This is a genomic window from Mycobacterium triplex (genome assembly GCF_000689255.1).
Lineage (GTDB): Bacteria > Actinomycetota > Actinomycetes > Mycobacteriales > Mycobacteriaceae > Mycobacterium > Mycobacterium triplex.
Genome location: NZ_HG964446.1, coordinates 55,367 through 113,037, shown reverse-complemented (window position 1 = coordinate 113,037; position 57,671 = coordinate 55,367). Strand labels below are relative to the sequence as shown.

35 protein-coding genes and 1 pseudogene (2 of these 36 running past the window's edge) are annotated in these 57,671 nt (G+C 67.7%); 20 read left to right on the top strand and 16 right to left on the bottom strand.

What is annotated here, in order from left to right:
* The 3 genes from BN973_RS00455 to BN973_RS00450 form a co-directional block, all read right to left on the bottom strand.
* A protein-coding gene (locus BN973_RS00455; RefSeq protein WP_462138148.1) for a non-ribosomal peptide synthase/polyketide synthase crosses the window boundary here: on the bottom strand, nt 1-20,046 show its 5' portion. Its footprint begins 9,867 nt before the window's first position; only the first 20,046 of its 29,913 coding nucleotides appear in the window; it begins with the start codon at nt 20,044-20,046; its stop codon lies off the left edge, out of view.
* Between the two features lie 94 nt (nt 20,047-20,140).
* Entirely contained in the window at nt 20,141-21,301 is a 1,161-nt protein-coding gene (locus tag BN973_RS31520; RefSeq protein WP_462138144.1) for a condensation domain-containing protein, read from the bottom strand.
* 506 nt (nt 21,302-21,807) lie between these two features.
* Entirely contained in the window at nt 21,808-22,521 is a 714-nt protein-coding gene (locus BN973_RS00450) for an Rv3717 family N-acetylmuramoyl-L-alanine amidase (RefSeq protein ID WP_051641513.1), read from the bottom strand.
* Nucleotides 22,522-22,667: 146 nt separating this feature from the next.
* On the opposite strand from BN973_RS00450, the gene BN973_RS00445 reads away from it, so the two are divergent.
* The gene (locus tag BN973_RS00445; protein ID WP_036465221.1) at nt 22,668-23,018 is read left to right on the top strand and encodes a YbaB/EbfC family nucleoid-associated protein; all 351 of its coding nucleotides are present in this window, start codon (nt 22,668-22,670) and stop codon (nt 23,016-23,018) included.
* A 9-nt stretch (nt 23,019-23,027) separates the two neighbouring features.
* Nucleotides 23,028-23,639, top strand: a complete 612-nt coding sequence (gene recR, locus BN973_RS00440) for a recombination mediator RecR (protein WP_025736397.1) — start codon at nt 23,028-23,030, stop codon at nt 23,637-23,639.
* Between the two features lie 6 nt (nt 23,640-23,645).
* On the opposite strand, the gene BN973_RS00435 is transcribed toward recR, so the two are convergent.
* The 3 genes from BN973_RS00435 to BN973_RS00425 are packed head-to-tail and all read right to left on the bottom strand — an operon-like array spanning nt 23,646 to nt 26,006.
* Complete coding sequence (locus BN973_RS00435; protein WP_036465220.1) at nt 23,646-24,062, bottom strand: hypothetical protein; 417 nt, start codon at nt 24,060-24,062, stop codon at nt 23,646-23,648.
* 2 nt (nt 24,063-24,064) lie between these two features.
* On the bottom strand, nt 24,065-24,784 hold the full coding sequence (locus tag BN973_RS00430) for a type 1 glutamine amidotransferase (protein ID WP_036465218.1): 720 nt from the start codon (nt 24,782-24,784) through the stop codon (nt 24,065-24,067).
* Entirely contained in the window at nt 24,777-26,006 is a 1,230-nt protein-coding gene (locus BN973_RS00425) for a Mur ligase family protein (protein WP_036465216.1), read from the bottom strand. Before BN973_RS00425 ends, BN973_RS00430 begins: the two co-directional genes overlap by 8 nt.
* An 80-nt stretch (nt 26,007-26,086) precedes the next feature.
* Between BN973_RS00425 and BN973_RS00420 the strand changes: the two genes are divergently transcribed.
* A complete protein-coding gene (locus BN973_RS00420) occupies nt 26,087-27,079 on the top strand; it encodes a DEDDh family exonuclease (protein ID WP_036465215.1) in 993 nt (330 codons plus the stop codon).
* 1 nt (nt 27,080) lies between these two features.
* On the opposite strand, the gene leuA is transcribed toward BN973_RS00420, so the two are convergent.
* The gene (gene leuA / locus BN973_RS00415; protein WP_232232002.1) at nt 27,081-28,949 is read right to left on the bottom strand and encodes a 2-isopropylmalate synthase; all 1,869 of its coding nucleotides are present in this window, start codon (nt 28,947-28,949) and stop codon (nt 27,081-27,083) included.
* A 241-nt stretch (nt 28,950-29,190) separates the two neighbouring features.
* Here leuA and BN973_RS00410 point away from each other — a divergent pair, with 241 nt between their 5' ends.
* From BN973_RS00410 to BN973_RS00390, 5 genes and pseudogenes are all read left to right on the top strand, one after another.
* Nucleotides 29,191-30,468 carry an aspartate kinase gene (locus BN973_RS00410; protein WP_036465213.1) on the top strand — a complete coding sequence of 426 codons (1,278 nt, stop codon included), beginning with the start codon at nt 29,191-29,193 and terminating at the stop codon, nt 30,466-30,468.
* Nucleotides 30,469-31,515, top strand: coding sequence for an aspartate-semialdehyde dehydrogenase (locus tag BN973_RS00405; RefSeq protein ID WP_036465211.1), 1,047 nt, complete (start codon nt 30,469-30,471; stop codon nt 31,513-31,515).
* Between the two features lie 40 nt (nt 31,516-31,555).
* Nucleotides 31,556-32,653: a DUF4185 domain-containing protein gene (locus BN973_RS00400; protein WP_198048967.1), complete on the top strand. Its 1,098-nt coding sequence runs from the start codon at nt 31,556-31,558 to the stop codon at nt 32,651-32,653.
* A 104-nt stretch (nt 32,654-32,757) separates the two neighbouring features.
* Nucleotides 32,758-33,441: pseudogene (locus BN973_RS32055) on the top strand (putative alpha/beta hydrolase); the annotation flags it as partial.
* 830 nt (nt 33,442-34,271) lie between these two features.
* Entirely contained in the window at nt 34,272-34,802 is a 531-nt protein-coding gene (locus tag BN973_RS00390) for a hypothetical protein (RefSeq protein WP_036465208.1), read from the top strand.
* A gap of 32 nt (nt 34,803-34,834) precedes the next feature.
* On the opposite strand, the gene BN973_RS31955 is transcribed toward BN973_RS00390, so the two are convergent.
* The 3 genes from BN973_RS31955 to BN973_RS31945 form a co-directional block, all read right to left on the bottom strand.
* A complete protein-coding gene (locus BN973_RS31955; protein WP_084163243.1) occupies nt 34,835-36,097 on the bottom strand; it encodes a PPE family protein in 1,263 nt (420 codons plus the stop codon).
* Nucleotides 36,098-36,356: 259 nt separating this feature from the next.
* Entirely contained in the window at nt 36,357-37,625 is a 1,269-nt protein-coding gene (locus tag BN973_RS31950; protein ID WP_051641044.1) for a PPE family protein, read from the bottom strand.
* 315 nt (nt 37,626-37,940) lie between these two features.
* The gene (locus tag BN973_RS31945) at nt 37,941-39,209 is read right to left on the bottom strand and encodes a PPE family protein (RefSeq protein ID WP_051641043.1); all 1,269 of its coding nucleotides are present in this window, start codon (nt 39,207-39,209) and stop codon (nt 37,941-37,943) included.
* 415 nt (nt 39,210-39,624) lie between these two features.
* Here BN973_RS31945 and BN973_RS00370 point away from each other — a divergent pair, with 415 nt between their 5' ends.
* The 9 genes from BN973_RS00370 to egtE all read left to right on the top strand — a co-directional run bounded on the left by BN973_RS00370 (nt 39,625) and on the right by egtE (nt 48,605).
* The gene (locus tag BN973_RS00370) at nt 39,625-40,008 is read left to right on the top strand and encodes a hypothetical protein (protein WP_036465206.1); all 384 of its coding nucleotides are present in this window, start codon (nt 39,625-39,627) and stop codon (nt 40,006-40,008) included.
* Between the two features lie 212 nt (nt 40,009-40,220).
* The gene (locus BN973_RS00365; protein WP_036471873.1) at nt 40,221-40,592 is read left to right on the top strand and encodes a hypothetical protein; all 372 of its coding nucleotides are present in this window, start codon (nt 40,221-40,223) and stop codon (nt 40,590-40,592) included.
* Nucleotides 40,593-40,747: 155 nt separating this feature from the next.
* Entirely contained in the window at nt 40,748-42,190 is a 1,443-nt protein-coding gene (locus BN973_RS00360; protein WP_036465205.1) for a catalase, read from the top strand.
* Nucleotides 42,191-42,328: 138 nt separating this feature from the next.
* A complete protein-coding gene (locus BN973_RS00355; RefSeq protein WP_036471872.1) occupies nt 42,329-42,976 on the top strand; it encodes a sensor domain-containing protein in 648 nt (215 codons plus the stop codon).
* Nucleotides 42,977-43,134: 158 nt separating this feature from the next.
* Nucleotides 43,135-44,433: an ergothioneine biosynthesis glutamate--cysteine ligase EgtA gene (gene egtA / locus BN973_RS00350; RefSeq protein ID WP_036465204.1), complete on the top strand. Its 1,299-nt coding sequence runs from the start codon at nt 43,135-43,137 to the stop codon at nt 44,431-44,433.
* A gap of 44 nt (nt 44,434-44,477) precedes the next feature.
* On the top strand, nt 44,478-45,794 hold the full coding sequence (gene egtB / locus BN973_RS00345; protein WP_036471871.1) for an ergothioneine biosynthesis protein EgtB: 1,317 nt from the start codon (nt 44,478-44,480) through the stop codon (nt 45,792-45,794).
* Nucleotides 45,794-46,492 (top strand): ergothioneine biosynthesis protein EgtC, encoded by a 699-nt coding sequence (gene egtC / locus BN973_RS00340; protein ID WP_036465203.1) that lies wholly within the window; start codon nt 45,794-45,796, stop codon nt 46,490-46,492. The genes egtB and egtC overlap by 1 nt, the downstream gene beginning before the upstream one ends.
* A complete protein-coding gene (gene egtD / locus BN973_RS00335) occupies nt 46,492-47,457 on the top strand; it encodes an L-histidine N(alpha)-methyltransferase (protein ID WP_036465202.1) in 966 nt (321 codons plus the stop codon). Before egtC ends, egtD begins: the two co-directional genes overlap by 1 nt.
* On the top strand, nt 47,454-48,605 hold the full coding sequence (gene egtE, locus BN973_RS00330) for an ergothioneine biosynthesis PLP-dependent enzyme EgtE (RefSeq protein ID WP_036465201.1): 1,152 nt from the start codon (nt 47,454-47,456) through the stop codon (nt 48,603-48,605). The genes egtD and egtE overlap by 4 nt, the downstream gene beginning before the upstream one ends.
* A 79-nt stretch (nt 48,606-48,684) precedes the next feature.
* Here the strand turns inward: egtE and BN973_RS00325 are convergent, their stop codons facing one another.
* Both BN973_RS00325 and BN973_RS00320 read right to left on the bottom strand, forming a co-directional pair.
* Nucleotides 48,685-49,365, bottom strand: coding sequence for a class I SAM-dependent methyltransferase (locus tag BN973_RS00325; protein WP_036465199.1), 681 nt, complete (start codon nt 49,363-49,365; stop codon nt 48,685-48,687).
* A gap of 19 nt (nt 49,366-49,384) precedes the next feature.
* Nucleotides 49,385-50,872 carry a hypothetical protein gene (locus BN973_RS00320; protein ID WP_036465197.1) on the bottom strand — a complete coding sequence of 496 codons (1,488 nt, stop codon included), beginning with the start codon at nt 50,870-50,872 and terminating at the stop codon, nt 49,385-49,387.
* A 134-nt stretch (nt 50,873-51,006) separates the two neighbouring features.
* Between BN973_RS00320 and glpK the strand changes: the two genes are divergently transcribed.
* Nucleotides 51,007-52,563 (top strand): glycerol kinase GlpK, encoded by a 1,557-nt coding sequence (gene glpK, locus BN973_RS00315; protein WP_051641042.1) that lies wholly within the window; start codon nt 51,007-51,009, stop codon nt 52,561-52,563.
* Between the two features lie 48 nt (nt 52,564-52,611).
* On the opposite strand, the gene BN973_RS00310 is transcribed toward glpK, so the two are convergent.
* Nucleotides 52,612-53,346, bottom strand: coding sequence for a PadR family transcriptional regulator (locus tag BN973_RS00310; protein ID WP_036465194.1), 735 nt, complete (start codon nt 53,344-53,346; stop codon nt 52,612-52,614).
* A 188-nt stretch (nt 53,347-53,534) separates the two neighbouring features.
* Here BN973_RS00310 and BN973_RS00305 point away from each other — a divergent pair, with 188 nt between their 5' ends.
* A complete protein-coding gene (locus tag BN973_RS00305; RefSeq protein WP_036465193.1) occupies nt 53,535-53,924 on the top strand; it encodes a hypothetical protein in 390 nt (129 codons plus the stop codon).
* Here BN973_RS00305 and BN973_RS00300 read toward each other — a convergent pair whose 3' ends face one another.
* On the bottom strand, nt 53,925-54,755 hold the full coding sequence (locus BN973_RS00300) for an RDD family protein (protein WP_330981720.1): 831 nt from the start codon (nt 54,753-54,755) through the stop codon (nt 53,925-53,927). It abuts the gene before it with no gap.
* A 138-nt stretch (nt 54,756-54,893) separates the two neighbouring features.
* On the opposite strand from BN973_RS00300, the gene BN973_RS00295 reads away from it, so the two are divergent.
* Nucleotides 54,894-55,886 (top strand): stage II sporulation protein M, encoded by a 993-nt coding sequence (locus tag BN973_RS00295; RefSeq protein WP_036465191.1) that lies wholly within the window; start codon nt 54,894-54,896, stop codon nt 55,884-55,886.
* 7 nt (nt 55,887-55,893) lie between these two features.
* Here BN973_RS00295 and BN973_RS00290 read toward each other — a convergent pair whose 3' ends face one another.
* Together BN973_RS00290 and BN973_RS00285 are read right to left on the bottom strand one after the other, a co-directional pair.
* Entirely contained in the window at nt 55,894-57,216 is a 1,323-nt protein-coding gene (locus tag BN973_RS00290) for a DUF58 domain-containing protein (RefSeq protein WP_036465190.1), read from the bottom strand.
* Nucleotides 57,216-57,671 carry the 3' portion of an AAA family ATPase gene (locus tag BN973_RS00285; RefSeq protein ID WP_036465189.1) on the bottom strand. Its footprint extends 522 nt past the window's final position, so 456 of the gene's 978 nt are visible here — the last part of the coding sequence; its start codon lies beyond the right edge, outside the window — the gene reads right to left on this strand; its stop codon occupies nt 57,216-57,218. The genes BN973_RS00290 and BN973_RS00285 overlap by 1 nt, the downstream gene beginning before the upstream one ends.

Sequence of the window (57,671 nt, the reverse complement as noted above, 5' to 3'; positions counted from 1 at the left end):
GAAGAAGGAGTCGTCGACTCCGACCCGCTCGACGCCGAGCACCTGGGCGTAGATGGTGGCCAGGATCTCCTCGGTCGCGGTGCCCGGGGCGCGATAGCGATCGACATCGCGGTATTCCGGCGCGGGCAGGGCGCGGGTGTCGAGCTTCCCGTTGACCGTCAGCGGCACCGCGTCGATCGGCACCACCGCCGACGGAACCATGTACGGCGGGAGCCGGTCGGCCAGCGCCGCGCACACCCGAACCGGGTCGGCGGTGCCGGTGATGTAGCCGACCAAGCGGACGGTGCCGGGCCGGTCTTCACGGGTGACCACCACCGCTTGGTCCACACCGTCCAAAGCGGCCAGGGCGGACCGGATTTCACCGAGTTCGATGCGGTAGCCGCGGATCTTGACCTGCTCGTCGGCGCGACCCAGGTAGTCCAGCTGTCCGTCGGTGCGCCAGCGCACCAGGTCACCGGTGCGATACATCCTTTGTCCAGGCGCACCGGGCCGGCCGAAGGGGCAGGCAACGAATCGTGACGCGGTGAGCTCGGCTTGTCCGAGGTATCCGCACGCCACCCCGGCCCCGGCGATGTACAACTCGCCGACGACGCCGATCGGCACCGGGCGCAACCATCCATCGAGCACGAACAGCGCCGCGGTCGACACTGGCGCACCGATCGGCACCACGGTCGTGCCCGGCGTCAACGGCGCGCTCATCGACGCATACACGGTGGCCTCGCTGGGGCCGTAGGCGTTGATCACCACACGGCCATCCGCCCATTGCTCCACCACCTCGGGCGGGCAGGGCTCGCCACCGAGCAGCAATGCTGTCGATTCCAACTGTTGTGGCGCCAATGCCGCTACGGCGGTGGGGGTTTGGGTTAGCACATTGACCCGTTCGGCGACCAGCAGGGCGTGGAAGTCTTCCGGTGAGGTCGTCACCTCCTCGGGCACCACCACCAGCCGCGCGCCGCCGAGCAGGGCCGCCCAGATTTCCCACACCGAGAAGTCGAAGGCATACGAGTGGCATTGCGTCCACACCTGCGTGGCGGGTAGCTGTCGGGGCGTCGACTCCGCCAAGTGCGCCAGGTTGCGGTGCGTGACCGCGACCCCCTTGGGTGTGCCGGTGGTGCCCGAGGTGTAGACGAGGTAGGCGATCTCGTCGGCCGACGGCACCGGTAGCGCGGTGCAGGGCTGGATATCCACGGCGGGGTCGTCGCTGTTGATCACCGCAAGGTCGTGACCGTCGAGGCGGTGCAGCAGCTGCCGGGTGGTGATCGCAGCAGCGGGTGCGGCATCGGTGAGCATGAAACCGATTCGCGCATCGGGCAGCGCCGGGTCGACCGCCAGGTACGCGGCGCCCGTCTTGAGCACTCCCAGCATCGCGACGATCGCCTCGGCCGAGCGCTCCATCACCAGTGCCACACACTGTCCAGATCGCACACCGTTGGCAGTCAGCAAGTGCGCCAACCGGTTCGAGGCCTCGTCGAGAGCGCGATACGTCAACGAGTGGCCGTCGCAAGTGATTGCCACCGCCTCGGGTGTCCGCGTCACGTGCTCGGCGAGCAGTTCCGGGACCGACTGCGCCGTCGCCGCGGGGCGGCTCAATACCGCGCGGTTGCCCATCTCGTCGAGGCGGGCGCGTTCGTTGACGTCCAACAGCCGGATCGAGGAGAACCGCCGGGCGGGGTTGTCGGTGATGGCCTCCAGCACCCGCTGGAGCCGCTGCACCAGGGTCCGGATGCTGTCGGCGTCGAAGACGTCGGTGCGGTATTCCACCGTCCCGGAGATTCCGGCGGGCTCGCCGGCTCGTGTCCATCGCTCGACCAGAGAGAACGCCAAATCCATTCGTGCCGTGTGGGTGTCAATCGGTAGCGGGGTGACCTGCACATCGCCCAGCGCCAGCGCGGTGGCGGGGTCGTCGCCGTGCAGGGTCTGCCAGCCCAGCATCACCTGAACCAGCGGGTGATGGGTCAAGCTGCGGGCGGGGTTGACGCGCTCGACGAGGATTTCGAATGGTACGTCCTGGTGTTCGTACGCGGCCAGGCTGCGCTGCCGGACCTGGGCCAGCAGCTCGGTGACGGTGGGATCGCCGTCCACCTCGATGCGCAGCACCAGCGTGTTGACGAAGAAGCCCACCAGCCCGTCCAGCGCTGCATCGCGTCGCCCGGCAATCGGGAAGCCCACGGCCACATCGGAACTGGTGCTCACCGCCGAGAGCAGCGCGGCCAGGGCGGTTTGGACCACCATGAAGCTGGTCGCGTTGTGTCGGCGAGCCACCTCACGCACCAGCTGCTGCAACTCGGCCGGCCACTGCACGGCCACGCTCGCGCCATGCTGATCGGCCACCGCGGGGTAGGGCCGATCGGTGGGAAGCGGCAAGCGATCGGGCATTCCGGCCAGGGCATCTTCCCAATAGGACAGCTGGGTGGCGATCGGGCTGTCCGGGTCGTCAAGACGACCGAACTGCGCGTGCTGCCACAGCGCGTAATCGGCGTACTGCACCGGTAATTGCGTCCAGCCGGGAGCTTGACGCGCAGATCGCGCGGCATATGCCACGCCCAGATCACGCACCAGTGGCGCGACCGACGAGCCGTCGGCGGCGATGTGGTGCACCACGCCCACCAGGACATGCTCGTCCTCGGCGTGCCGGAAGAGCGTTGCACGTAGCGGCGGCTCGTTGGCCAGATCGAAGGTGTGGCGTGTCGCAGCGTCGATCGCCGCTTCCCGCATTGTCGCGGTCCAACTACTGGAATCGATTACTTGCCAACCAAATTCGGCTTGCTCCGGCGCCACCACCACTTGCTGGGGGATACCGTCGGTTGCGACAAACAGCGTTCGTAAACTTTCGTGGCGGGCGACCACGTCGGCGAGTGCGGCACCCAGTGCAACGACATCGAGGGGCCCGGACAACCGCAACGCGGCGGCCATGTTGTAAACCGGCGACGGCCCCTGCAGCTGATCCAGGAACCACAACCGGGATTGGGCGAAGGACAACGGCACCACCGCGGGCCGGGTCCCGGCCGCCAACGGCTCCAGCCACCCGCGGCCGGTGCCGATGTGCGGTGCCAACCGGGCGATCGTGGGCGCGTCGAACAGGGCATGCACTTGCAGGCCCGCGTCCAGACCGGAGTTGATCGCGGCGACCAGGCGCATCGCCAAGAGGGAATCGCCGCCGAGGTCGAAGAAGGAGTCGTCGACGCCAACCTGTTCGACGCCGAGGACTTGCGCGTAGATGCCGGCCAGGATCTCCTCGATCGCGGTGGTCGGGGCGCGGTAATCGCCACCGATGCCTTGGTATTCGGGAGCGGGCAGGGCCCGGCTGTCGAGTTTGCCGTTGGGTGTCAACGGCAGTGCCTGCAGAGCCACCAGCGCGGCCGGCACCAGGTAGGACGGCAGCCGTTCGACCAATGCGCTGCGCAGTGCGGCCGTGTCCGCGGAGCCGGTGACGTAGCCGACGAGCCGTTTGGCGCCGGGGCGGTCCTCGCGGGTGATGACGACCGCCTGCTCGACGCCTTCGAGATTGGCTAGGGCCGTTTGGATTTCGCCGAGTTCGATGCGGTAGCCACGGATCTTGACCTGGTCGTCGGCCCGGCCCAGGTAGTCGAGTTGTCCATCGGCGCGCCAGCGCACCAGGTCGCCGGTGCGATACATCCGGGCGCCGGGTTCACCGTAGGGGCACGCGATGAATCGGGAAGCGGTCAATTCGGGGCGGTGCAGATATCCGCACGCCACCCCGGCGCCGGCCACGTACAACTCACCGATCACACCCGGTGGTACCGGGCGCAGCCAGCCGTCGAGAACGAAGAGGGCAGCGGTCGATACGGGCGCGCCGATCGGCACGACTGCGGTGCCCGGCGCCAGCGGTGCGCTCATCGAGGCGTACACGGTGGCTTCGGTGGGTCCGTAGGCGTTGATCACCACCCGGCCGGGCGCCCACTGATCCACCACCTCGGTGGGGCAGGCCTCGCCGCCCAGCAGCACCGCGACCGACTCCAATCCCTGTGAGGTCAATGCTGCTGCGGCAGAGGGTGTTTGGGTGAGTACGTTGACGCTTTCACGCAGCAGCAGGGCGTGGAAATCCTGCGGTGAGTTGGTCACCGCCTCGGGTACCACGACCAGGCGCGCGCCCCCGAGCAGGGCGGCCCAGATTTCCCAGACCGAGAAATCGAAGCCGTACGAGTGACATTGCGTCCACACCTGGGTCGCCGGAAGCTGAGCGGGTGCCGATTCGGCCAGGTGGGCCAGGTTGCGGTGAGTGACCGCAACACCTTTGGGGATACCGGTGGTGCCGGAGGTGTAGATCAGGTACGCGATATCGTCCGGCGACGGTGCCGGCGGCGCGGTGGCGGGCTGGGTGCCGACGGCGGGATCGTCGATGTCGATGATTTGCAGGTCGTGCCCGCGCAGCCGCGGCCGCAGGGCCGCGGTGGTGAGGACGGCGACGGGGGCGGTATCGGCAAGCATGAACCCGATACGGGTGTCGGGATGAGCCGGGTCGATCGCCAGGTACGCGGCTCCAGTCTTGAGCGCCGCCAGCATCGCGACGATGGCCTGGGTCGAGCGGGTAAACAGCAGCGCCACAGACTGTCCCGGTCCGGCACCGTGGCCGGCCAACAGATGCGCGGTCCGATTGGCCGCCTCGTCGAGCTCGCGGTAAGTGATCGACTGGCCGTCGGAGGTGATCGCCGTCGCGTCGGGATGGCGCGCGGCGAGGGCGGCGAAGCGCTCCGGAACCGACTGGGCCGGCCGAGCACGCCGCGTCAGCACCTTGCGATTGCCGATCTCGTCGAGGCGTGCGAGTTCGTCGTCGTCCAGCAGCTGGATCGAGGAAAGCCGTTGCGTGGCATCGGTGGTCATGGCCGACAGCACCCGCCGCAGCCGCCTGAGCAACGCCTCGATGGTTTCCGCATCGAAGATTTCGGTGTCGTATTCGACGCGCAGACCGAGTTCGTCGCCGGGCATCGCCTGCAGTGTCAGCGGATAGTGGTTGAGCTCGCGTGCGGTGATCGCGGTGATGGCCAGCCCGTCGGCGAGCACCGTGGACGTGTCGATCGGGTAGTTCTCGTAGACGAACAGGGTGTCGAAGAGTTGGTCGTGGCCTGCGGCACGGTGTATTTCGGTCAGCGCCAGGTGCTGGTGTTCGAAGGTGTGGTTGTTGGCGCGGTGCAGTTGGGCGAGCAAGTCGGCGGTCGTGGTGGCCGCGGTGCTGGTGGCCCGCACCGGCACGGTGTTGATCAGCAGGCCGATCATCGCTTCGGACCCGGCCAGCTCGGCCGGGCGGCCCGAGACCGCGGTGCCGAAGGCGATGTCGTGCTGGCCGGTCAGCCACATCAACAGTTGTGCCCAGCCGGCCTGCAGCACCGTGTTGACGGTGGTGTGATGCGCGCGGGCCAGCTCGCCCAGGGCCCGGGTCGTCTGCTCCGACATCGCCGAGCCGACGACGCCGCGGGGTCCGAGCTTGACGCGGCCCGGCGGGGCCACCAGCGTGGGGGTGTCGAAACCGGCGAGCGCCTGACGCCAGGCCGCCTGCGCGGCGTCGACATCTTGCTCGGCCAGCCACGCGACGAACCTGCGGTACGACCCGGCCGCCGGTAGTCGTTGCCCGTAATAGCTGGCGAATATCTCTTGGGCCAGGATCGGCAGTGACCAGCCGTCGAGCACGATGTGGTGATTGGTCAGCACACACCGGTGTATTTCGTCGGCGGCGCGGATCAACGCCACCCGGAATGCCGGAGGTTCGGTCAGATCGCAGACCGCGCTGCGTTCGGCGGCGCAGATCTGCTGAATTCGCTCCTCGGAATCCAACTCGTAATACCGCCACGGCACACTGGGATTGGCGGGCACGACCTGGACCGGCGCGTCGAACTGTCGACAGAATCGGGCGGCCAGGTTGGGGTGACGATTGACCACCGTGCGCACGGCCGCACGCAGTCGGTCCGGGTCCAGCGGGCCGGTGATGGTGATGTCCAGTTGCATCGCGTACAGGTCGTCGGCGTTGCCGCCGGCGGTGCTGGCATGGAAGAGCAGCCCCTGCTGCAGCGGAGTCAGCGGCAAGATGTCGGCGACGCGGTCTTGCCGGCACAGCTCGTCGATCTGCTGCTGGGTCAGGCGGGCCGGGGCGATATCCGACGGTGTCAGCCCGCCTCCGCCACGGCGTACGTGCGCGCAGATACCGGTCAACGCCTCGAACCACAAACCGCTGAGGCGGCTGACCTGTTCGCCGTCGAGCACCGAGGTGGCCCACGTCCAGGTCGCCTGCAGGTGTGGGCCGGCGTCGGTGTCGATGGTGCCGGCATTGAGTTCTACGGTGTGCCCCAACGGCATTGGGATCGCGGAGGCGGTAGTCGCGGCCGATGTGCTGTCCGGGCTGACCCGCCACAGCTCGTCGGACTGTTCGGTGGCGCTCGCGCCGAGGCGCCCGAGGTAGTTGAATCCGATCGCCGGGTCGGCGCCGGTGAGGTCCACGTCGGGGTTGAGGTAGCGCAGTAACCCGTAGGTCAATCCGTCGGGCAGTGCGCGCAGCTGTTCCTTGGCGTCCTTGACCGTCGCACCCAATGCGGCCTCACCGGCGCGCACCTGGGCCCAGGTCAGGTCGCCGATGCGCAGCGCGACCGGGTATTTCGCGGTGAACCACCCCACCGTGCGTGACAAGTCGACGTCAGCGGTCAATTCGTCGTGGCGGCCATGACCCTCGACGTCGATACCGACGGCCGAGTCGGTGTCCAAGAACTCCGCCCAGGCCAGTCCGAACGCGATCAGCAGAATGTCTTGTACGCCGGCGTGAAACGCCGCGGGCACCTCACCCAAGAGCATGCGGGTCGTTTCGGTGTCGAGCTCGGTCGACAACCGTCCCGCACTCGCGTAGGTGTCCAGCTCGGGCCGGGCCGCCGGCAATGCATTCGGCAGCGCCGCCACTCGCCGCCACGCGTCGGTGTGCCGCAGCACGGCCGCGGATCGGGCGTGTTCGTCGAGCAGCGCGGCCCACCGTGCGAATGAGGTGCCCGCCGCCGGCAGTGCCACCGGCTGCCCGCTCTGCAGCTGGGCCCACGCGATATTGATGTCCTCCAACAGGATTCGCCACGACACCCCGTCGGTTGCCAGATGATGAAGGATCAACACCAACTGAGACGTCGAGGTGACCCACAGCGCACTCACCATCGTTCCGGTGCCCGGGTTCAACCGCTGCCTCGCCGCGATCAACACCTCATCGGTGAACACCCGCACGGATCGAAGACAGCTTCGCGCGTCCACCGACCCGGCCTCGGGCACCTCCAGTGACCACTCGGCATCGACGCGCAGCCGCAGCATCGCGTGTCGATCCAGCAAGGCCTGCAACACGATCGCCGCATCGGCCTCGCTAGCGTCGGCGGGCGCCCGCACGACGACGGTCTGGTTGAACTGATCGATCGGGCCGTCGACGTGCCGCAGCCACCGCATGATCGGGGTGGCCGAAACCGGCCCGGTGCCCTCGTCGACCACGGCTTCCTCGCCGACCACGCTGGCCACCCGGGCCAGCCGGGCCACGGTCTGCTCGACGAAAATGTCACGCGGACGGCACAATACGCCGGCGGCCCGGGCTCGCGCGACAACCTGCATCGACAAGATGCTGTCGCCACCCAGGTCGAAGAAGGAGTCGTCGATGCCGACATCCTTGAGGCCAAGAACCTGGGCGTAGATGCCGGCCAGGATCTCTTCGATGGCGTCGGTGGGGGCGCGATAGTGATCGGCGTCGCGGTAGTCCGGTGCGGGCAGGGCGCGGGTGTCGAGCTTTCCGTTGACGGTCAGTGGCAGCGCATCGAGGACGACGATGGCCGACGGAACCATGTAGGCCGGAAGCCGTTCGGCCAGCGCGGCGCGCAGCTCGGCCGGGTTGGCAGCGCCGGTGACATAGGCGACGATCCGGGTGGTGGAGTGTTCGCCGCGGGTGACGACGACGGCTTGATCCACGCCGCGAAGGCCCGCCAGCGCTGTTTGGATTTCCCCGAGTTCGATTCGGTAGCCGCGAATTTTGACCTGCTCATCGGCCCGGCCGAGGTAGTCGAGTTGCCCGTCGGCGCGCCAGCGCACCAGGTCACCGGTGCGATACATCCGGGTGCCGGGCTCGCCGTAAGGGCAGGCGATGAACCGGGAGGCGGTCAACTCGCAGCGGCCGAGGTATCCGCAGGCCACTCCCGCGCCGGCGATGTACAACTCGCCGACCACCCCGGCAGGTACCGGGCGCAGCCAGGGATCCAGGACGAACAGGGCCGCGGTGGCCACCGGCGCGCCGATGGGTGCGGCGCCGGACCCCGCCGCCAGCGGACCGCTCATGGCCGCGTACACGGTGGCTTCGGTGGGCCCGTAGGCGTTGATCAGCACCCGCCCGGGCGCCCACTGGTCCACCACCTCGGCGGGGCAGGCCTCCCCGCCGAGCAGCAGCGACACGGACTCCAGCCCGTCCGGTGTCAAAGCCGCTGCGGCCGAGGGCGTTTGAGTGAGCACATTGACCTGTTCGGCGACCAGCAAGGCGTGGAAGTCGTGCGGCGAGGTGGTCGTCTCCTCGGGGACGACCACCAAGCGTCCGCCGCCGAGCAGGGCGGCCCAGATCTCCCACACCGAGAAGTCGAAGCCGTAGGAATGGCATTGCGTCCATACCTGCGTCACCGGCAGCTGGCCGGGTGTCGACACCGCCAGGTGGGCCAGGTTGCGGTGGGTAACCGCAACGCCTTTGGGGACGCCGGTGGTGCCCGAGGTGTAGATCAGGTACGCGATGTCCTCGGGCGACGGAGCCACCGGTGGCGTCGCGGGCTGAAGATCGACGGCGCGGTCGTCGATATCGATGACCGCGAGGTCGTGCCCGCGCAGGCGTGGCCGCAGCGGCGCGGTGGTGACCGCTGCCACCGGGGCGGCGTCGGTGAGCATGAACCCGATCCGTGCGTCGGGGTGGGCCGGGTCGATCGGCAGATACGCCGCCCCGGTCTTGAGCACCGCCAACATCGCGGTAATGGCCTCGGCTGAGCGCGAAAAGAGCAGTGCCACACACTGTCCCGGCCCCGCCCCGTGCGCGGTCAACAGATGGGCCAGCCGGTTGGCCGATTCGTCGAGTTCGCGATAGGTGCGTGAGCCGCCTTCGAACGTAACGGCCACCGCGTCCGGGGTGCGCCGCGCGTGCTCGCCGAAGAACTCCGGCACCGACGCCGTCACCGGCGCGGGCAGCGCCAGCATCGCCCGGTTGCCCATGATGTCCAGCCGCGCGTGCTCCTCGGCGCTCAGCAGCTGGATCGAGGAAAGTCGCTGCGCCGCATCGGCCGTCATCGCCGTCAACACCCGCTGCAGCCGCTCGACGAGTAGCTCGATGCTGGCGGTGTCGAACAAGTCGGTCCGGTACTCCACCGTCCCGGAGATTCCGGCGGGCGCGCCGGTCGCGGTGAAGCGCTCGGTCAAGGAGAACGACAAATCCATTCGCGCGCTGTGGGTGTCGATCGGCAGGGCGGTGGCCTGTACGTCGCCCAGTGCCAGTTCGGCGGGCGATGAGTTCTGCCAGCCCAACATGACCTGCACCAGCGGGTGATGCGCCAAGCTTCGGGTTGGATTGAGGCGTTCGACGAGAACCTCGAACGGAACGTCCTGGTGTTCGTAGGCGGCCAGGCTGCGCTGGCGCACCTGGGTCAGTAGCTCGGCGACGGTGGGGTCGCCGGTCACGTCGACACGCAACACCAGGGTGTTGACGAAGAAGCCGACCAGTTCGTCGAGCGCGGGATCGCGGCGCCCGGCGATCGGGAAGCCCACGGCCACATCGGAACTGGCACTGACCGCCGAAAGCAGCACCGCCAGCGCGGCCTGCGCCACCATGAAGCTGGTCGCGTTGTGCTCGCGGGCCACCTCGCGCACCTGGCGCTGCAACTCGGCGGGCCATTCCACCGCCACCGTGGCCCCGCGCTGATCTGCGATAGGCGGGTAGGGCCGATCGGTCGGCAGTGCGATGTGCTCCGGAATACCGGCCAGCGCATCGCGCCAGAACGCCAGCTGAGACGCGATCGGGCTGTCGGGATCGGTCAGATCGCCGAACTGCTTATGTTGCCAGATTGCGTAATCGGCGTACTGCACCGGCAATTCGACCCAGCCCGGTGCTTGCCCTCGGCACCGGGCGGCATACGCCTCGCCGAGATCGCGCACCAGCGGTGTGATCGACCAGCCATCGGCGGCGATGTGGTGCACCACGCCCACCAGTACATGCTCGTCATCACCGCGCCGGAAAAGTGTTGCTCGCAGCGGCAGCTCGGTGGTCAAGTCGAATCGGTGACCCACCGTCGCATCGATGGCCTCCTCCAGGAGGGTCGCCGACCATGTGGCGGAATCGACCACGCGCCAACCGAACTCGGCTTCATCGGCGTCGACCAGGATTTGCCGGGGTATGCCGTCGGGGGCCGAAAACCGGGTGCGCAGACTTTCGTGGCGCGCCACCACGTCGCCCAGCGCGGCGGCCAGCGCGTCGACGTCGAGCCGGCCGGACAGCCGCAATGCCACGGCCATGTTGTAGACGGCCGATGGGCCCTGCAACTGATCCAGGAACCACAACCGAGATTGGGCGAACGACAGCGGCACCAGCGCGGGCCGCTCGATTGCCACCAGTGGCTCGCGGCGGCTCGCCTGAGCGCCCAGATGCTGTGCCAACCGGGCGACGGTTGGCGCATCGAAAAGCCTGCCTACCTTGAGATCTGCGTCGAGGAGGGTGTTGATCGCCGCGATCACCCGCATCGCCGACAGTGAATCCCCGCCCAAATCGAAGAAGGAGTCGTCGACTCCGACCCGTTCCACGTTCAGTACCTGGGCATAGATCCCGGCCAGGATCTCCTCGACGGCGGTACCCGGTGCGCGGTAGTGATCGTCGTCGCGGTAGTCCGGTGCCGGCAGGGCGCGAGTGTCGAGTTTGCCGTTGACCGTCATCGGCAACGCGTCGACCACCACTACCGCGGAGGGCACCATGTACGGCGGAAGCTGCTCGGCGAGCTGGGTGCGGACCTGGGCCGGGTCGGCCGTCCCGGTGAGGTACCCGACCAGGCGTCTGACGCCCGGGCGGTCTTCGCGGGCGATGACGGCGGCCTGTTCCACGCCTGCCAAACTGGCCAGGGCCGCACGGATTTCGCCGAGCTCGATGCGGTAGCCGCGAATTTTCACCTGCTCGTCGGCGCGCCCCACGTACTGCAACTGGCCGTCGTCGCCCCACCGCACCAGGTCGCCGGTGCGATACATTCGTTGTCCGGGGGAGCCGAACGGGCACGCCATGAAACGTGACGCGGTCAACCCGGCCCGACGCCAATACCCGCACCCCACCCCGCGGCCGGCCAGATACAACTCGCCGACCACCCCGACGGGCACGGGGCGCAACCATCCGTCGAGCACGAAGAACGCCGCTCCCGCGGTCGGCGAACCGATCGGCACCACTTCGGCTTTCGCGGTCAGGGGGGCACTCTTGGACAGCCACATCGTCGTCTCGGTGGGACCGTAGACGTTGACCATCGTCCGTCCGGGCGCCCAACGATCCACCACCTCGGGCGGGCAGGCCTCGGCTCCGATCACCAACGCCGCCGATCCCAAGCCTTCGACGGAGAGCGCTGCCACCGCGGACGGGGTTTGAGTGAGGACCGTGACGCGTTCGTTGACGATCAGGTCGTGGAAGTCGTCGGGTGAGCGGGTCATCGACTCGGGCACCACCACCAGCCGTCCGCCGTGCAGCAGCGCACCCCAGATTTCCCACACCGAGAAGTCGAACGCATACGAGTGGAACTGCGTCCACACTTGCCGCGGGGTCAGCTCTATCCCGGCTTCCAGTGCGTCGAAAAGCTGGGTGACGTTGGCGTGGGTTACCGCAACGCCTTTGGGCACACCGGTAGTGCCGGAGGTGTAGATGATGTGGGCGACGTCATCGGGCTCCGGCATCGCTAGCGCGGAGGCGGGCGCAGCGCCGACGGCGGGATCACGGATGTCGACGGTCGTCAGGTCGTACCCGTCGAGTCGCGTGCGCAGCGCCGTGGTGGTGAGCGCGGCGATCGGCGCGGCGTCGGTCAGCATGAACTCGATGCGTGCCGCGGGATGAGCCGGGTCCATCGGCAGATAGGCCGCGCCGGTCTTCAACACCGCCAAGATCGCGACGATGGCCTCGGCCGAACGCGAAAACAGCAGGGCCACAGACTGTCCCGGCCCCGCGCCGCGGTCGGCCAGCAGGTGGGCCACCCGGTTGGACGCCTCGTCGAGTTCACGATAGGTGATCGACTGTCCGTCGAATGCGATCGCTACCGCGTCGGGGGTGCGGGCCGCTTGGGCGGCGAACAGCGCGGGCACCGATACCCCGTCCGCCGGACGGGTCAGCACCGCGCGATTCCCGAACTCGTCGAGGCGGGCGTGTTCATCGCCGTCAAGGAGGTCCAGCAACGACAGCCTGCGGGTGGGGTCGGTGGTCGCGGCCTCCAGCACGCGCTGGAACTGCCGGATGAGCGTGCGGACCCGGTCCGCGGTGAAGACGTCGGCGTCGTATTCGACGCGCAGACCGAGTTCGTCGCCGGGCATCGCCTGCAGTGTCAGGGGATAGTGATTGTTCTCGCGTGCGGTGTACCCGGTGACCGTCAAACCGTTGACGCCGAACAAGGCGGGGTCGACGGGGTAGTTCTCGTAGACGAACAGGGTGTCGAAGAGTTGGTCGTGGCCTGCGGCGCGGTGAATGTCGGGCAGTGCCAGGTGCTGATGTTCCAGGGTGTGGTTGTTGGTTCGGTGCAGTTGGTCGAGGAGGTCACCGGCGCCGGTGGCCGTGGTGATGGTGGCCCGCACCGGCACGGTGTTGATCAACAGGCCGATCATCGCTTCGGACCCGGCCAGCTCGGCCGGGCGGCCCGAGACCGCGGTGCCGAAGGCGATGTCGCGCTGGCCGGTCAGCCACATCAACAGTTGTGCCCAGCCGGCCTGCAGCACCGTGTTGACGGTGGTGTGATGCGCGCGGGCCAGCTCACCCACGGCCCGCGTTGTCTCGGCGGGTATCCGCGCCGTCACCACCTCTCGCCGGCCGAGCCCGACCCGCCCCGGCGGGCCCACCAGAGTGGGAACCTCGAAACCGGCGAATATTTGGCGCCAGGCCGCCTCGGCGCTCTCGCGGTCTTGGTCGGAAAGCCAGGACACGAACCGGCGATAGGGAGCGGGTGCGGGGAGCCGCTGGCCGTAATAGGTAGTGAAGATCTCGTGCAACAAGATCGGCAGTGACCAGCCGTCGAGCACGATGTGGTGATTGGTCAGCACCAACCGGTGCCGGTCGATGCCGGTGCGGGTCAGCGCAACCCGGAACGCGGGCGGCTCGGTCAGGTCGACGACCGCCGCGCGCTCGGCTGCGCATAGCCGTTCGATTTGTTCCTCGGCGTCGACTCTGTCGACGAGTTCGAGGTATTGCCAGGCTAATTCGGGATCAGCCGGGATGACCTGGATCGGTTCGTCGAACTCCGGCAAGAATCGGGCGGCCAGGTTGGGGTGGCGGCCGACCACGGTGCCCGCGGCTGCGCGCAGGCGGTCGGGCTCCAGCGGGCCGGCGATGGTGATATCCAGCTGTACCGCGTACAGCTCGCCCAACTGGCTTTTGCGGTGTGTGTTGGCGTGGAACAACAATCCCTGCTGCAACGGGGTGAGCGGCAGGATGTCGGCGATGCGGTCGCGCCCGCACAGCTCGTCGATCTGCTGCTGGTCCAGGCGCGCCGGCGCGATATCCGACGGCGTCAAGCCGCCTCCGCCGGCGCGGACATGCGCGCAAATCCCGGTCAGGGCCTCGAACCAGAGTTGGCTCAGCCGGCCGACCTGCTCGGCGTCGAGCACCGAGGTGGCCCAGGTCCAGGTCGCGTGCAAGCGCGGGCCGATGTCCGTGTCGAGAGTTCCTGCGTTCAGTTCGACGGTGTGGCCCAACGGCATTGGGATCGCTGAGGCCACTGCGGCCACCGACACGCCATCCTCGGCGATCAGCCACAGATCGTCGGAGAACTCGACGGCACCGGCGCCGAGGCGCCCGAAGTAGTTGAACCCGATCGCCGGGTCGGCCGAGTCCAGATCCACGTCCGGGTTGAGGTAGCGCAGCAACCCGTAGGTCAGGCCGTCGGGCAGGGCGCGCAGCCGCTCTTTGGCGTCCTTGATCAGCGCGCCCAGCGCGGGTGCCCCGGCGAGAACTTGTGCCCAGGACAGGCCACCACCCAGCGCCACTGGATATTTGGTGGTGAACCACCCCACGGTGCGCGACAGGTCCATATCGCCGGCCAGCTCGTCATGGCGCCCATGGCCTTCCACGTCGATGCCGATCGGCGCAGCCCCGGTGCCCAGAAATTCCGCGCAGGCCAACGCGCACGCGATCAACAGAATGTCTTGCACGCCGGCGTGAAACGCCGCCGGGACTTCACCCAACACCATCCTGGTGGTCTCGACGTCCAGATCCACCGACAGCCGTCCCGCGCTGACGTAGCTGTCCAGCTCGGGCCGGGGTGGGGGCAGGGTGGCCGGGGTGGCGGCCACCTGCCGCCACACCTGCGCCTGATCGACCACCTCGGGAGTGCGGGCGTGCTCGTCGAGCCACGACGCCCAGCGGGCAAACGACGTCCCCGGTGCCGGCAGGGTCACCTCTTGCTCGCCGCAATGCTGCGTCCAGGCAAGATTGATGTCTTCCAACAGGATTCGCCACGATACCCCGTCGACGGCGAGGTGATGGACTATCAACACCAGCTCACCGATCGGCGCCACCCACAACGCGCGCACCATCGTGCCGGTCGCGGGATTCAGCTCTGCCCGCGCTCGGACCAGCGCCTCCTCGGAGAGCGTGTCGACGACATGCAGGCAACCGCGGGCGTCCACCGAACCGGGCTCGGGCACCCACAACGACCAGCGGCCGCCGAAGTCGTCGTCGACGCGCATTCGCAGCATCGAGTGCCGGTCGAGCAACGCCTGCAGCACCACCACGACGTCGGCTTCGGTCACCGCGACGGGAGCCTGAATGGCCACCGTCTGATTGAACTGCTCGACGCGGCCGGCTACGCCCTCCAGCCAGCGGATGATCGGGGTGGCCGGCACCTCGCCCACGCCTTCATCGACGACGGCGGCGTCATCCGTTGCGACACTTGCCACTCGGGCCAGCCGGGCCACGGTCTGCTCGACGAAGATGTCGCGCGGACGGCACACCACCCCGGCCGCGCGGGCCCTGGACACCACCTGCATCGACAAGATGCTGTCCCCACCCAAATCAAAGAAGGACTCGTCGACGCCGACTCGCTTCAATCCCAGCACTTGCGCGTAGATCCCGGCCAGGATCTCCTCGACGGCATCGGTGGGGGCGCGATAGCGATCGGCGTCGTGGTACTCGGGCGCGGGCAAGGCCCGGGTGTCGAGTTTGCCGTTGACCGTCATCGGCAACGCGTCGATCACCACGACCGCCGTCGGCACCATGTACGGCGGGAGGCGGCCGGCCAGGGCGGCGCGTGCTTGGTTGGGGTCGGCGGTTCCGGTGATGTAGCCGACGAGGCGTTTGACCCCGGGCCGATCTTCGCGAGCGACGACGACGGCCTGCTCCACGCCTTCCAAACTTGCCAGCGCCGAGCGTATTTCGCCGAGCTCGATGCGGTACCCGCGAATCTTGACCTGCTCATCCGCGCGCCCGAGGTAATCGAGTTGGCCGTCCGGGCGCCACCGCACCAAGTCGCCGGTGCGATACATTCGTTGTCCGGGAGCACCGGCGCCCGCGAACGGGCAGGCCATGAAGCGCGACGCGGACAACCCGGCCCGGCGCCAATACCCGCACCCCACCCCGCGGCCGGCCAGGTACAACTCGCCGACCACCCCGACGGGCACGGGGCGCAACCACTCGTCGAGCACGAAGAACGCCGCCCCCGCCACCGGCGAACCGATCGGCGGTACACCCGAACCCGTTGTGAGCGGGGCACTCTTGGCGGCCCACATCGTGGTCTCGGTCGGGCCGTAGACATTGATCATCACCCGCCCGCGCGCCCACCGATCGACCAGTTCGGCCGGGCACGGTTCAGCGCCGATCACCAGCGTCGTCGATTCCAGGCCCTGCGGCGAGAGCATCCCGACCGCCGACGGCGTTTGGGTGAGAACTGTGACTCGCTCGGCGACCAGCAGGGCGTGGAAGTCTTGCGGTGAACCGGCCACGGCCTCGTGCACCACCACCAACCGGCCACCGTGCAGCAGCGCGCCCCAGATCTCCCACACCGAGAAGTCGAAGGCGTATGAGTGACACTGGGTCCACACTTGTTCCGGTGACAGCTCCAGGCCCGTCTCGAGCGACTCGAAGAGTTGTGTCACGTTGTGATGAGTGACCGCAACGCCTTTCGGCATGCCGGTCGTTCCCGAGGTGTAAATGATGTGGGCGATGTCGTCCGGCGACGGCCCGGGCGGCGGTGTCGCGGGCTGTGCGTCGATGCGCGGGTCGTCCACATCGATGACCCGCAGGCCGGATCCGCGGAACCGCGGCCGCAGCTCCGCGGTGGTGATCGCGGCGATCGGTGCGGCATCGGTCACCATGAAGTCGATCCGCGCCGACGGGTGGGCCGGATCGATCGGTAGATACGCCGCCCCGGATTTGAGCACCGCCAGGATCGCGATGATCGCCTCGGCAGATCGCGAAAACAGCAGCGCCACCGACTGTCCCGGGGCGGCGCCCTCGGACGTCAGTAGGTTTGCCAACCGGTTGGCGGCCGTGTCGACCTCGCGGTAGGTCATCGAGCGGCCCTCGAAGGTGATGGCCACCGCGTCGGGCGCGCGGGCCACCTGCGTGGCCCACAATGCCGGGACCGAGGTGCGGGCGGCCGGCCGGGCCAGCGCGGCGCGGTTGCCGAATTCGTCCAGCCGGGTTTGCTCGTCGGAATCCAACAGCTGGATCGACGAGAGCCGTTGCGCCACGTCGGTGGTCATCGCGACCAGCACGCGCTCGAACCGCCCGACCAATGCCTCGATGCTGCCCGGGTCGAACACGTCGGTGCGGTACTCCACCGTCCCGGAGATTCCGGCCGGCTCACCCGCCTCGGTAAAGCGCTCGGTCAGGGAGAACGCCAAATCTGTTCGTGCGGTGTGGGTGTCGATCGGCAGCGGGGTGGCATGCACATCGCCCAACATCAATTCTGCCGGCTCCGCGTCCTGCCATCCCAACATCACCTGCACCAGTGGATGATGCGTCAGACTGCGGGTGGGGTTCAGCCGCTCGACGAGAACCTCGAAGGGCACGTCCTGGTGCTCGTAGGCGGCTAGGCTGCGTTGCCGGACCTGGGCCAGCAGCTCCGCGACGGTGGGATCGCCCGCCACGTCGACACGCAGCACCAGGGTGTTGACGAAGAAGCCGACCAAATCGTCGAGCGCGGGGTCGCGGCGCCCGGCAATCGGGAAGCCCACGGCCACATCCGAACTCGCGCTGACCGTCGACAGCAGTGCTGCCAACGCGGCTTGGACCACCATGAAGCTGGTCGCGTTGTGCTCGCGGGCCACCTCGCGCACCCGCTGCTGCAACTCGGCCGGCCACCCGACGGCCACGCTGGCTCCGCGCTGATCGGCCACCGGAGGGTAGGGCCGATCGGTGGGCAGCGGCAATACCTCGGGCAGCCCGGCCAGCGTGTCGACCCAATAGGTCAGTTGGGAGGCGATCAGGCTGTCGGGATCGTCCAGATCGCCGAACTGCGCGTGCTGCCATAATGTGTAATCGGCATATTGAACCGGCAGTTCGGCCCAGTCCGGCCCGCGCCCGAGACGTCGGGCGGCGTACGCTTCGCCGAGATCGCGCATCAAGGGGCCGATCGACCAACCGTCGGCGGCAATGTGGTGCAGCACGCCCACCAACAGATGCTCATCCGGGCCAAGGCGGAAAAGCGTTGCCCTTAACGGTATTTCGGTGGTGAGGTCAAAGGCGTGGTGCGCCGCGGTATCGACGGCGGCGTCCAGCTCTTCGCGCGCCCATCCTTCGGAATCAATGATCTGCCAACCGAATTCGGCCCGGTCCACTGCGACCACCAACTGCTGCGGGGCGTCGTCGGTCGCGGGAAACAGCGTCCGCAGGCTCTCATGGCGGTCGATCACGTCGGCCATCGCGGCGGTCAGCGCCTCGACGTCCAGGCGGCCGGACATCCGCAAGGCCACCGCGATGTTGTACACCGGGGACGGGCCCTGCAGCTGGTCGAGGAACCACAACCGCGATTGGGCGAACGACAGCGGAATCGCCGCCGGCCGCTCGCCGGCCGCCAACGGTTCCAGCCGCTGGCGCCCCGTACCGATGTGCGGTGTCAGCTGTGCGATCGACGGGGCTTCGAACAACGTCCGCACCGAAAGCCCGGCATCGAGAGCGGTGTTGATCGCGGCGATCACCCGCATTGCGGATAGCGAGTCCCCGCCCAGATCGAAGAAGGACTCCTCGATTCCGATCCGGTCCACACCGAGAACCTGGGCGTAGATCCCGGCCAGGATCTCCTCAACCGGGGTGCCCGGCGCCAGGTAATGCTCGGCATCGCGGTAGTCCGGTGCCGGCAGCGCGCGGGTGTCGAGTTTGCCGTTGACGGTCAGAGGCAGTGCCTCGATCGCGATCACCGCGACCGGAACCATGTATGCGGGCAGCCGCTCCGCGAGTGCGCCGCGCAACCCCGCCGGGTCGGCGGTTCCGGTGACGTAGCCCACCAATCGCCTCTCGCCGGCGCGGTCTTCGCGGGAGATCACCGCCGCTTGCTCCACGCCTTCCAAACTGGCTAGCGCAGCGCGGATTTCGCCGAGCTCGATGCGGTACCCGCGGATCTTGACCTGTTCGTCGGCGCGCCCAACATAGTCCAGTTGTCCGTCGGCGCCCCAGCGCACCAGGTCCCCGGTCCGATACATCCGGGCACCGGGACCGCCGAAGGGGCAGGCCACGAATCGCGATGCCGTCAACGGGGCCCGGGCCACATACCCGTAGCCGACGCCGCGGCCGGCCACATACAACTCGCCGACCACGCCCGCAGGAACCGGGCGCAGCCAGTCGTCGAGGACGAACAGCGCCGACGTCGATACCGGCGCACCGATCGGCACCGCATCGCCCGCGGTCAACGGCGCGCTGAGCGCCGCATAGATCGTGGTCTCGGTGGGTCCGTAGGCGTTGATCATCACGCGTCCGGGCGCCCATCGATCGACCACCTCGGCCGGGCACGCCTCGCCGCCGATCAGCAACGCCACCGATCCCAAGCCTTCGGGAGACAACACCGCGACGGATGAGGGCGTCTGCGTCAGGACGGTCACGCGCTCGCCGACCAGCAGGGCCTGGAAGTCTTCGGGTGCGCCGGTCACCGCCTCGGGGACCACCACCAGCCGGCCGCCGTGCAGTAGCGCACCCCAGATCTCCCACACCGAGAAGTCGAACGCATAGGAGTGGCACTGCGTCCACACCTGTCCCGGCGGCAGGCCGGCGCCCAGCGAGTCGAGCTGCTGTGTGACGTTGTGGTGGGTGATGGCCACACCCTTGGGCACGCCGGTGGTGCCGGAGGTGTAGATGATGTGGGCGACGTCGGCTGGGGAAGGACCTGGCGGCGCGGTGGCGGGCTGAGCGTCGAAGACCGGGTCACAAACGTCGATCGTCGCCAGGTCGTAGCCGGCCAGCCGGTCGGCGAGTGCGGTGTTGGTCAGCGCGGCCACCGGTGCCGCATCGGCGATCATGAACTCGATCCGCGCCGCGGGGTGCGCGGGTTCGATCGGCAGGTACGCCGCTCCGGTCTTCAGGACCGCCAGAATCGCGACGATGGCGTCGGCCGAGCGCGAAAAGAGCAGGGCCACAGTCCGTCCCGGGCCTGCCCCCCGGTCGGCGAGCAGGTGCGCGACCCGGTTGGCGGCCTCGTCGAGTCCGCGGTAGGTCAGCGATCGACCTTCGAAGGTCACCGCCACCGCGTCGGGGGTGCGCGCGACTTGTGCTGCGAACAAGGACGGAATCGACGTCTCGGTCGCGGGCCGCGCCAACACCGCACGGTTGCCCAGCCGATCCATGCCGGTGTGTTCCTCGTCGTCCAGCAGGTCCATCGAGGAGAGCTCGCGTTCCGGGGCGACGGTCATGGCCGCCAGCACCCGCTGCAACCGCTGCGTCAGGTCCGCGACACCGAAATTCGAATACGGTTGCCCGGCACCGGCTGTGGTGAGGAACTGTTCGTCACCGGCACCGACGAAGAACAGCCCGAAGTGACCGATCGGACCAAAACTGGTGTATGTCGCGGTCGCCGGAACTCCGGCAAGGTTCAGGGTGAGTCGGGACGGGATGAAATTTACGACTACTCGATTCGGCGCCTGCCCGGTACCCCGAAGTCCCCCTTCGTCCCCCAACACTTGCACCGGAAAATCGCTGATGCCGCAAAGCCTCTCTTGTTTTCCGATCGACATGCTTGCAGAAGTCGGCAACCGACCACCCCGGTGGGGTCTTGAGCACCAGGGGCACCACCCCGGCGACCATCCCGGGCAGCGCCTTCGACTCCGGCTGGACCCGCCTGCTGACCGGGAAGTCGAGCACGACCTCTGAGCCGCCGGTGCAGCCCCGCACCAACAGGGCACACGCGGCGGTGATGATCGAGGAGCGGCGGACACCCAGCGCTTTGGACAGCTGCTTGATTCGGCCGACCACGGCTGGGTCCAACTGAACCGGCGTGGTCGGCTGATTCGGATCCGGCCGCGAGGTGGCTTGCGGCAATCGGTAATCCGGGCCGCTTTCCGAGGGCAGGTTGGCGTTCCAGTAGGCCTGATCTTCCAGATAGTCCGGTGACGTCTCATACTCCAGCTCGCTGCGAACCAGGTCCTGCAGTGACCCGAAGAACGCGGGAGAGCTGGGCGTGCCGGCAACAATTGCGGTGTAGATAGCCGCAATTCGGCGGCCGACGAGAGCAATGCCCAATCCGTCGAGAATTATGTGATGACAGAGGGCGAACCAGTAGTATTCGTCGGGTTTCGTTCGGAATAAAGCGAATTTGAGTAACCGGCCGGTGAGCGGCATTGGTGTGCGTTGGATCGACGACGCAATCTCGCGGGCTTCTCCCACGGGGTCCGGCGAGGCTGTCAGGTCATGGAAGTCGAGGTCGAAATCCGGGTAGTCCACTACCTTTTGGAAAACCTGACCGTCTGCTTCGAAGAATGCGGCGCGGCATGGTTCGGCTTCTTGCAGTGCTTTGCTGATTGCGTGCTTAAGCAAATCAGGCTGGACCGTGCCCTCGATTCTGACGAATAGGCCGAGCTGCCAGTCGGTGCCGGAGCGCCCCGTTTCCTGTGCGAGCCAGATATCTAATTGCCGACGCGTCAGCGGAAGGGCACGGGCGTCAAGTTCCATCCGATCGCCCCTACCCAAAAGGCTTACCCAATAACGGCCTTATCCGGTTTCGGCTTCCGCAGATTCTATGGCCGTATATCGGTGCAATAGCGTGCGGCTCAGTCGAAAACCACCGCGCCGGGCGGTTTGCGGTGAACCGCTTACCCAAAGGCGGCGACGTCCGCGAGAGCCCACCCCGGGCGGTGTTGCTGGTCGTCGTTGACCTGGACGAAGTTGTCGCCGACGGTTTGTTACTCACCGATTCTCCCCACACGTCTAATCGACATGAGTGGAACAAACCTTAGTGGACCAAAACCGGCTCCAACAGGGGTTTCGGCAAAGTCTTTGATGTTAGCTAGGTGTTAGCCGCGATTTTTCACGCAGCCCAATCCGCGCTGCGAAATCACCAGGGCTGCAAGCGATCTGGTTACTCGGCCAACCCCAGCTCAGCGGCCCGCGCATCGCACGTCCACGCTACCGCCCGTAAGGCAGCGCCGCTACCTGAAAACACCCGTAGCCAGCGGCGTTCAGCGGGCCTGACCCTGGGTGGCCAGGAACCCCGCCACGCCGCGCACGAGTGCGTCGGCGTACTTCTGGCGCCCCTCGGGGGACTCCATCAGCGCCGAGTCGACGGGGTTCTTCATATTGCCGCACTCGACCAGTACTGCGGGATATTGCGCCAGGTTGAGGCCGGTCAGGTCCGAGCGTCCGTACAGCCCGCCCTGGCCGATGTAGGTGGCCGGCGGGATACCGGCGGCCTGCATCTGGTCGCGCATGATCCGCGCGTACTGCACCGACGGGCCGGCCTGCACCTGGTTGAGCGGCGGGGCCGAGTAATTGACGTGGAATCCGCGCCCGGACGGCGGTCCGCCGTCGGCGTGGATGCTCAGGATCGCGTTGGGCCGCAACGAGTTGGCGACGTTGGCCCGTTCATCGATACACGGTCCCAGTGCGTTGTCGTTGCCGCGGGACAAGGCGGTCCTGACACCCAGCGCCGTCAGTGCGGCGCGAACCCGCAACGCGGTGTCCCAGGTGAACGTGTGTTCCATATAGCCGCTGTTGGTCGCGGTGCCGCTGGTCTGGCAGTCCTTGGTACCGCCACGGCCGGTGGTGACCTGCCGGCCGATGGACGCGTCGTTGGCGCCGTTGTGGCCGGGGTCGATGAACACCACCATTCCGGCGATGTTGGATGGGGTCGCTGTGGCGGTCGGGACGATGAGAGTCGACGCGGCAACCAGCATGCTGATCACCGTCTTGATCCCGACACGCCTGCTCACTGGTTGGTCCACGGCGCAAAGGTAACGCCGCGCGGTCTACGCTGGGTGTTTCGAATCGCCCGACATCCACAGGCGAAACCAACTCGAGACCAAGATGCGAAGGGATTGTCATGCAACCCGGAGGCGACATGTCGGCGCTGCTCGCTCAGGCGCAGCAGATGCAGCAAAAGCTAATGGAAGCTCAGCAACAGCTCGCGAACGCCGAGATCCGCGGTCAGGCGGGTGGCGGCTTGGTCGAGGCAATCGTCAAAGGCAGCGGCGAGGTCGTCGCGGTCAAGATCGATCCGTCGGTCGTCGACCCCTCGGACGTCGAGACGTTGCAGGACCTGATCGTCGGCGCCATGGTGGACGCCTCCAAGCAGGTCACCAAGATGGCACAGGAGCAGCTGGGGTCGCTGACCGCCGGCTTGACCGCGCCGCCGGCGCCGCCGGCTCCTCCCACTCAGATGCCGGGGCTCTGACCTACCTAGATGTTTGAGGGACCGGTCCAGGATCTGATCGACGAGCTCGGCAAGCTGCCGGGTATCGGGCCAAAGAGCGCGCAGCGCATCGCCTTTCACTTGCTGTCGGTCGAACCGCCGGACATCGACCGGCTCACCGCCGTGCTGGCGAAGGTCCGCGACGGCGTCCGGTTCTGCGCGGTGTGCGGCAACGTGTCCGACGACGAGCGCTGCCGGATCTGCGGCGATCCGCGCCGGGACGGCTCGCAGGTGTGCGTCGTCGAGGAACCCAAGGACGTCCAGGCCGTCGAGCGCACCCGCGAATTCCGGGGCCGCTACCACGTGCTGGGCGGTGCGCTGGATCCGCTGTCCGGCGTGGGCCCCGATCAGCTGCGGATTCGCGAGCTGCTCAGCCGCATCGGCGAGCGGGTCGACGGTGTGGACATCACCGAGGTGATCATCGCGACCGACCCCAACACCGAGGGCGAGGCCACGGCGACCTACCTGGTCCGGGTGCTGCGCGACATTCCCGGCCTGACCGTCACCCGAATCGCGTCCGGGCTGCCGATGGGCGGCGACTTGGAGTTCGCCGACGAGCTGACCCTGGGCCGCGCACTCACCGGCCGCCGGTCCATGGTCTGACGTTCCTCAGGCCTTGCTCAATTGGAATTGCCTGGTAAAGGTCCGGCCCGGCTCTCCCATACACGCGTCCGACGTCGTTGTCTGACCCTCTCCGGCAAGCGACACGGCATCGAAGCTGTAGTCGACGGTCACCGGGGCCGATGCGCCGTTCGGGCAGGGCGCCTGGGCCGTCCCGCGGTGCGTCCACCGCCCATTGGCCAGGTGGAATTCCCAGCTGATGACGAACGTCCCGCCATCTTGCGAGGTCGCCCGGGTGCAGTCCGATCCGCACGGGACGAAGAGCCAGGCGGTCGGTTTGTCGGTGTTCGCGTACAGCACGTTGTACCGGCCGTTCAGCACTTCCGGGTCGGCATGCGCGGGTGTCGACGACGCGATGAGCGCGGCGCTCAGTGCGGCAACACCAGCCGTCGTCTGGGTCCGCACGGTTAGCGCGCCGCCAGTCGTTCGCGGCGCAGCACGTCCACCTCGGGCAGTTCCAGCGGCGCCAGCTCGCCGACCACCTTGCTCAGCAGCAGATCGGCCAGCTGCGGGTTGCGGGCCAGGCACGGGCCGTGCATGTAGGTCGCGACGACGCTGCCCTGGACCACGCCGTCAAAGCCGTCGCCGAGCCGGTTGCCGGCGCCCTTGACGACCGTGCCCAACGGCGCGGCGTCGGGGCCCAGCACGGTGCCGCCGCGGTGGTTTTCGAACCCGGTGAGCCGCTCGGTCAGCCCGGCCAGCAGCGGCTTGCTCACCACCTCGCCGATCGTGCGCGCCTGCTGCGGGGAGGTCGTCACGTCCAGCATGCCCACGCCGTCGACCCGTTCCCCCGACGACGTCTCGTACCAGTGCCCGAGGACTTGGACCGCCGCACAGATCGACAGCACCGGCGCGCCGCGCTGCGCGGCGTGCTGCAGGCCCGGATACCGCTGCAGGTGCCGGGTGGCCAGCCGCTGCGCGTAGTCCTCGGCGCCGCCGAGGGTGTACAGGTCCAGCGATTCCGGCACCGGGTCGTCCAGCGTGATCTCGACGATCTCGGCGGCGATACCCCGCAGCCGCAGCCGTTGCCGCAGCACCACCGCGTTGCCGCCGTCGCCGTAGGTGCCCATCACGTCGGGCAGCACCAACCCGATCCGCACCTTGGAGACAGACCCAGGGTCAGCCATGGCGCGCCAATGCTCGGTGCAGCTGCAGGAAGGCGGTGTAGTTGGCGACGACCTCGACACGTCCCGGCGGGCAGGACGCGATGGCCGCCAGGGTGTCGTGCACCAGGGTGTGCTCGACGCCCGCGTACCCCAGCCGCACCGCCAGGTCGGTGCCGCGTTCGCCGGCGGCCACCACGGCGGTCTCTTCGAAGTGCTCGAAGCGCACATCCCACAGCCAGGACAGGTCCTCGCCGTCGGGCACCTGCCCGTTGACCGAGATGACCACCCCGGCCGCGTGCTTGTCGACCATCGACAGCGCTTCCTGCCAGCCGGCCGGATTCTTGGCCAGCAGGATGCGCGCCTCGTGCGGCCCGATGCGCACGGTCCGGTAGCGGCCGGCGACCTCGTCCACCCCCGACGCCGCCGCGACGGCCGCCGCGGGGTTGGCGCCCAGCGCGACGGCGGCCGCGACGGCCTGGGCGGCGTTGCCCCGGTTCACTGCGCCCGGCAGCGCCAGCCGCATCGGCAGGGCCAGCCCGTCGGGCCCGTACAACGTGTCGTCGTCGAACCACCACTGCGGGCTGGGCCGCTTGAAGTCGGCGCCGGTGGAATACCAGTGGCCCTTCTCGCGGACGATCACCTCGCCGCTGCGCGGGCAGCTGACCGAGTCGTTCGCCCACGACCCGCCGGCGGCCACCCACACCACGTTCGGGCTGTCGTAGGCGGCCGAGGTCATCAGCACGTCGTCGCAGTTGGCGACGACGACGGCGTTCGGATGCCGGGCCAGGCCCGCTCGCAGTGTGCGTTCGATCACGTTGATCTCGCCGACCCGGTCCAGCTGATCGCGCGACAAGTTGAGCAGCACGATGACGCTGGGCTCGACGGCATCGGAAACGTGCGGCACGTGCATCTCGTCGACTTCCAGGGCCGCGAGCCCCGCGCCACGGTCGGCGGCCAGCGCGGCGACCAGGCCGGCGTCCATGTTGGCGCCCTCGGCGTTGGTGGCGACCGGACCCAGCGTGCCGAGCGCGGCGGCGGTCATCCGGGTGGTCGTGGACTTGCCGTTGGTGCCGGTGACGACGACCGTGCGCCGTCCCGCGCCGAGCTGGCGCAGGATCGAGCGGTCCAGCGTCATCGCGACCAGGCCGCCGATCATCGCGCCGGCGCCGCGTCCGGTCATCCGCGACGCCCAGCGCGCGCTCGCTCCTGCGGCGAGGGCCAGACGTGCGCGGGTGGTGACCACCCGCGCAGTTTAAGTGTTTTGGGGCGACACGAATCCGCAGCGACCGGGTGATGTCGGTTCGACGTGGGATTCTGTCGTCCATGAACCCGATCGCGTGGGGCCGTCCGGCGAGCGAGCCGGACGCGGGTTGGGCCGTCATCGACGTCGAGACTTCGGGCTTCCGGCCGGGTCAGGCCCGGGTCATCAGCCTCGCGGTGCTCGGGCTCGACGCCGCCGGCCGCGTCGAGCAATCGGTGGTCAGCCTGCTCAACCCCGGCGTGGACCCCGGCCCTACCCACGTGCACGGGCTGACCGCCGCGATGCTCGAGGACCAGCCGCAGTTCGGCGACATCGTTCGCGACGTGGTCGAGGTGCTGCGGGGGCGGACGCTGGTGGCCCACAACGTCGCGTTCGACTACGCGTTCCTGGCCGCGGAGGCCGAGCTCACCGGCGTCGCGCTTCCCGTCGACAGCGTGATGTGCACGGTCGAGCTGGCCCGGCGGCTCGACCTCGGCGTCGATAACCTGCGGCTGGAGACCCTCGCCGCGCACTGGGGCGTGACGCAGGAGCGGCCGCACGATGCCTTCGACGATGCCCTGGTGCTGACCGGTGTGCTCGCGTCCGCGCTCGAGCGGGCCCGCGAGCGCGACATCTGGCTGCCGGTGCGTCCGGTCACCCGGCGCCGCTGGCCCAACGGTCGGGTGACCCACGACGAGCTGCGCCCGCTGAAGGCGCTGGCCTCCCGGATGCCCTGCCCCTACCTCAACCCCGGGCCGTATGTCAGCGGCAGGCCGCTGGTCCAGGGCATGCGGGTGGCGCTGGCCGCCGAGGTGCGGCGCACGCACGAGGAGCTCGTCGAGCGGATCCTGCACGCCGGGCTGGCCTACACCGACGTCGTCGACCGCGAGACCTCGCTGGTGGTGTGCAACGCCGACACTCCGGCGCAGGGTAAGGGCTACCAGGCCCAGCAGCTGGGGGTGCCGGTGCTGTCCGACGCCCAGTTCATGGACGGCGTGGGCACCGTGATCGGCGGCACCAGCATGGAGGAGTTCGTCGACGCCACGCGCGCCGACGAGCAGCTCGCGCTGTTTTAGATCAGCCGCGCGATGCGCGGTTGACCGCCGACACCACCGCACGCAGCGACGCGGTGGTGATCGACGGGGCGATGCCCACACCCCACACCGTGCGGCCGGCCACCGACGCCTCGACGTACGCCGCGGCCTGCGCGTCGTCGCCGGAGCTCATCGCGTGCTCGGAGTAGTCCAGGACGGCGACGTCGAACCCGACGTCGCCCAGCGCGTGGACGAACGCGGCGAGCGGGCCGTTGCCGGCCCCGCTGATCTCGGTCTCCGCCCCGTTTATCTTGACGGTCGCGGCGATCCGGGTGGTGCCGCCGTCTTCCTCGGAGGCGTCGACGCGCTGCCTGATCCGTTCCAGCGGCAGGATCGGCGCCAGGTACTCCTCGGAGAACGCGTCCCACATCTCCTTCGGCGACACCTCACCGCCCTCGCCGCCTTCCCCTTCGCTGATCTTTTGGATTAGTCGGGAGAACTCGATCTGCAGCCGTCGCGGCAGAGCCAGGCCGTGGTCGGCCTTCATGATGTAGGCCACCCCGCCCTTGCCGGACTGGGAGTTGACCCGGATCACCGCCTCGTAGGTGCGTCCGACGTCGCGCGGGTCGATCGGCAGATACGGCACCTGCCAGAGCATGTCCTCGACGTCGGTGTCCGCGGCGTCGGCGTCGGCCTTCATCTGGTCCAGGCCCTTGTTGATGGCGTCCTGGTGGCTGCCCGAGAACGCGGTGTAGACCAGATCGCCGCCGTACGGGTGGCGCTCATGCACCGGCAGCTGGTTGCAGTACTCGACGGTGCGGCGGATCTCGTCGATGTTGGAGAAGTCGATCTGCGGGTCCACACCCCGGGAGAACAGGTTCAGCCCCAGCGTCACCAGGCACACGTTGCCGGTGCGCTCCCCGTTGCCGAACAGGCAGCCCTCGATGCGGTCCGCCCCGGCCGCATATCCCAATTCGGCTGCGGCGACAGCGGTTCCGCGGTCGTTGTGCGGATGCAGGCTTAGGATGACCGACTCCCGGTTGGCCAGGTTGCGGCTCATCCACTCGATCGAGTCGGCGTAGACGTTGGGGGTCGCCATCTCCACGGTGGCGGGCAGATTGAAGACGATCGGGTTGTCCGGCGTCGGCGCGATGATGTCGCCGACGGCGTCGCACACCTGCTTGGCGTACTCCAATTCCGTTCCGGTGTAAGACTCCGGCGAATACTCGAAGCGCCATTGCGTGTCCGGGTACTTGGCCGCCTCTTCGACGCACTTGCGGGCACCGTCGGTCGCGATGGCCTGCACCGCGGCCCGGTCGGCGCGAAATACCACGCGGCGCTGCAGGATTGACGTCGAGTTGTAGAAGTGCACGATCGCCCGGTGCACGCCTCGGCACGCCTCGAAGGTGCGCTCGATCAGTTCCGGGCGGCACTGCGTCAGCACCTGGATGGTGACGTCGTCGGGAATGGCGCCGTCGGTGATGATCTCGCGCACGAAGTCGAAATCGGTTTGGCTGGCCGACGGGAATCCGACTTCAATCTCCTTGTAGCCCATGCCGACCAGCAGGTCGAACATGCGGCGCTTGCGGGCCGGGCTCATCGGGTCGATCAACGCCTGGTTGCCGTCACGCAGGTCGACCGCGCACCACAGCGGGGCGTTGCTGGTGACGCGGTCGGGCCAGGTGCGGTCGTCGAGCCGGATCGGCTCCACTTCGTCGGCGAAGGACCGGTATCGATTGACCGGCATCGACGAGCCGCGCTGCGGATTCCACGCGGGCTGGTCGGGTCGAGGCGGGCCCGCGGGCTTTCTCACGGTGCGGGCCGAGCTGTATGCGTCGGGGTTGGCGGGTTGCGAAAAGTTGGTCACGGTCGTTGCTCCGGGGATGTCAGAAGGGACTTCAGACCGGCGCATCGCGAACACCCGCGACGGGAAGCCGGTCTGGATTAGACCCCGTCGCGGCGTCCGAGAAGGAGCACCCGCTGCACGGTCTGAACTCTACCGCGATCGGCGCCTGGGCGAAAACTGCGCCGAATCGGGACCAAAACCGCAGGCTGTGGTACCCGCCAGCGGGTCAAAAAACAAGATGCGCCGCCACGTATCCTGTTGTGAACTTGAACCACGTCTGTGGTGTGGAAGGGCAGGCAGAGAAACAGTGGCGCTCGTCGTACAAAAGTACGGCGGATCCTCGGTGGCCGACGCCGACCGGATCCGTCGCGTCGCGGAACGCATCGTCGAGACCAAAAAGCAGGGCAACGACGTTGTCGTCGTGGTCTCAGCGATGGGCGACACCACCGATGACCTGCTGGATCTGGCGCAACAGGTGTGCCCGGTGCCGCCGGCCCGCGAACTGGACATGCTGCTGACGGCCGGGGAACGCATCTCCAACGCGCTGGTGGCCATGGCGGTCGAATCGCTCGGCGCCCGCGCCCGGTCGTTCACCGGCTCCCAGGCCGGCGTCATCACCACCGGCACGCACGGCAACGCGAAGATCATCGACGTCACGCCGACGCGGTTGCAATCCGCCCTCGAGCAGGGCGATGTCGTGTTGGTCGCCGGCTTCCAGGGCGTCAGCCAGGACAGCCGCGATGTGACCACGCTGGGCCGCGGCGGTTCGGACACCACGGCCGTCGCGCTGGCCGCCGCCCTGCACGCCGACGTCTGCGAGATCTACACCGACGTGGACGGCATTTTCAGCGCGGACCCGCGGATCGTGCCCAACGCCCGCAAGCTCGACACCGTCACCTTCGAGGAAATGCTCGAGATGGCCGCCTGCGGCGCCAAGGTGTTGATGCTGCGCTGCGTGGAGTACGCCCGCCGCTACAACTTGCCCGTACACGTCCGGTCGTCGTACTCGGATAAACCAGGCACCGTCGTCGTCGGATCGATCAAGGACATAACTAAGGACATAACTATGGAAAGCCCCCTGCTGACCGGAGTTGCGCACGACCGCAGCGAAGCCAAGGTGACCGTCGTCGGGATCCCGGACATCCCGGGGTATGCGGCGCGCGTCTTCCGGGCCGTCGCCGAGGCCGACGTGAACATCGACATGGTGCTGCAGAACGTCTCCAAGGTCGAGGACGGCAAGACCGACATCACGTTCACCTGCTCGCGCGACAGCGGACCCACCGCGGTGGCCAAGCTGGACTCCCTCAAGGACGAGATCGGCTTCACCCAGCTGCTCTACGACGACCACATCGGCAAGGTGTCGCTGATCGGCGCGGGCATGCGCAGCCACCCCGGGGTCACCGCCACCTTTTGTGAGGCGCTGGCCGAGGTGGGCGTCAACATCGAACTGATCTCCACCTCCGAGATCCGGATCTCGGTGCTGTGCCGCGACACCGAACTAGACAAGGCCGTCGTGGCGTTGCACGAGGCGTTCGGCCTAGGCGGCGAGGAGGAGGCCACGGTGTATGCGGGGACGGGTCGATAAATGGTTGCCATCGGGGTAGTGGGGGCCACCGGCCAGGTGGGCCAGGTGATGCGCAATCTGCTCGACGAGCGGGACTTTCCCGCCACGTCGGTGCGGTTCTTCGCGTCGGCCCGCTCGCAGGGCCGCAAGCTGGGATTCCGCGGCCAGGAGATCGAGGTCGAGGACGCCGCGACGGCCGACCCGACCGGCCTGGACATCGCACTGTTCTCGGCCGGCAAGACGATGTCGCTGGTGCAGGCCCCGCGGTTCGCGGCCGCCGGGGTGACCGTGATCGACAATTCCTCGGCCTGGCGCAAGGATCCCGAGGTGCCGCTGGTGGTGTCCGAGGTGAACTTCGCTCGCGATGCCGCCAACCGGCCCAAGGGCATCATCGCCAACCCGAACTGCACCACGATGGCCGCGATGCCGGTGCTCAAGCCGCTGCACGACGAAGCCCGACTCCTGCGTCTGGTGGTGTCGAGCTATCAGGCGGTGTCCGGCAGCGGGGTGGCCGGAGTCGAGGAGCTGGCCAGCCAGGCGCGCGCGGTGATCGACGACGCCGAGCAGCTGGTGCACGACGGCGGCGCGCTGCAATTCCCGGCGCCCAAAACCTATGTCGCGCCCATCGCCTTCAACGTGCTGCCGCTGGCCGGCTCGCTGGTGGACGACGGCTCCGGGGAGACCGATGAGGATCAGAAGCTGCGCCACGAGAGCCGCAAGATTCTCGGCATCCCCGATCTGCTGGTGAGCGGGACCTGCGTGCGGGTGCCGGTGTTCACCGGGCACTCGTTGTCGATCAATGCCGAGTTCGCCCAACCACTTTCGCCCGAGCGGGCCACCGAATTGCTGCGCGCGGCTCCCGGTGTGAAAGTGGTCGACGTGCCCACCGCCTTGGCTGCCGCCGGAGTCGACGACTCATTGGTCGGCCGGATTCGCCGCGACCCGGGGGTGCCGGACGGACGGGGCCTGGCGCTGTTCGTCTCGGGGGACAACCTTCGTAAAGGGGCGGCGCTCAATACCATTCAGATTGCCGAGTTGCTGGCCTCGGAACTGCACTCGGCATTGTGATCCGCGGGTGAGTAGCGCCCGGTTTGTGCTGCCCATCTGCTTGTCTTTATTTGTGCCACAATACATCCCGTCTGCGCGCGCCGACCCTCCGGCGCCCGCCCCCGGGCCCATTGTGGGGCCGCTGGCACCGGGCCAGGTGCTGCGACTCGGCCCGACGGCTGGAACCGGGACTCCCACCAAGGACTACGGCATCGGCGCAACCGATCTTTGCGAATTTCTGGAGTTTCCAACCGAATTGCTGCAGGTTTGCGGCGACAGCTTCGCCGGGCAAGGCGTGGGTTTCGGCGGCTGGTACTCGCCGATCGCGTTGCACGTCGACGCCGCGTCGGTCGACGACCCCGCCGGGGTGCGTTACACCGGCGTCACCGGGATCACCAAGCCGCTGCTGGCCGATCCCACGCCGTCGGGGGACTCGCAGCTTCCGGCCGGCGTGGTGCAGATCAACCGGCGCAACTACCTGATGGTGACCACGACGAAAGACCTGGAGCCACAGAGCTCGCGGCTGGTCGCGGCCGAACCGGCGCACGCGGGCTGGCGGACGGTTCCGGGCTCCCGGCGGGCCGCGTCGTACCAGGACGGCTCGCAGACGCAGATCAGCGGCTACTACGACCCCATCCCCGCGCCGGATTCGCCGAGCGGGTGGGTGTACATCGTGGCGAACAGTTTCACCCGCAGCCAGCCGGTGGTGCTGTATCGTGTTGCGCCGCAGAACTTTACCGATCGGTCGCGGTGGCAGGGCTGGGCGGCCGGCCCCGCCGGCGGCTGGAACAAGACCCCGACCCCGTTGTGGCCCGACCAGGTGGGGGAGATGTGCGTCCGTCAGATCGACGGCAAGGCGGTGCTGTCCTACTTCAACGCCAGCACCGGCAACATGGAGGTCCGGGTGGCCAACGACCCGACGTCGCTGGGCGAGGCGCCGGTGACCACGGTGGTGCAGCACGACGAGTGGCCCGAGCCGGCCGAAAGCCTGCCGTCGCCCTATGACAACCGGCTCGCACAGCCGTACGGCGGTTACATTTCGCCCGGCTCCACCCTCGATGAACTGCGAATCTTCGTCAGCCAGTGGGACACTCGCGCCCGGGTGTCCGCGCCGTATCGGGTAATTCAGTTCGCGGTCAACCCGTTCAAGCCGGAGTAGCCACCAAACCGCCGTCTCGGCGCGATCAGCGGCGGTAATGTAGTTGCCAGCTCAAGGGGGGTGGCGACGTTGGTATATGTGCGGCGAGTGAGCCCGACGATTCCATGCAGCTGCGCTACATAAGCATTCCGGCGCTGATCGCCGAAGCCGGCGGCGACCCGTGGGCGATCGACCGGAGCCTGCAGGCTGGTCGACCCGCCCAGATCTCGGATTTGGCCGAGGCGTTTCACGCCGCGGGTGTGTGTACGGCCCAGTCCAGCAAGGCTTTTGAGGAGGCTCGTGGTCGCTTTGCGGCGGCCTGGAATCGGGAGAATGGTGAGCACCCGATCAACGATTCCGCGGAGGTGCGGCGGGTAGTCAAGTCACTCGGCGCGCAGTCGTTGCAAATACCTAAGATCGGCGTGGATTTGGAGAAAATCGCCGCCACCCTGGCCGAGGCGCAGCGCGCCGCGCACGGTCAGATCACCGCCCTCGAAGGCCAGTTGCAGCGGCTCGACAACCTGATCGGCGAGGCCATCGAGATGGAAAGAGACAGCCACCTCAGCGCGGCGGACCGGGATGCTCTCAACGCCTTCATCACCAGCTGCGAAGACGACGCCATTGACGACACCAAAGCCGCACTCGGCCAACTGCGGGCAACCCGTGACGGCTATGCGCATGTGCTGGATGACGCTAAGTCGGATTTGGCCAAGGACGGCTACGACCCGGCCCGGGTGTGGGGTGCCGACGCCCATGAGTTTCCCCAGGCGCCCCCTGCGCAGCACGTCGGGCCCAGCATCGACGGACCGGCCACGCCGCCCAAAATCGAGGGCCAAAACACCGGTAAACAGGACGACTTGGATGCGTCGATCCCGGGAACCGACATAGCGCTCGGCGGTGACGGCAAGGACGGGTATCCGCACATCCACGTTCCCGGTGTGTACGACGGGCAGAATCCTCTGCCGGTCCCGCCGGACTCCCGCCCGTTGCCCACCGGCACCGCGGTCGGGCCGAACGGCGAGCAGTATGCGTTTTACGCCGTCGTGCCGTACCACAACCCAGACGGCAGCCCGAATACCAGCTACACGTCACCGGACACGGTCGTCGTGGATTTGCAGCATCCCGAGACCGCACTCTTTACCCTGCACGGGATTTCGCAGGCCAGCGGGGCGTTCGACCCGCAGTCGGGGCGGATGGTGATCCTCGGGAACACGCAGAGCGGGCAGCGGGCGCTGTGGCAATCCGCGCCGGTCGGCCAGAATTCCGCGTGGGGCAACACGTTGCAGCAGCAGGGAACGTTCTCGGGTGCGATGAACGGAAACCGCGAGAGTCAGATCGTCGCGCTGCCCAAAGGCGGATTCCTGGTCGTCGGCGCGGGCGAGACGTCCACCCATCAAACGTTGCCCATTCATGCCGTGACCGCCAGCACCCCAGAGGGTCTGCTGACCGCCGCACCGACTGCGCTGGTGACGCCGCAAGCATTGCCGCAGGTGTACGGGCCAACCATCACCGGCATACAAGAAATCAACGGCAAGGAGGTGGTCTCGATGCGGGTGAGCACCTATGGCGACGGCCACTACGACCCGCACACCTACACCACGACGTTCACCGTTACGCCCTGAGTTCGAGGAGGATTCGCATGCGTGCTGTCATCAGTTTGGCGTCGCGGTCATTGGCCGCCATGTCCGTCATGGTGTCCATGTCGTGCACGGCGGCACCGCAGCAGGCCGCCGCGCAGCCGCCGGGGTTCCCGGATCTGGGCGGATTCGCCCTCGTGCCCGTCGACGCCTATCTTGCCGAGCCCGGTCGAGGTCCCCGCTTTGCCTACTTCTCCACGCCGTACAACATTCAGTGCTTGTTCGAGGCCGGCGAGCCGATCCCCGCGTGGTCCGGGCAAGGAATCAGTTGCCATGGCGACATGCCCGACGGAGATCCCTGCGTGGTCGGTACGGCGGCGGCGGCCGGTTCGGGGCCGGCGTACGCAATCACCCGGACGGCGGACAAATGTGGTACCCCATTCACGCGCGGAGCCCTTTTGAACTCCGGGCAGAAGGTGAGTTTTCGAAACGCGACCTGCGCAGTGGGAGCCGACCGACTCGTCGCGTGCCTGGACACCACAAGCGGTCAGCACGGATTCGTACTGAAGCCGTCGGGCAGCGAAGCCTTCTAGCTCACCGGCACGGAGGGCCGCGCAGTTGCTACTCAACCCACTTCGGCCAGACCGGCGGCGAGGTCGGCAGTGGAGGTCCACTGCATGAGCGCGCCGACGTCGAACTGCGGTTGGATTCCCGCGGTTCCGGCCAGGCCGGGTGAGGCGCTCGCCCCGCTTCCCGCGACCACGGACCCCAGCCCGCCAGCCGAGGCAGGTGCGATGGGCGTGACGGCGTTGATGACGACGGTTCCGGGACCGGCGTTAACAATCTCGACGGGGATCGAGCCAACGGTGAACGTGATGGCGCCCGACGAGGCGTTTACGACGGCGGCGTTTCCGGGGCCCGTCCCGGTGATGGAGGCGGAGCCGCTGACTAACCCGACCACCACCTGTTGGCCATCAGCGACCGGGACCAGCGTGATGGGGCCGGTGGTCGCGTCGGCGGTAACGAGGGTGTTCGCGTTGATGAACGTGCTACCCCACTGGGCATCAAAAAGTGTCGCGACCGTGCCGCCGACATTGATGGTGATGGGGCCTCCCGCGAAGTATCCGACCTGAGTGCCGGGATCGGCGACGGTAACGGTGCCGCTGTCGATATACACCCCAGTGTTCGGCGGGACGGTGACCGTGCTGCCGGGCGGGGCGGTGCCGGTGTCGCCCGGCGGGAGATTGGTTGAGGCGAGCTGGGTGGCGTTGTTCGAGGCGAGCTGGACCGCGGATTGGGTGCGGGCGCTGGTGGCGTCGCTGGCCGAGCGGGCGACGGCGGTGGCTTGGTCTGTTTGTCCGTTCGGGTTGGTGGTTTGGGACGGCTCGTCGAAAGAGGTCAGCGCGCTGGCGGCCTCGGAGTCGGCGGCGTAGCCGTACATGGCGGTGGCGTCTTGGACCCACATTTCCAGGTACTGGGCTTCGGTGGCCGCGATGGCCGGGGTGTTCTGGCCGAAGAAGTTGGTGGCGATCAGCACCATCAGCTGCGCGCGGTTGGCGGCGATCACCGGCGGGGGCACGGTCATCGCGTAGGCCCCCTCGAAGGCGGCCGCGGCCGAATAGGCTTGCGCGGCGGTCCGTGCTGCCTGGGCGGCACTTGTTTGCAGCCACATCGCCTGGCGGGTGCCCGAAGCCGCCATCCGGATTGAGGACGGGCCCAACCATCGGCCGGTCAACCCCGAGATCTCCGCGGAGCAGCCGACCGCGGCGGCCTCCAGTTGGGCGGCCACCGCGTCCCAGCTGGCCGCGGCCGCCAGCATCGGCCCCGACCCCGGCCCGGTGTACATCAACCCCGAGTTGACTTCCGGCGGCAGCAAGGCGAAGTCCATGTTGACCCTTTGTTCGAGCTAACCGCGGCGATTTGCTCAGCACACTAACGCGTGTCGAATAGAGCGCGCGTAAACAACCGATGACCGCATGCTTAAGCTCCCCCGAAACCGCGGTGTACCCGAAAACATCTCTAGCGCTGGGCTTTTCGCGAGCGGCCACTAGGTCCTCACCTTCCGGTGACCGCAAGGCAAAGTCCTTGTCTTACACCATTTCTCGAGTCAGGCGCGGCGATTCCACCCGTTCAGGCGGACTAGCGTCTCAGCCAACCTCGGCCAGCCCGGCGGCCAGGTCGGCACCGTTGATGCCCTGACTCCACTCCATGAGCGCGCCGACGTCGAATTGCGGTTGAATGCCCGCGGTTCCCGCCAGGCCCGGGGAACTGCCCACGCCGGTTGCCGCGGATGCCGCCCCCAAACCTCCAGAGGACGTTGCGATGGGCGTGACCGGGGTAACGATAGTAACGGTGCCGGCCGCATTGGTGATGGAGGCCTCGCCGGGGCCGACGGTAGCGGTGACGGCGTTGGCAAGGGTGCTGACCCAACCAAACCCCACTGCCGGGTCGCCCGTGGCGGAAACCGAGCCGCTAGCGATGCTGCCCTGGATGAATTCCCCGGCGGCCGGCGTGAGTTCGATCGGGTTGGCGCCAGCCGTAATGGTCTGGCCGGGTAGGTAGACGACGGAGCCCGCATACGCATTACCACTACTGAATTGGTCGAGAGTAAAGCTGCTGCCGGCATGGACGACGATGGACGAATATGTCCCCACCATCGCGCCGGAAGACTGGGGTACTTCGATGCTTCCGCTGTTGACCCAGGCCACTGAGCCGGGTCCGACGGTGACGTTGGTCCCGGCCGGCACCGTGACGGTGTCGCCCGGCAGGAGATTGGTCGAGGCGAGCTGGGTGGCGTTGTTCGAGGCGAGCTGGACCGCGGATTGGGTGCGGGCGCTGGTGGCGTCGGCGGCCGAGCGGGCGACGGCGGTGGCTTGGTCTGTTTGGCCGTCGGGGTTGGTGGTCTGTGGGGGTTCGTCGAAGGGTTCGAGGGTGCTGGCGGTTTCGGCGGCGGCGGCGTAGCCGTACATGGCGGTGGCGTCTTGGACCCACATTTCCAGGTACTGGGCTTCGGTGGCCGCGATCGCCGGGGCGTTCTGCCCGAAGAAGTTGGTGGCGATCAGCACCATCAGCTGTGCCCGGTTGGCGGCGATCACCGGCGGGGGCACGGTCATCGCGTAGGCCGTCTCGAAGGCGGCCGCGGCCGAATAGGCTTGCGCGGCGGTCCGTGCGGCGTGGGCGGCACTTGTTTGCAGCCACATCGCCTGGCGGGTGCCCGAGGCCGCCATCCGGATTGAGGACGGGCCCAACCATCGGCCGGTCAACCCCGCGATCTCCGAGGAGCAGCCGGCCGCGGCGGCCTCCAGTTGGGCGGCCACCGCGTCCCAGCTGGCCGCGGCCGCCAGCATCGGCCCCGATCCCGGCCCGGTGTACATCAATCCCGAGTTGACTTCCGGCGGCAGCAAGGCGAAGTCCATGCCCACCTCTTTTCTCGAGCTAAGCGCGGCGATTTGCTCGGCGCATTAACTTGTGCCTAATAAGGTCAGGGTAAACGCTCAATGACTGGACGTTCAAGCTCCCCCGAAACCGCGGTGGACCCGAAAGCGTTTCTGGTGCTGCGTCTTCCAGATCACACCGCTCGTGATTGCGGGAACATTGTCTCCGTCTCCGAGGTCCGTCTCGAGCAGCCACCAGGTCCTTGCCTTTCGGTGACCGCAAGGCAAAGTCCTTGTCTTACACCATTTTCTCGAGTCAGGCGCGGCGATTCCACCCCTTCAGGCCGGTCTAGCGTCTCAGCCAACCTCGGCCAGCCCGGCGGCGAGGTCGGCACCGTTGATGCCTTGACTCCACTGCATCAGCGCACCGACGTCGAATTGCGGTTGAATTCCCGCGGCTCCCGCCAGGCCCGGGGAACTGCCCACGCCGGTTGCCGCGGATGCCGCCCCCAAACCGGACGCGCTAGCCGCGGGAGCAACGGGGGTGACGGCCGGGGCGATTGTGTATGTCCCGGAGATAACTGTGTTCGCGCCGGTTGTGGAGAGCACACCGCTAATGACATCGATGGTCCCGGCATCCGTACTCCAGAACGCGCTCGAGCCAAGGGTGACGATGCTGTTTGAGATGGTCATGCTCGAGGGACCGGCAAGACCGTTGAGCGTTAGGGACGACCCGCCCTGCATGGTCACGATGCTGCCGGCCTCGATAGTCGCGACGCAGCCATTGCCTACAGAGAAGGGGACACCGCTGTTGACGGTGAGGCTGCTACCGGACTCGATGGTAACGACGCCGCCAAACATGACGTCAAATCTTGACAAGGCGCGGAGAGTCACACTGCTGCCCTCGCCGATGATCACGGTGCCCCCGCTGGGCGCGACATAAGTGCCCGGGCCGTAGGTGCCGGCGGGCCCAATCGGGGTGGCGTTGACCAGCTGCTGGGCGGCGTCGGATGTGGCCATCTGTATTGCGGATTGGGTGCGGGCGGTGGTGGTGTCGCCGGCGGCTCGGGCGACGGCGGTGGCTTGGTCTGTTTGGCCGTTGGGGTTGGTGCTCTGTTGGGGTTCGTCGAAGGGTTCCAGTGTGCTGGCGGTTTCGGCGGCGGCGGCGTAGCCGTACATGGCGGTGGCGTCTTGGACCCACATTTCCATGTACTGGGCTTCGGTGGCCGCGATCGCCGGGGTGTTCTGCCCCAGGAAGTTGGTGGCGATCAGCACCATTAGCTGCGCGCGGTTGGCGGCGATCACCGGCGGGGGCACGGTCATCGCGTAGGCCGTCTCGAAGGCGGCCGCGGCCGAATAGGCCTGCGCGGCGGTCCGTGCGGCCTGGGCGGCACTTGTTTGCAGCCACATCGCCTGGCGGGTGCCCGAGCCCGCCATCCGCATCGAGGACGGGCCCAACCACCGGCCGGTCAACCCCGCGATCTCCGAGGAGCAGCCGGCCGCGGCGGCCTCCAGCTCGGCGGCCACCGCGTCCCAGCTTGCCGCGGCCGCCAGCATCGGCCCCGACCCCGGCCCGGTGTACATCAATCCCGAGTTGACTTCCGGCGGCAGCAAACCAAAGTCCATGTCCAACCCTTTTCTTGAGTTAAGCGCGGCGATTTGCTCGGCACATTAACTCGTGTTGAAAAAGGTCTCGATAAACTTTTGATGACAGTTCACTTAATCTCAGCTAAATGAGTGGTGTGGCCGAAAGTGGCACTGCTGCTGAAGTTTTCAGGAACGAGCAGCCATTAGGTCACGCGCGTTTGTGCGTCCCGACGCACCGACATGGCCGCGAATGTCGACTGGCTCGACCTTCTCGCCCGAGGCGCCGCGATTTACTCAGCTATCGCGCGGGGGCGTATTAGCGGCGATGATTGGCAGTAGCCGGCAAGTATTTAACTGACGCAGTTCCGCCTGACGACCAGGGGTTTTGCGCTCACAGCTGCTACATAAGTAGCGCATAGCCATAACTTGTGTTTACCCCCGCATCATTTGTCTCATGAGTGAAACATCTGAAACCCCAACTGTGCGGTCCTCGACCGCTACCGCACCGGCGCCCGCAGAGCCGGTGGCCTACCGGACCCCCAGGGTCTTCCAAGCGGCGGCCTATGTCGCCATCGCCGCCGGGACCGTGTTCATCATCGCGGTCATCTTCTTCACCGGCTTCATGCTCGGTAGGTCGACCGGGCACCACGGTCACCACGGCCACCACCACAAGCACCACGCGATGGTGCACCCCCACCGGTTCGGCGGTCCGGGTGGCCCGGGCGGTCCGGGTTGGCCCGGCGCGAACCAGCAGCCGGGTGGACCCGCGGCCGTGACCCCCGGCGCCCCGGGGCCCAGCCAGGTTCCGTCGTCGGTCGCTCCGTCTCGCACACCGTAGTCGAGAGACCTCAACCGTTCAGATGCTCACGGGGTAATAGGAGGACTCCGGGGGGCCACTAATTTCACACGCAGTAGCCCGGCGCTCACCAGAGCGCCGGGCTACCAGTGGTTTCCGCGATAGGAGCACCTGGATCGCGGTCGGATGAATTCACAGCAACTTTGTCGCCGAAATCTGTTGCAGCAGTTGCATTCAGGGGCAGTATGCAAGGCATGAGTGAAACACCGGAACGCGCAATACAGCCGACGCACGTCGACACGACTCCGCCGCCACCCCACCTGGTTAAGCCGCCCAAGGTTTACACGGCAGCGGCGTGGGTGGTGATCGTTGCCGGGATCGTCTTCATCCTGTCGGTCGTCTTCTTCTCCGGCGCGATGATCTTCGGATATCACCACCACCACCACTGCCGCCATCACCACGGCCAGATGTGGAAGCCCGGTGGTCCGGGTGGCCCCGGCGGCCCCGGACCTTGGCAGTACGGGCCCGGAACGCCGCCGCCCTACCAGTACGGTCCGCCGCCCGGATACGGTCCGAGCGCTCCGGCCGCGCCGTCTCCCGCGACCAGTGCTCCCGCGCGTCCCTAGCACCCAACGTCAGGACTGCAAACGGTCCGGCGCCCCGCCGCGGGTGCCGGGCCGTTTCACGCGTTGAAAGTGCTTGGCACCGATTCGGGTTCACACTGGATGGGTACACGTCGCATTGCCCTCGGATTCAGCCCAGTTAGCGAGGAGATGGCCAGATGACGGAGCGCTTCACCACGACCGATGCGGGTATTGCTGCGCCCAGCGACGACCAGTCGTTGACGATCGGTCCCGACGGTCCGATATTGCTGCAGGACCATTACCTGATCGAGCAGATGGCGCAGTTCAACCGGGAACGCATCCCGGAACGCCAACCGCACGCCAAGGGCGGTGGCGCGTTCGGCCATTTCGAGGTGACCAATGACGTCAGCAAGTACACCAGGGCCGCGGTGTTCCAGCCCGGCACCAAAACCGAAATGCTGGCCAGGTTTTCGACCGTGGCCGGGGAACGCGGCAGCCCAGACACCTGGCGGGACCCACGCGGATTCGCGCTGAAGTTCTATACCACCGAGGGCAACTTCGACATGGTCGGCAACAACACGCCCGTCTTCTTCATGCGCGACCCGTTGAAGTTCCAGCACTTCATCCGGTCGCAAAAGCGCTTGCAGGCCAGCAACGTTCGCGATCACAACATGCAATGGGACTTCTGGAGCCTGTCGCCGGAGTCGGCGCATCAGGTGACCTGGCTGATGGGCGATCGCGGAATTCCGAAGAACTGGCGGCAGATGAACGGCTATAGCAGCCACACCTACAGCTGGATCAACGCCGCGGACGAGATCTTCTGGGTGAAGTACCACTTCATCACCGACCAGGGTGTCGACTTCCTGACCCAGGAGGATGCCGACCGGTTGGCCGGCGAGGACGGCGACTACCACCAGCGCGATCTCTACGAGTCGATCGAGCGGGGCGACCACCCGAGCTGGACGCTCAAGATGCAGATCATGCCGTTCGAGGAGGCCAAGACCTACCGGTTCAACCCGTTCGATCTGACGAAGGTGTGGCCGCACGGCGACTATCCGCTGATCGACGTCGGCCGGATGACGTTGAACCGCAACGTCACCGACTACCACACCGAGATCGAGCAGGCCGCCTTCGAGCCGAACAACACGGTTCCCGGCACCGGGCTGAGCCCGGACAAGATGTTGCTCGCCCGCGGCTTCTCCTACTCCGACGCGCATCGGGCGCGGCTGGGCACCAACTACCGGCAGATCCCCGTCAACACACCGAAGGTGGAGGTCAACAGCTACTCCAAGGACGGCGCGATGCGGATGGCGAATGTGTCGGACCCGGTTTACGCACCCAATTCCTACGGTGGTCCGCAGGCCGACCCGGCGCGTGCGGCCGAGGTGCGGTGGATGGCCGACGGTCAGATGGTCCGCGCCGCATACACTTTGCGCCCCGATGACGACGACTGGGGCCAGGCGGGCACCTTGGTCCGCGAGGTTCTCGACGACGCGGCACGAGACCGATTGGCCCACAACATCATTGGGCACGTCTCCAAGGGCGTCAAAGAACCGGTGCTGTCGCGGGTGTTCGAGTACTGGCGCAATGTCGACCCGGATCTCGGCAAGAAGGTCGAGGAGGGCGTTCGGGCCCAATAGCTTGGCGCCGAACGTCGAGTTGTTAGGCGGTCTTGGTCGTGTCCGGCCCGACAACTCGACGTTCGCGGCAGGCCATAGGCCCGTCCCGCGCGGCCCCGTTCGCTGCGGGCCGTCGCCCTGGCATGATCGAGATTCATGATGCGGATCTCCGCTGTGGCGGTAAGCGTCGGTCTGGGCCTGGGGGCGGCTTCAGGCGTCCCCAGCGCGGCCGCCCATCCATCGGAGCCCGGGGTGGTGTCGTACGCGGTCCTCGGCAAAGGGTCGGTCGGCAACATCGTCGGCGGACCCATGGGGTGGGAAGCCGTGTTCACCGCACCGGTCCAGGGTTTCTTCGTCGACCTCGCCGATTGCAACAACTGGGCGGACATCGGGCTGCCCGATGTGTACAACGACCCCGACCTGGCGTCCTTCAACGGGGCCACGTCGCAGACGTCGGCCAACGACCAGACGCATTTCGCCAAGCAAGCGGTCGGCGTATTCGCCACGAACGACGCCGCCGACCGGGCCTTCCACCGACTGGTGGACCGCACGGTGGGTTGCTCGGGTCAGACCACGACGATGCACTTGGACAACGGGCAGACGCAGGTGTGGTCGTTTGCCGGGGCGCCCGCGACCGGGACGGACGCGAACTGGACCAAGCAAGAAGCGGGCACCGATCGCCGCTGCTTCAATCAAACCCGGCTGCGTGAAAACGTGGTGCTTCAGGCCAAGGTTTGTCAGTCTGGCAACGCGGGACCCGCGGTCAATGTGCTGGCCGGGGCGATGCAAAACGCGCTGGGGCAGTAGTCGGTGACTTTGGGTATTCATGCCAGCCGTGTGGCGAGAACCTGCGGGAACGGGAATATGTCGGGACGATCTGGAAGATGAAGACAAGGCGGCTATCGTTCGGATAGCTGCCCAACAAGGCGCTCGGCGTGCGCGGTCGGGCCCGGAGGGATCGTGATATGACGCTCGCCGCTGTCACCGCCGCGGCCTCGCAGCTAGATGCCGCCCGCCCCGCCGACTCCGAGTTGAGCACATCCGAGGAAGCCGCCCAGTACATCGCCGACGGTTGCTTGATCGACGGCCCGCTGGGTCGCGTCGGCCTGGAGATGGAGGCGCACTGCGTCGACCCGGTTGACCCCTACCGCCGGCCGAGCTGGGACGAGATCACCGAGGTCATCGACCAGCTGCCCCCGCTGCCCGGCCGCAGTGCCGTCACAGTCGAACCCGGCGGGGCGGTCGAACTGTCCGGCCCGCCCGAGGACGGTGTCGTCGCCGCCAGCGAATCGATGAACAACGACCAAAGCGTGCTGCGCAAGGCCTTCGCCAACGCCGGGCTGGGGCTGGTGTTCCTGGGCGCCGACCCGCTGCGGGTGCCGAAGCGGGTCAACCCCGGCGCGCGCTACCGCGCGATGGAAGAGTTCTTCGCCGCCAGCAACTCCGCGGAGGCGGGGGCGGCGATGATGACGTCGACGGCCTCGGTCCAGGTGAACCTGGACGCCGGGCCGCAGGCCGGCTGGGCGGCCCGGGTCCGGCTGGCGCACGCGCTGGGTCCCACGATGATCGCGATCGCGGCCAACTCCCCGATGCTGGGCGGCGACTTCTCCGGCTGGGTGTCCACCCGGCAATGGGTGTGGGGCCAGATGGACTCGGCGCGCTGCGGACCCATCCTGGGCGCCAGCGGCGACGACCCCGGCACCGACTGGGCGCGCTACGCGCTCAAGGCGCCGGTGATGATGGTGCACAATCCCGAGGCCCACGACTTCAGAGCGCTCACCCACTACGTTTCCTTCGCCGACTGGGCTGACGGCTCGGCGCTGCTCTGCGACCGCCGGCCCACCCTGGCCGATCTCGACTATCACCTGACCACGCTGTTTCCGCCGGTGCGCCCCAGACAATGGTTGGAAATCCGCTACCTGGACAGCGCACCGGATGCCTACTGGCCCGCTATCGCGTTCACCCTGGCGGCGTTGCTCGACGACCCGGTCGCGGCCGACGCGGCCGCGGCGGCCGTCGAGCCGGTCGCCACCGCCTGGGACAACGCGGCCCGGCTCGGTTTGAGCGACCGGCGTTTGCACCAGGCCGCCACTTCCTGTGCGGCCATCGCCGCCGCGAAGGCGCCGCCCGAGCTCACCGACGCGATGGACCGGCTGATCCGCATGGTCGAACGCGGTCGATGTCCGGGCGACGACTTCTCCGACCAGGTAATCGACCACGGCATCGCGGCCACGGTGTCGCAGCTGGCGCAAGGGGGCTTGTGACTTTCCCCGATGATTCCGACCCGCTGCGCCCGGCTGCGCCGCGCTTGCGATCGTCATGCAGGGAACGGCTCGCCGACGATCTGGAGCGGGCGCGCACGCGCACGCTGCTGCTGGTCGATTTCGACGACGACGAACTGCGTCGTCAGTACGACCCGTTGATGAGCCCGCTGGTGTGGGACCTCGCGCACATCGGTCAGCAGGAGGAGCTGTGGCTGCTGCGCGGGGGTGACCCGAATCGCCCGGGGATGCTGGATCCGTCTGTCGAAGGGCTCTACGACGCCTTCGAACACTCCCGCGCCAGTCGTGTCGATCTGCCGCTGCTGTCTCCGAATCAAGCCCGATCTTATTGCCGCACAGTGCGTTCCGCGGCACTGGATGCACTGGACGCATTGCCCGACGATCCCGCCGGAGACGACGCGGCCTTCGTCTACGCGATGGTGGTCAGCCACGAAAACCAGCACGACGAAACCATGCTGCAGGCGCTGAATCTGCGCACCGGCGCTGCGCTGCTGCGCGACCCCGCCAACTTGCCCGAGGGCCGGGCGGGCGTGGCCGGGACGTCGGTGCTGGTGCCCGGCGGCCCGTTCGTACTGGGCGTCGACGCCACCAGCGAACCGTTCTCGTTGGACAACGAGCGCCCCGCCCACGTCGTCGACCTACCGGCGTTCCGCATCGGCCGGGTCCCGGTCACCAACGGTGAGTGGCAACAGTTCATCGCCGACGGAGGTTACCGCCAGGCGCGCTGGTGGTCCGACCGCGGGTGGGAGCACCGCTGCGGCGCGGGCCTGAGCGCGCCACAGTTCTGGGGATCCGACGGGCGCACCCGCACCCGCTTCGGCTATATCGAAGACATTCCGGCCGACGAGCCGGTGCAGCACGTCACCTACTTCGAGGCCGAGGCGTACGCGGCCTGGGCCGGTGCGCGGCTGCCCACCGAAATGGAATGGGAGAAGGCCTGCGCCTGGGACCCCGTCACCGAGAGCCGGCGCCGCTACCCGTGGGGAGCGCAGGAGCCGTCGGCCGAACTCGCCAACCTGGGTGGCACCGCACTGCGCCCGGCCCCCGTGGGCGCCTACCCGGCCGGCGCGTCGGCCTACGGCGTCGAGCAGATGCTGGGCGACGTCTGGGAGTGGACCAGTTCGCCGCTGCGGCCATGGCCCGGTTTCGTCCCGATGATCTACGACCGCTACTCGCAGCCGTTCTTCGATGGCGACTACCGAATTCTGCGTGGCGGCTCGTGGGCCGTCGAATCCGCCATCCTGCGACCGAGTTTCCGCAACTGGGACCACCCGATCCGTCGTCAGATCTTCTCCGGAGTACGGCTGGCCTGGGATGTCCCCGAGGTGGGGGACTCCGCCTGATGTGCCGTCACCTCGGCTGGCTTGGCGCCGACGTCAGCGTCTCCTCGCTGATACTGGATCCGCCCTTCGGTCTGCGCGTGCAGTCGTATTCGCCGCGCCGCCAGAAGCACGGCCTGATGAACGCCGACGGTTGGGGCGTCGGGTTTTTCGACGACGGCGTGCCCCGGCGCTGGCGCAGCACCGCGCCGTTGTGGGGCGACACGTCGCTGGAATCGGTCGCCCCCGCGCTGCGCAGCGGCTGCGTGGTCGCCGCGGTGCGCTCGGCGACCGTCGGTATGCCGCACGACGTCAGCGCGACCGCGCCGTTCACCGACGGCCGCTGGCTGCTGTCGCATAACGGTGTCGTCGATCGCAGCGTGCTGCCCTTGACGGCGACAGCCGAATCCGTTTGTGACAGTGCGATGTTGGCGGCCACCGTCTTCTCGCTTGGGCTCGAAGTACTGGGTGAGACCATCGCGCAGATCGGGGCGCTCGACCCCGACGCCAGACTGAACATCCTGGCCGCCAACGGTTCTCGCATGCTGGCCACCGCTTGGGGTGACACCTTGTCGATCCTGCGCCGCGACGACGGTGTGGTGCTGGCCAGTGAGCCCTACGACGACGCATCCGGATGGGAGGACGTGCCCGATCACCACCTCGTCGAAGTGACCGCCCAAGGGGTGACGATGACCCCGCTGGACGAGCCGAAAGGATTTTGATGACACTGACGTTGTCCAACCACCTCGCCGCCGACTCTGCGTACCACGCTCTGCGTCGCGATGCATTCGACGGTCTGCAGAGCACGCCGAAGACCTTGCCGCCCAAGTGGTTTTACGATTCGGTGGGCAGTGAGCTGTTCGACCAGATCACCCGGTTGCCGGAGTACTATCCGACGCGGGCCGAGGCGGAGATCCTGCTCGCCCGCTCCGCCGAAATCGCCTCGGCCAGCCAGGCCGACACCCTGGTCGAACTCGGCAGCGGCACTTCGGAGAAGACCCGGCTGCTGCTCGACGCGCTGCACAACCGCGGATCGCTGCGCCGATTCGTGCCGTTCGACGTGGACGCGAGCATCCTGTCGACCGCCGCGGCTGCCATTCAGCACGAATACGCAGGTGTCGAAATCAAGGCCGTCTGCGGCGATTTCGAGGAACACCTCGGCGAGATCCCCAGCGGGGGCCGTCGGCTGTTCGTGTTTCTCGGGTCGACGATCGGCAACCTCACACCCGGACCACGCGCCGAATTCCTCAAGTCCCTCGCCGACGTGATGCGGCCCGACGACACCCTGCTGCTGGGCACCGATCTGGTCAAGGACACCGGCCGGCTGCTGCGCGCCTACGACGACGCGGCCGGGGTGACGGCCCGGTTCAACCGCAATGTGCTCGCGGTGATCAACCGGGAACTCGACGCCGATTTCGACGTCGACGCCTTCGAGCACGTGGCGCGTTGGAACGCAGACGAGGAACGCATCGAAATGTGGCTGCGGACCGACCTTCCGCAGACGGTCCGCGTCGGTGCCCTCGACCTGACCGTCGAGTTCGCCGCCGGCGAGGAAATGCTGACCGAGGTGTCGAGCAAGTTCCACCCCGGCGGGGTGAGCGCCGAATTGGCCGGCGCGGGACTGCGTCGCATCCAGTGGTGGACCGACGCCGCAGGCGATTTCGGGTTGTCGTTAGCGGTCAAGTGACCGATAGCGGCTCGCTGGCCGACCGATGGCGGGAGGCCCGCCCACCCGCAGCCGGTTTGCACTTGGACAGTGCCGCGTGTTCGCGGCAGAGTTACGCGGCGATCGACGCCGCCGCGCAATACGCCCGCCACGAGGCGGAGGTCGGCGGGTATGTGGCCGCGCAGGCCGCCGCGCCCACGCTCGACGCCGGGCGCGCCGCTATTGCCGCGCTGACCGGCATGGCCGGTGCCGACGTCGTCTACACCACGGGGTCGCTGCACGCGCTTGATCTGCTGCTGGGCAGCTGGCCCGCCGAGCGGCGGACACTGGCCTGCCTGCCGGGCGAATACGGTCCCAACCTCGCCGTGATGTCCGCCCACGGCTTCGAACGTCGGCTGCTGCCGGCCCTCGAGGATGGCCGGCTCGCACTCGACGAAGCGGCATTCGTCCTGGAGGACGAACCGCCCGATTTCGTGCACTTGACCCCGGTCGCCAGCCATAGCGGTGTCGTGCAACCGATTTCGATGATCGCGAAACTGTGCCGCGAGCTGGGCCTGCCCCTGGTCGTCGACGCCGCCCAAGCGTTGGGCCAGGTCGACTGCGCGGTCGGCGCCGACGTCACCTACTCCTCGTCGCGCAAGTGGATCGCCGGGCCGCGCGGTGTCGGCTTCCTGGCGGCTCGGCCCGAGCTGACGGAGCGGCTTCATCCCCGGCTGGCGGCGCCGGAGTGGTCGGGTTCGTTCTCGGTGGCCCAGCAGCTCGAATTCGGTGAAGCCAATCTCGCTGCGCGAGTGGGGTTTTCGGTGGCGCTGGGCGAGTATTTGGCGTTCGGTCCCGAGGCGGTGCGCGCGCGGCTGGCCGAGCTCGGCCGCATCAGCCGGACGATGCTGGTCGATGTGCCGGGGTGGGCGGTGGTCGAAGAGACCGAAGAGCCAAGCGCCATCACCACTTTGGCACCGGTCGACGGTACCGACCCGCAGGCGGTGCGAGAATGGCTGCTCGCCGAACGGCGGATCCTGACCACCTACGCCGGGGTGCAAAGGGCGCCGCTCGAGATGACCGGGCCGCGGCTGCGAATCTCCCCGCACGCCGACACCACCGCCGAAGATCTGGAGACCTTCGCCGAAGCACTGATCGCCGCGACCGCGGCGACGGCGACGGCGACCTAGCGATGCCGAGATCGACGCCAGCGCGAAAAAGTGCGAGAAGACCTGCGGCGGCGTCGATTTCGACGAACCGGTGGATTCCTCAGCCGGCCTTGTGCGCGGTCAGGAGGTAGGCGGGAAGCTTCATCCGGCCCTTTTCGTCGCGATCGTGCGGCGGGAATTGGAACGGCGCGTCGGGCATGTCGGGGATATTCGCGTGGATGTAGGCGGGCCGAATCTCGTCGATCTCCCAATACTTGCCGACCGCGGCGCGCAATTCCTCCTCGTCCACCTCGTTAGGCTTCGGTTCCATCTCGGCCGGGAAGGCGCCCTTGGCGAAGACCAGCACGAAATAGCCGGCACCCGGAGCAGCCGCGCGGTGCACCGAACCCAGGTAGTCGTCGCGGCCCTCGACCGGCAACGAGTGGAACAGCGTGCTGTCGACCACGGTGGCGAACCGGCCGTCGTGGCCGGAGAACGAAGTGATGTCGGCCTGCTCGAAGGTGGCCGTGCTCAAGCCACGTTCCTCGGCCGCCCTGGTCGCCGCGGCGAGGGCGGTCGGCGTCAGATCGGCGCCGTGCACCGTATACCCCTGGGCGGCCAGCGCCAGCGACAGTTCGGCGAATCCGCAACCGGCGTCCAGCACGTCGCTGCGGAATTTCCCGGCCGCGATCAAGGCGGCCAATTCGGGCTGTGGCTCACCGATGTTCCAGGGCGGGGGCCCGTCGAACTCTCCCTGTTCGCGGTAGGCGCTGTCCCAGTCCATTACCTCGTCGGGTGTCATGGGTCCAACCTACCCGCGGCTAGCAGGGCCAGGTGTGGACCGGCTCGTTGGTGTGCATGTGGTCGCAATACCGGCGCAGCATCTCGGCGAGCGCCACGCGGCGCGTCATGCCGGAGTCCTGCAGCGCGCGCACCGTTGCCACCTGCCAGCTGGCGCCGTTGCGGCCGGCCTTGGCCCGGTCTTCGATGACGCCGAGGAAACGATCGCGCACCTCGGCGTCCACCCCCCAGCGGCGCAGTCCTTCGTCGGCGATCGGCAGCAGCGTGTCGAGCACCAGCTTGGCCGCGCTCACCTCACCCAGATCGGGCCAATGCAGCACGGTGTCCATCCCGTGGCGGGCCGCTTCGAGGAAATTGTGGTGCGCCGCAGCGAAACTCATCCTCGCCCACAGCGGGTTCTCTTCCTCGGACAGGGTGCGCAGGGTGCCGTAGTAGAACGCGGAATTGGCCAGCATGTCGATGACGGTGGGCCCGGCCGGCAACACCCGATTCTCGAGCCGCAGGTGCGGGCGCCCGACCCCGTCAACCTCCAAGAGGTCGTACACCGGCCGGTTCCATCGGTACACGGTGCCGTTGTGCAGGCGCAGTTCAGACAGCTGTGGAATGCGGCCGGCGGCCAGCTCGGCGGCCGGATCCTCGTCGGACAACTCGGGTAGCAGCGACGGAAAGTAGCGGATGTTCTCTTTGAACAAATCGAGGATCGAGTCGATCCAGCGTTCGCCAAACCACACCCGGGGCCGCACCCCCTGGGTTTTGAGCTCCTCGGGCCTGGTATCGGTGGACTGCGAGAACACCTCGATACGGGTCTCCGACCACAGCTGATGGCCGAAGAAGTACGGCGAGTTGGCTCCCAGCGCCAGCTGCGGGCCGGCCATCACCTGCGCCGCGTTCCAGTTGGGGGCGAAGTCTGCCGGGGCCACTTGCAAGTGCAATTGCGTACTGGTGCAAGCTGATTCGGGAGCGATGGTCACGGCCTCCCAGCTCAGCGGCTCCGGGCCGGAGATGTGTATCGGGATGTCCTCGCCGCGGGCGCTGAAGATCGAGTCGTTGAGCGCGGTGTACCGTGTCGACTCACTCATCCAGCCGTCGCGCGACAGATGCTCGGGCATCAGCGTGGGCAGGATGCCGATCATCACGATGCGGGTGCCTTCCGAGCTGGCCCTGGTCTGCGCCTCGTTGAGGCTGGCCCGCACCTCCGCCTCCAGGTCCAGGCCGGTGTGGCCGGGCAGCGGCCGGGGAGGGACGTTGAATTCGATGTTGTAGGCGCCTAATTCCTTCTGGTAGGCCGGATCTGCGATCGCATCGAGCACGTGCCGGTTCGACATGGCGGGCTGATACTCGGCATCGACGAGGTTGCATTCGATCTCCATGCCGGTCAGCGGCCGGTCGGAGTCGAAGCGCGACTGGGCGAGCATCGTCTCGAAGACGTCCAGACACAACTGCACCTTGCGCCGGTACTCCCGCCGATGTGCGCGGTCATACGCGGTGCGCTTGACCTCTTCGCCCACATCGCCGATGGAACAGGTTTACCGGCGGTAACGCAAGAGCGGCGCGACGGATCGCGTCGGCGCGTCCGCGCCCGGCCGCCCCGAATCGATTCGGTTAGCTGCAGATCTGGTGGGGCGGTGCACCATCATGGACGATGGCAGCAACGTGTCGCAGTTCACGACGAAGGAGACAGGTGGCCGAGTTCGTCGCAGCTATCGATCAAGGCACCACCAGCACCCGCTGCATGATCTTCGATCACGACGGCGCCGAGGTCGCACGTCACCAGCTCGAGCACGAGCAGATCCTGCCCCGGGCCGGCTGGGTCGAGCACAACCCGATCGAGATCTGGGAACGGACCTCGTCGGTGTTGATGTCGGTGCTGAACACCGCGAAGTTTTCGACGAAAGACATTGCTGCGCTGGGTATTACGAACCAGCGCGAGACGACGCTGGTGTGGAACCGGAAGACGGGCCGGCCGTATTACAACGCGATCGTGTGGCAGGACACCCGCACCGACCGGATCGCGTCGGCGCTGGACCGCGACGGGCATGGCGAGGTGATCCGGCGCAAGGCAGGCCTGCCGCCGGCGACCTATTTCTCCGGCGGCAAGCTGCAATGGATCCTGGAGAACGTCGACGGGGTGCGCGCGGCGGCCGAAAACGGTGACGCCCTGTTCGGCACCCCGGACACCTGGGTGTTGTGGAACCTGACCGGCGGTCCGCGGGGCGGGGTGCATGTCACCGACGTGACCAATGCCAGCCGGACCATGCTGATGAACCTGGAAACGCTGGACTGGGACGACGAGCTGTTGTCCTTGTTTTCGATTCCGCGCGCGATGCTGCCGGCGATCGCGTCGTCGTCGCCGACGCAGCCTTACGGCGTCACCTCGACGGACGGACCGTTCGGCGCCGAGGTGCCGATCGCCGGAGTTCTGGGTGACCAGCACGCCGCGATGGTCGGGCAGGTGTGTCTGTCCGCGGGGGAGGCGAAAAACACCTACGGCACCGGCAATTTCCTGCTGCTCAACACCGGCGAGAACATCGTGCGGTCCGACAACGGGCTGCTCACCACGGTCTGTTACCAGTTCGGGGACGCCAAACCGGTCTACGCGCTGGAGGGTTCGATCGCGGTCACCGGCTCGGCGGTGCAGTGGCTGCGCGATCAGCTGGGCATCATCAGCGGGGCCGCGCAAAGCGAATGGCTGGCCCGCGAGGTTCCCGACAACGGCGGGGTGTATTTCGTCCCCGCGTTTTCCGGGCTGTTCGCCCCGTACTGGCGATCCGACGCGCGCGGCGCGATCGTCGGGCTGTCGCGGTACAACACCAACGCGCATCTGGCCCGCGCGACGCTGGAGGCGATCTGCTACCAGAGCCGCGACGTGGTGGACGCGATGGAAGCGGATTCCGGTGTGCGCCTTGAGGTGCTGAAAGTCGACGGCGGCATCACCGGCAACGAGTTGTGTATGCAGATCCAGGCCGACGTGCTCGGCGTGGACGTGGTGCGGCCGGTGGTCGCCGAGACCACCGCGCTGGGTGCGGCCTATGCGGCCGGGTTGGCGGTCGGGTTCTGGGCCGATCCGTCCGACCTGCGGGCCAACTGGCAGGAAGACAAGCGGTGGACACCGAAGTGGGACGACGACACCCGCGCGCAGGGATATGCGGGGTGGCGCAAGGCGGTCCAGCGCACGCTGGATTGGGTCGACGTCACGTAGCGAAATGCCCGCCGGCGCCGGGCCGACGGGCACTTCTTGGCTAGCCGGTCAGTCCTCGCCGAGGATGCCGTAGACCTCGCGGCGCGCATTGTTGAGAATCTCGATGATGCGCTGCTGCTGCTCGGCGGTGGCGGTGTGCGCGGATTGCGCGACCGCCCCGAACAGCTGACCGATGGCCGACCGCAGGTTCATCTGACCGGGGTCCGCGCCCTCGGCGATCTCGTCCCACGGTGGGGTCTCGACCTTCTCGGCCGCCGCGCGCCCTTCTTCGGTCAGCTCGAAAAGCTTCTTGCTGCCGTCGGTTTCGCTCGCGGTGATCAGGCCCTCGTCGTCGAGTAGCTGCAGCGTCGGGTACACCGAGCCGGGGCTGGGTTTCCAGATTCCATGGCTGCGCTCGGCGATCTGCTGGATCATCTCGTAACCGTGCATCGGCCGCTCGGCGAGCAGTGCCAGGATGGCCGCCCGCACGTCACCGCGCTTGCCGCGGTTGTGGCCGCCGCGACGCCATCCGCCGCGTCGCCCGCCCGCGCCGAAGCCGAACCCGGGGCCGAAGCCCGGCCCGAAGCCGGGGCCGAAGCTTGGACCGAAGCTTGGACCGAAGCCGGGGCCGAAGCCCTGGTCGCCGGCCTGGTCGCGGAGGTTTTCGAAAAATTCGCGGCGGACCTGCCGCCGCGCGCCATGCAGTGCGCGCCGTTGCTCGCGTCCGTGTCCGGGACCGAAGCCGAATCCGATGCCGGGGTGACCGGTGAATGGTCCCTCGGGGGGAGTAAATGGGTTGCTCATTGTTGTAGTCCTCAATGTTCTCGGGGCAGCGCACCGTCCGTGCACTTTCGGAATATCACGATATATCGGAAACGATCGCGATGCAACGGTGGATTTCGTCGGAGCTGGTTTTGCGGGCCTGACCTGCACGAAAGGATCCCCGCCAGGGTTTCGTTTGTCCCGGGTGGGCGACGGGTACGACCTTCGTGATGAACGCAAGGGACTCCAACGTGACGTTCGACCGCGACACCAACAGCACCGAGCCGGGCCGGCACGACAGCGGCCAGAACCCACCCGTGTGGGCGTGGGTGAACTGGGGTTTGGCGCTGTCGACGGTGCCTGCAGCCGCGATCGTGATGCTGTTTGCGCTCGGTGCCGTGATGAGCACCGACGGGTGTACCGGCCACAGCTGTCCCAACCTGGACGACGGCGGCATTGACTTCGGCGCGGCGTTTTATGGGGCGCCGCTGGTGGCTTTCGTCGTCATCCTGGTCACGTTCTTCACGGCCAAGCGCCGCGCCGGCGTCGCCGTGCCGCTGCTCGGCTGGGCTTTGTTGGTCGCCGACGTCGCGCTGATGGCCGCCACTGTCGCGAGCTGACTAGCCCGGTGGCGAGAAGCCGCCCGTTTGCTGTCCCGGCGCCGGTTGGGGCATGGGCGCCGGCGGTGCGACGGGCCCGGGTGCGTGAAACTGCGGTGCGGGCGGCCAGGGTCCGGCGGCCCAGGGGCCGGGCGGTGGGCCCGGTGGCATCGCGGGGCGCAGGCGCGCCAGCTCGCGGCGGTGGCGTTCGGCCAGGACGGCGGCAAGGACCAGCTCGGGTGGGGTGCCCGGCGGAGGCGGCGGCGCGATCCGGGACACCACATCGCCGGCGATGCGGTACGACATCTGCATGCGCAACTGAGGGTCGAGTTGGTATGCCCGGGAAAGGAATTGGCGTGCGACCTCGGCCTGGCCGGCATCGAGGTTAGACAATTGCAGGGAGGCCGCCCACCACGCCAGCGACGGAGGCATCGCGGGCGGCGGCCCCAACCGCGGCCCGCGTTCACTGACGACGACGGTGCCCGCGAAGATGTCGCCGACACGCTTGGCCTTCGACGAGAAAATGCTGCAGATCACGGCCGGGCTCCCGGCGAGCATCCAGATCTCCACCACCGAGGCCAGCGCGCGAAAAAGGGCCTGCCGGAAGCGTTCTGGTCCGCCGTCGTCGGACACCACCCGCAGGCCCATGATGATCTTGCCGACTGACCGTCCGCGGGTCGCCGTTTCGAACGCCATCGGATAGCCGACCATCACCAGGACCGTGAAGATGATCAGGATCGCCCCGCTCAGCGCGCCGTCGAACTGCGTCAGCGTCGCCGCCCACAGCATCAGCCCGACGATGTACAAGAGGAAGATCACCGTGATGTCGATCAGCGCGCTCAGGGCTCGCACCGGCAGCTGGGCGATCTGCACGTCCAGCACCACGGCGTCCCCGGTCACCACCTCCGACATAACACCGAACGGTACAGGTTCGCTGGGCGCGTGACCGGCCGTAGCCGGTGACCCCGAAATTGCCATTAGGCTGCGCACGTGGACGTCGACGCATTCGTGCTGACCCATCGCCCGACCTGGGACCGGCTTGACCAGCTGATCAAGAAGCGCAGGTCGCTGACGGGCGCGGAAGTCGACGAACTCGTCGAGCTGTACCAACGGGTCTCCACCCATCTGTCGATGCTGCGGTCGGCGTCATCGGATTCGCTGATGATCGGTCGGCTGTCGAGTTTGATCGCCCGGGCCCGTTCCGCGGTTACCGGTGCACATGCGCCATTGACCAGCACATTCACCCGGTTCTGGACGGTGTCCTTCCCGGTGACGGCCTACCGTGCCTGGCGGTGGTGGTTGGGCACCGCGGCGGCCTTCCTGGGTGTCGCGGTGGTCATCGCGGCCTGGGTGGCCAACAACCCCGAGGTGCAGGCCGCGATCGGAACCCCCAGCGACATCGACCAGTTGGTCAACCACGACATCGCGTCCTATTACAGCGAACACCCGGCCCTGGCGTTCGCCCTGCACGTCTGGGTGAACAACTCCTGGGTCTCGGCCCAGTGCATCGCGTTTGCGGTGTTGCTGGGGCTGCCGATTCCGTACGTGTTGTTCCAAAACGCCGCCAACCTGGGTTTGATCGCGGGGCTGATGTTCCAGGCCGGCAAGGGCGGCATCCTGCTGGGTTTGCTGCTTCCCCACGGGCTGCTGGAGCTGACCGCGGTCTTCCTGTCCGGGGCGGCGGGGATGCGGCTGGGGTGGTCGGTGATATCGCCCGGCGATCGCCCCCGCGGACAGGTGCTCGCCGAACAGGGCCGGGCCGTCGTCTCAGTGGCGGTGGGGCTGGTAGGTGTGCTGCTGGTGTCGGGGGTGATCGAAGCGATGGTGACACCATCGCCGCTGCCGACGTTTGTCCGCGTCGCTATCGGGATCCTCGCCGAGGCGGCCTTCCTGACGTATGTCATCTACTTCGGGCGTCGGGCCGTAAAAGCCGGGGAGACCGGCGATATCGACGACGCGCCGGACGTGATTCCCACTCGTTGACCGGGAACTACAGCCGCCCAGTCGCTTTCATCGCCAGATACCGGTCGGCCAGCGCGGGCGCCAAATCGTCGGGTGCGGCGTCGACGACTTCCACCCCGCTTTGACGCAGTCGCGTCGCGATCGCGCGGCGGTCGTTGCGGGATCGCTCCGCCGCCGCGGCGTCGTACACCGCCGCCGCATCCGCACGCCCGGCCGCCATTTGGTCGACGCGCGGGTCGGCGACCGCCGCGACCAACAAATGGTGTTTGGACGACAGCTGCGGTAGCACCGGCAGCAGACCCTCGTCGAGCGCGGTGGCGTTGAGGTCGGTCAGCAGCACCACCAGGGATCGCCGGCGGGTTCGCCGCGCGATCGCGGCAACCATTGCGCGCCAATCGGACTCGACAAGTGTCGGTTGCAGCGGGGCCATCGCGTCCACCAACTGAGCGAGCAGTTCGGTGCGCGACGCGCCGAACACGCCGGCCCGGCTCACCCGGTCGTGGGCGAGGAAGTCGACGTGGTCGCCGGCCCGCGACGCGAGCGCGGCCAGCAGTAGTGCGGCATCCATCGACCAGTCCAACCGCGGCCAGCCCGCCGGGTCTGCCGAGGTCGGGTCGACGCCGACGCGGCCCGCCGCCATGCGCCCGGTGTCGAGCACGATCACCACCCGCCGGTCGCGCTCGGGCCGCCAGGTGCGGACCATGACGTCGGCGCGCCGCGCCGACGCCCGCCAGTCGATCGAACGCACGTCGTCGCCGACGACATACTCACGCAGCGAGTCGAATTCAGTTCCCTGGCCGCGTATCAGCGTCGGCAGCAGCCCGTCGATCTCGCGCAACTTGGCCAACCGTGACGGCAGATGCTTGCGCGACAGGAACGGCGGCAGCACCCGGACCTCGCCGGGCACCGGCTGCGAACTCTGCCGCCCCGCCAACCCCAGCGGCCCGATCGATCGCGCGGTGACCACCGCCGCACGCTGGTCGCCACGACGGACCGGTCGCAGGTGAGTCCGGACATGCTGCTGTTGCCCGGCGTCGATCTTGACGGCGTGAATGCGCGGTTCGGCGCGTGCGCTCGGCGGCCACGCATCGCGGATCTGGCCGCGGAAGCGGCGGGAGCCGTCGTTGTGAATCGCCAGGTGCATGTCCACCCGTTGGCCGAGCCGCACCGAGCTGTCCGGCGAACGGACATAACGCAGTCTGCGGGTACTGGCCGCCAGCGCGATATCGATGACCACCACTAACGCCAGCGCCGCCAGCAGCGCCTCGAAAACCCTTGCCGGCCACGGAGAAAGCGCTATCGGAATGATGCAGATCAGCGCCACCAGGCCGGCGCGCCCGGTCAGGATCACTAGCGCGGCACCGGAACCGTCGCCAAGATGCCGTCGAGCACTCCGTCGGGCGTCGCGCCCTCGAGCTCGGCCTCCGGACGGAGCATCACCCGGTGCCGCAGCGTCGGGCGGGCCATCGCCTTCACGTCATCGGGAGTGACGTAGTTGCGACCGGACAGCCACGCCCACGAGCGCGCGGTGCCCAGCAGGGCCGTCGCGCCACGTGGGGACACGCCCAGCTGCAAAGCGGGGGAGGAACGAGTGGCACCGACGATGTCGACGATGTAGCCCAGTACCTCGTCGCCGATCAGAACCTGTTGCACCGCTTGGCGACCGGCCGCCAGCTCGGCGGGTCCGGCCACCGGTTTGATCTCCGAGAGATCGCGGGGGTCGAAGCCGTGCGCGTGCCGCCCGAGGATGGCGATCTCGGCATCGCGCGACGGCAGCGTCACATTCAGTTTGAGCAGGAAGCGGTC

What these genes read in the sequence shown, in the direction of transcription:
- BN973_RS31520 (WP_462138144.1), bottom strand. Translation starts at nt 21,301, where the DNA reads ATGGAACTTGACGCCCGTGCCCTTCCGCTGACGCGTCGGCAATTAGAT.
- BN973_RS00450 (WP_051641513.1), bottom strand. Translation starts at nt 22,521, where the DNA reads ATGCTGGTTGCCGCGTCGACTCTCATCGTCCCGACCGCCACAGCGACC.
- BN973_RS00445 (WP_036465221.1), top strand. Translation starts at nt 22,668, where the DNA reads ATGCAACCCGGAGGCGACATGTCGGCGCTGCTCGCTCAGGCGCAGCAG.
- recR (WP_025736397.1), top strand. Translation starts at nt 23,028, where the DNA reads ATGTTTGAGGGACCGGTCCAGGATCTGATCGACGAGCTCGGCAAGCTG.
- BN973_RS00430 (WP_036465218.1), bottom strand. Translation starts at nt 24,784, where the DNA reads ATGGCTGACCCTGGGTCTGTCTCCAAGGTGCGGATCGGGTTGGTGCTG.
- BN973_RS00420 (WP_036465215.1), top strand. Translation starts at nt 26,087, where the DNA reads ATGAACCCGATCGCGTGGGGCCGTCCGGCGAGCGAGCCGGACGCGGGT.
- leuA (WP_232232002.1), bottom strand. Translation starts at nt 28,949, where the DNA reads ATGCGCCGGTCTGAAGTCCCTTCTGACATCCCCGGAGCAACGACCGTG.
- BN973_RS00405 (WP_036465211.1), top strand. Translation starts at nt 30,469, where the DNA reads ATGGTTGCCATCGGGGTAGTGGGGGCCACCGGCCAGGTGGGCCAGGTG.
- BN973_RS00390 (WP_036465208.1), top strand. Translation starts at nt 34,272, where the DNA reads ATGCGTGCTGTCATCAGTTTGGCGTCGCGGTCATTGGCCGCCATGTCC.
- BN973_RS31955 (WP_084163243.1), bottom strand. Translation starts at nt 36,097, where the DNA reads ATGGACTTCGCCTTGCTGCCGCCGGAAGTCAACTCGGGGTTGATGTAC.
- BN973_RS31950 (WP_051641044.1), bottom strand. Translation starts at nt 37,625, where the DNA reads ATGGACTTCGCCTTGCTGCCGCCGGAAGTCAACTCGGGATTGATGTAC.
- BN973_RS31945 (WP_051641043.1), bottom strand. Translation starts at nt 39,209, where the DNA reads ATGGACTTTGGTTTGCTGCCGCCGGAAGTCAACTCGGGATTGATGTAC.
- BN973_RS00370 (WP_036465206.1), top strand. Translation starts at nt 39,625, where the DNA reads ATGAGTGAAACATCTGAAACCCCAACTGTGCGGTCCTCGACCGCTACC.
- BN973_RS00365 (WP_036471873.1), top strand. Translation starts at nt 40,221, where the DNA reads ATGAGTGAAACACCGGAACGCGCAATACAGCCGACGCACGTCGACACG.
- BN973_RS00360 (WP_036465205.1), top strand. Translation starts at nt 40,748, where the DNA reads ATGACGGAGCGCTTCACCACGACCGATGCGGGTATTGCTGCGCCCAGC.
- BN973_RS00355 (WP_036471872.1), top strand. Translation starts at nt 42,329, where the DNA reads ATGCGGATCTCCGCTGTGGCGGTAAGCGTCGGTCTGGGCCTGGGGGCG.
- egtA (WP_036465204.1), top strand. Translation starts at nt 43,135, where the DNA reads ATGACGCTCGCCGCTGTCACCGCCGCGGCCTCGCAGCTAGATGCCGCC.
- egtC (WP_036465203.1), top strand. Translation starts at nt 45,794, where the DNA reads ATGTGCCGTCACCTCGGCTGGCTTGGCGCCGACGTCAGCGTCTCCTCG.
- egtD (WP_036465202.1), top strand. Translation starts at nt 46,492, where the DNA reads ATGACACTGACGTTGTCCAACCACCTCGCCGCCGACTCTGCGTACCAC.
- BN973_RS00325 (WP_036465199.1), bottom strand. Translation starts at nt 49,365, where the DNA reads ATGACACCCGACGAGGTAATGGACTGGGACAGCGCCTACCGCGAACAG.
- glpK (WP_051641042.1), top strand. Translation starts at nt 51,007, where the DNA reads ATGGCAGCAACGTGTCGCAGTTCACGACGAAGGAGACAGGTGGCCGAG.
- BN973_RS00310 (WP_036465194.1), bottom strand. Translation starts at nt 53,346, where the DNA reads ATGAGCAACCCATTTACTCCCCCCGAGGGACCATTCACCGGTCACCCC.
- BN973_RS00305 (WP_036465193.1), top strand. Translation starts at nt 53,535, where the DNA reads ATGAACGCAAGGGACTCCAACGTGACGTTCGACCGCGACACCAACAGC.